This window comes from Streptomyces sp. NRRL S-31 (assembly GCF_000718775.1).
Taxonomy (GTDB): Bacteria; Actinomycetota; Actinomycetes; order Streptomycetales; family Streptomycetaceae; genus Streptomyces.
Genome location: NZ_JOCB01000010.1, coordinates 57672 through 108234, shown reverse-complemented (window position 1 = coordinate 108234; position 50563 = coordinate 57672). Strand labels below are relative to the sequence as shown.

Here is a 50563-nt window from a genome sequence, read left to right as displayed (position 1 = left end):
GACCACCAGGACCTCCCCTTCGAACGCCTGGTGGAGGAACTCGCCCCCGACCGCGACCCGTCCCGCAACCCCCTCTTCCAGACCATGTTCGTCCTCCAGAACACCCCGGACGGCCACGGCTGGAGCCTGCCGGGGCTGGACGTGGAGCCGTTCGCGGTCACGCTGCCGGACGCCAAGTTCGACCTGACCCTGGTGATGTCCGAGGAGGCGGACGGAGGGCTGCGCGGCGCCCTGGAGTACCGCACGGACCTCTTCGAGCGGGACACGGTCGCCCGGCTGGCCGGCCACCTGGGCACGCTGCTGGAGACGGTGGCCGGCGAGCCCACGGCACGGCTGTCCGGGCTGTGCCTGCTCACTCCCGGGGAGCGGCGGCGGACCGTGGTCGAGTGGAGCGGCACCACGGCCGCCTTCCCGGACACCGCGACGCTGCACGGCCTGTTCGAGGAGCGGGCGGCCCGGCAGCCGGACACGGTGGCCGTCGAGGGGCCGCAGGGGGCGCTGACCTACGGCGAGCTGAACGCGCGCGCCAACCGGATCGCCCACCACCTGCGCACCCGGTACGGGGTACGGCCGGACATGCCGGTCGCGGTGTGCCTGGAGCGCGGCCCCGACCTGGTGACGGCGGTGCTGGGCGTGCTGAAGGCGGGGGCGCCGTACGTGCCGCTGGACCCGGACTACCCGGCGGAGCGGCTGGCGTACATGGTGCGGGACACCGCGACCCCGGTCGTCCTCACCGGCTCCGCGCACACCGGCCGGCTGCCCTCGGACGTACCGCTGCTGCGGCTCGACGAGGACACCGCGACACTGGCCGGTGAGCCGGACACCGACCCGCCGCCGGTCGCGGCATCGCACCACCTGGCCTACCTGATCTACACCAGTGGTTCCACCGGCCGGCCCAAGGGCGTCCAGGTCGAGCACCGCAGTCTGGTCAACCTGGTGCACTGGACGGCGCGGGAGTACGGGCTGGAGCCCGGGCAGCGGATCGCGCTGCTGGCCGGGATCGGCTTCGACGCGGCGGCGTGGGAGCTGTGGCTCGGTCTGACCCGCGGCGCGACCTGCTGCGTCACCACCGAGACCGTCCGGCTCACCCCGCCCCTGCTGCGGGACTGGCTGTGCGAGCAGCGCGTCCACGCCACCTTCCTGTCCACGCCGATGCTGGAGGCGCTGGTGGCGCTGGAGTGGGCGGAGGACAGCACCCTCGACTACGTGCTGACCGGCGGTGACCGGCTGCGGATGCCGCCGCGGGCCAGGCTGCCGTTCCGCGTGGTCAACAACTACGGCCCCACCGAGACCACGGTCATCGTCACCTCGACGGTGGTCGAGCCCGGCGACGTGGTCCCGCCGATCGGCCGGCCCATCCCCAACGTCCCGGCGTTCGTGGTGGACCAGCACGGCCGGCCGGTACCGGTCGGGGTGCCCGGTGAACTCCTCATCGGGGGCGTGGCGGTGGCCCGCGGCTACCGGGGCAGGCCGGACCTGACCGAGGAGAAGTTCGTCGCGTACGAGGCCGAAGGCGTCCGCACCCGGGTCTACCGCACCGGTGACCTGGTGCGGTGGCGGGCGGACGGGCAGCTGGAGTTCCTGCGGCGGATCGACAACCAGGTGAAGATCCGCGGCAACCGCATCGAACTGGGCGAGATCGAGGCCACGTTGCTGACCCACCCCGGCATCGGCGAGGTCGGCGTGATCGTCCGCGAGGACACGCCCGGTGACAAGCGGCTCGTGGCGTACCTGGTCGCCACCGGCACGGACGCGCCGAGCACCGCGGAACTCCACACCCACCTGGGGCGGTTCCTGCCCGACTACATGATCCCGGCGGCGTTCGTCACGCTGGAGCGGCTGCCGCTGACCGCCAACGGCAAGGTGGACCGGGCGGCCCTGCCGGTGCCGGACCACCAGCGGCCGGACCTGGGGACGGAGTACACGGCGCCGCGCAACGCCGTCGAGCGGACCGTCGCCACCGTGTGGCAGGAGCTGCTGGGCATCGAGCGTGTCGGCGTGCACGACAACTTCTTCCAGCTGGGCGGGCATTCACTGCTCGCCACGCAGGTGGCCTCCCGGCTGCGGAAGGCGCTGCGGGTCGACGTACCGGTGCGGGCCGTGTTCGACTCGCCCACCCCGGCGCAGCTCGCCCAGGGCATCGCCGACCTGATGATGGCGGCGATCACGGCGCAGTTCGCGCCGGCCGGGTGACGGCGCCCGGTGCCACGCCGTGCGGGGGCCGGACCTCGTCGCCGAGGTCCGGCCCCCGCGCGGTGCCGCCGGTCACGCCGGGTGCGGGGCGGTTCAGGCCACGTCCTCGGCGCGGATGCCGCCGCTGGCGAGCGCCAGGGCGCCGAGCTGGAACCGGCTCTGGGCACCGAACCGGTCGGTCAGCTTCTCCGAGAGGCGGCGCACCGTGCGCAGCGAGACGTCCATCCGGCGGGCCGCCGCCGCGTCGGTGAGGCCCTGCGCCCACAGCCGGAGCACGTGCTGCTCCTGGAGGGAGAGGTTGCCCCGGGTACGGGGGCGTGCCTGGGCGAGCGGCAGGGCCTCCTTCCACAGCCGGGCGAACAGGGTCGCGAAGGCTTCGGTCACCGACTCCACGCCGCACGCCATCGCGCCGACCACGCCGCGACCGCTGGTGACCGGCACGACGGCGTGCCTGCGGTCGGAGAGGAACATCCACACCGGCAGCGACGGCAGGGTGCGGACGGCGCCGCCGCACTCCTCCGTGCGGCGCAGGCGCTCCGTCGCCTCGGGGTCGTTGCGGACGCTCTCCAGCACGATGGCGCGTGCGGGTGTGCCGCGCCGCCGCAGGATCTCGTCCACCGGGCGGGCGGCCTCGAGGGCCCCCGCGTCCAGCCGCTCGGCCGGCCCGACGGTCAGCCATTCGTGTCCGCACTCCTCGGCGAGAGCGGTGACGTGCCGCCACACCGCGTCCGCGCCGGCCAGCCACTCGACGTCCGGGACGCTCTCCCGGCCGCCGCGCCCGCGTTCCGACAGCAGCCGCGTCACCTCCAGCCGGCTGCCCTCCACCTGGAGCCGGTGGCGGGCGAGTTCGTCCTGCTGCCGGGCGAGCATCGCCGCCAGTCCGACCTCCGGGTCGACCGGCCGCCAGCCGCTGGCGGAGTCCCCGGGCACGACGAGCAAAAGGGCGGACAGCCGCTCCAGCCCGTCCCGGACCGCTTCCTCCGTCTCCCCCAGTTGCCCGGCCAGTTCGGCCACCTCGGCACCGGGCCGGTCGACCATCGCGATGTAGACACTCCGCGCAAGGGAGTCGATACCGAGAGAGGTCCGCATGTCGTGCACTCCTGTATGTCTTGTCGTACGGCACCTGTTGGCTGTGGGACACGGGTCGAGACCGGGCCGACGGCGCTCCCCCGGGAGGTCACCGCGGGTTCCGCCGGCCGGACACCAGTAGAGCGGGAGCCGCCGCGACGGGAAATGCGGGCCGATCCCCCAAGTTCCTGCGGGACACCGGCTCACGGGGCGGGCACGGACACCACCGCGTGCGGCACCCGCACCCCGGCGCACCGGTCCGGCACCGGGCGATGGGCCGCGGGGCGGCGCGGTCCCGCGCGAGCGGCGCGACCCGGCTCCGCCCGTCCGGCCGTAGTGGCCCGTTCGGCCGGGGGCGGATCGGGCCCCGGGGCGCGCTCAGGGCCGGTTTGCCCGTCCCGGGTGGGGCCCGGTCCCCCATTCCGGGTCGGGCCCACCCCCATATACCCATGCGGTCCGACCCCCGTCCCGTACGCCCTCCGCCCCCGCGGGACCCGGCCGTACCGTGAGCCGCGCACACGGAGCCGACCTGCGGTTTCGCCCTGCGGGACGGTACGGCCGAGGCCGGTCGGCCCGGGGCGCCGCGCACCGCGCGCGGCCCGGTCCCCCATCGCTCCGGGGCACCGGGTGGGGGGCGCCGGAGAATATGGGGGACAGTCCCCCATGCGGGTCCCCCACGACATCTGTGACCTTGTTCTCGTGACCGAAGCAGCCGCAACCGCGACTCCCCCGAGCGCGAACCCCACGGCCCCCGCCCGGCGGGCCACCGCGATCCCCCAGGCCGGTACCGGCCGCTACCCGCTCCGCACCGGCGCCCCCGTCCCGAGCGCGCCGAACCCCGAACTTCCGCGTACCGGCCGGGCCTTCGCACGCTGACAGTCACCGGGCGGAGCTACCGACGCCGCCTCGCTCCCCTTCCCCGCAGTCGCCCTCACAGACACGAGGTTCTTGCCATGGACGAGCTCCGCAGCAACGCCGCCCCCGCCGCCGTCGACGCCTCCGCCGACCTCCCCGCCCGTCCGGCCGACGAGACGGACGCCGCCGGCGGCATCACCCTCTCGGGCCGCAACCGCGCCTGCGCCCGAGCCCGCGTGCTGGCGGGCATGGTCCTCACCAGCGGTCTCGTCATCACCCTGACCTCGATCGACACCTCGGTCTCGGCCCCGCACTGAACCCGTCCGAGTCCGGCCGCGGCACCTCCGGCGGCCCACCGCGGGACCGCTCCGGCGCGGTGTCCGCCGCGGGCGACGGGAAAGGCGCTGGATCGCCGGGCGCGTGCCGCCTTACGGTGGCGCCATGAGCGATCACCCGGAACCGCCCGTCGCGCCCGTCGCGCCCTTCGAACCCCCTTACTACGTGGCCGTCTTCACCACGGTGCGCACCCAGGACCAGAGCGGCTACAGCGAGACCGACGCACGGATGGAAGAGCTGGTGAAGGAAGTCCCCGGGTACCTGGGGACGGACCACGCGCAGACCCCCGGCGGGCTGGGCATCACCGTGGCGTACTTCCGCGACGCCGACGCCCTCACGCAGTGGCGGAGCAACGCCGAGCACCGGGCGGCGCAGAAGCGCGGCCGGGCCGAGTGGTACGAGAAGTACACGCTGCACGTGGCGAAGGTGGAACGCAGCCACGGGTTCACTCGAGCGTAGGGTCCGCGGGGCCCGGCGGCGGACGGCCGGCCGGCGTCACGCTCCCCGCTCCGGCCGGAAGGCGCCTTCCGCCGGGCGGCGTTCAGCGCGGGGACGCCCAGTCCGGGGTCCAGGTTCCGGTGGTGTCGCGGCCGGTCGCCGTGGTGGTGAGGTGGGCGCGGAGGGTGGTCAGCGCCGGGTGCGGGTTGTCGCGGTGCCACAGGAGCGAGTGCGGGTAGACCGGCGTCGGGTCGGTCACCGGGATGCGGCGCAGGCCGAAGCCGGCGGGCCAGACGAGACGGGTCAGCTCGCCCATGAAGGTGGCCAGGGCCGGGGTGTCGGCGACGGTGTCCAGCAGCGCGTCGGAGCCGAAGTTGGGGCCGGTCGCCTCGATGGTGAGGCCGAACTCGGCGACGAGGTCGTCGTAGTACGCGGCCCACTCGGTACCGGGCACGATGCCGGGCATCCAGATCCGGTGCCCGGCGAGCTGGGCGACGGTCACCGAGCGGGCGCCCGCCAGCGCGTGGGCGGGGCCGGTGAGGAGCTGGAGCGGCTCGTCGAGCACCCGGACGGACTCGATGTCCTCGGGAAGGGGGTGGCCGGGCGCGCCGACGGCGCGGAAGGAGGCGTCGATCGTGCCCGAGCGGAGGGCGGCGACGGCCGCGTCGATGTCGAAGAGCATCACCACGTCGAGGTCGATCCCGGGGTGCGCGCGGTGGAAGGCGCGCATCAGCCCCGACGGCGCGACGCGCGAGGCGATCACGTCGACGCGCAGCGGACGGCGGCCGGTGCGCACGGACGCGACCGCCCGTTCGGCCACGCGCAGCAGTTCGCGCGCGTGGGGCAGGAACGCCTGTCCGTCGATGGTGAGCCGGGCGCCGCGCGCGGTGCGGGTGAACAGCCGGACGCCGAGACCGCGCTCCAGTGCGGCGATGCGCTTGGAGACGGCCTGCTGGGTGACGGCCAGCTCGGCGGCGGCCTCCTGGAACTGTCCCGCGTCGGCCGCGACGACGAAGGTCCGGACGGTGTCGAGGTCCATACCGGTCACCCTACGGCCACAACCACAGGTTGTGACCGACGGCTCCGTGGTTGTTTGATTCCAGGTCGTGCTGCTCGCTTTGATGCTGCTGATCGCTGATCGGTTGTGCGAGTGAGTGGGCGAGGGCGGCGGGCATGGGCGGCGGGCACCAACGGGGACCTGGACTTCTGCTCGGACATTTGTTCGAACCTCGGCTGGGGCGCCGGTTCGGATGGCTCTGGGGAGCGTACGGGGCCAGCGCGCTCGGCACGTGGCTCGCCTTCGGCGCGTTCCCGCTGATCGCCGTCCGGGTGCTGCACGCGGGACCGGCCGAGGTCGCCGCGCTCTCCGCCACGGGTGCCGCGGTGGGCGCCGCGGTGGCGGTGCCGCTCGGCCCGTGGGTGGAGTTCCGCCGCAAGCGGCCGGTGCTGATCGCGACGGACCTGGCGCGGTGCGCGGCGCTGCTGACCATTCCCCTCGCCTTCGCGCTCGGCGCGCTCACCTTCCTCCAGCTCCTGCTGGTCTCGGTCGTCGTCGCGGCGGCCGACATCACCTTCCGCGCGGCCTCGGGCGCGTATCTGAAGGCGCTGCTCCCGGCCGAGGACCTGCTCGTCGCCAACGCCCGCTTCGAGTCCACCGCCTGGACGACCACGATCATCGGACCACCGCTGGGCGGCGCTGCCATCGGGCTCCTCGGCCCGGTGGCGACGGTGGTGGCCGACGCGGTCAGCTATCTGCTCTCGGCCCTGGGCATCCGCGCGATGGGCGGGTACGAGGCACGGCCCGCGCGCCGGGACGCCGCGCGCGGGCGGCCCGGTGACCTGCTCGACGGCTGGCGCCACATCCTCGCCGACGCGACCCTGCGCCCGCTGTTCCTCAACACCGCCGCCTTCAACGCCCTGGTGATGGCCGCCGAGCCGCTGCTGGCCGTCCTGATGCTCGGCCGGTTCGGATTCACACCCTGGCAGTACGGCCTCGCCTTCGCCGCGCCCTCGATCGGCGGGCTGCTCGGCGCGCGGCTGGCCCGGCCGCTCGTCACGCGGTTCGGACAGCACCGGGTCCTGGTCGGGTCCGGGACGCTGCGCGCCGTCTGGCCCGTCGGCCTGGCCTTCCTGGGGCCGGGCACCGGGGGACTGCTGCTGGTGATGGGTGTGGAGCTCGGGCTCATCTTCTGCTGTGCGGTGTTCAACCCGGTCTGCGCCACCTACCGCCTGGAGCGCACCGCGACCGGGCGGGTCGCGCGCACGCTGTCCGCCTGGTCGGTGACGACCAAGGCCGCGACGGCGCTGCTGACGGCCGTCTGGGGCGTGCTGGGCGCCCTGCTCGGCCCGCGTACGGCCATCGGCCTGGCCGGCGCGCTCGTCCTCGCGACCCCGCTGCTGCTCCCCCGCCGCCCCGCACCGCTCCCCACCACGCCGGAACCGGCACCGAGCCGCGCCTGAGAGAGACCGCCGAGCAGCCGGGAGGCGACGGCCGGCCGGTTCGGGCCTTGCCCGGTGCCTCGGCGCGGCCCTACCCTTTCGCTTCAGTCTCGGAGTGCCGGCGGGGGAGGCCACTTCCGTGAACGTCCTGACAATCGCGCCCTTCTTCGTCGTCGCCGGCCTCGCGTTGTTCGCGTTGCGGAGGCGACGGTCCGAGGAGAATCGGGCCCGCAGGGAAGAAGGCTTCCTGGCCTCGCTGCCGCCCCGGTCGACCTCCGCGGACGACACCGACCAGCTCGCCCTGGAGGCCCTGGACCACCTGTGCAGCGCGAGCGGAAGCGTGCCCGGGGTGTACGTCGACATGACCGACTACTTCCGGCGGCGGACCTGGAACCCGGCGGACGTCCACCACGTCATGGGGAGGCTGCACGCCCTGGGCTTCGCCCACCAGGTGGTGAGCGCGACCCACCCCATCAGTCCGTACCGGTACCGCGCCACGGCCGCCGGTGTGCGGAGGAACGGGAGGAACATCGCAGGCAAGGAGGCCGCCATGGACATCAGTTTCCAGCAGGAGACCGGGTCCGGCTCCATCATCACGAACGTCAACAGCCCCGGAACGCGGAACTGGATCCAGCACAGCCACGTCCAGCACGAGGAAGTCTCCCTGGAGCGCCTGGCCCAGGCCCTGCGCGAGGACGCCGCGCACGCCCCTCAGGAGGTGGCGGACAGCGCGCTGAGCCACGCCGACTCCCTGGACACCGCGCTGGCCGGCGGGGGAAACGTCACGACCGAACAGGCCGTGGGGCGCGTCCGGAGGTTCCTCGCGACGGCGGGCGCCGGCTTCGAGGCCACGCGGCAACTGCTGGACCTGCTCGGGAACTGACCGGCGCGCAGAGCCCTGCCCCCGCTCCCTCCGGGTGTCAAGGGCTTCGGGTGTTCATGCGCGGCAAGGTTAGTGATCGTGCGCTGTGAGATCATCCGCCCGGGCTGGTCGCGGCTAGTTTTGCCAGCAAACTTCGAGGGGACCAGGCGTCCATACCCGAAGCTCCCCGTATCGCGCATCGCGCCTGGTTCGAGGGCAAGAGGGGCAACATCTTGATCATGGAAGATTCCGGTCACGCTGCTCACGACTTATCCCCGGCGGCGGCTGACCACCGCACCCGGGAACGATGGGGTGACATCTGCCGGTCCGTCTTCGCACGGTCCGGCCTCTGCATGGCTCACCTGGAACCGACCCTGAGGATCTCGGCGGCGAACGCGCCGTTCTCCGGCCGGATCGGTTCCGCACCCGCCGACATCGTCGGCAAGGAGATCCTCGTCTATCTGCACCCGAGCGTGCGGGAGAAGTTCCGTCGCGAGTTCGCCCGGCTGACCGACGGGCGCGGTGCACGCTTCGCGGACCATGTCATCGGCGTGGACGCGCGCGGAGAGCCCTTCCAGGGCGAGCTGACGGGCATCGCCGTACAGGGAAGCGCCAGCGGCCGGGTAGAGGCCATCGTGGTGCTGTTCCGGCCCGCTGACGACGACGGCCCGCGGGTCGCCTCCGCACGGCAGACGCTCTTCAGTCCGGTGCACGCCCGCGTCCTCGAGGGCGTCGCCGCCGGGGAGTCGACCGTCCAGCTGTCCGCGCGGCTCTTCCTCAGCCGCGGCGGAGTCGAGTACCACGTCGCGACGCTCCTGCGGAAGATGAAGGTCGTCAACCGCACCGCCCTGATCTCCAAGGGGTACGCCATGGGGGTGTTCGCGGTGGGCGAGTGGCCGCCCCGCGTCCAGCCGGAGTTCATCGCGACCTGAGACGGGCGAGGACCGGTCGGGGGAACACCGGTCCTCGTCCCCGGCCGGCCCGTGGGGGGCCGGCCGGCGGTCAGGCGGGCGTGCCGCCGGTCACCGCGGGCCCGGCGGCCAGCCGGTGCCGGATCCCCTCGAGCAGGGTGCGGGCGCGCAGCGAGAGCAGGCTGAAGGAGCCGGCGTCGCCGAGCCCGTGGGTGTTCTCGCACAGGCCGTTGAGGAACAGCGGCGGCCGGGCACCGGTGCCCGGCCGGGGCGGCACGAAGTAGTCCCGCTCCACCCGCAGTACGCCCGAGTCGTCCAGGGCCAGCCCGTCGGCCACCGGGCCGAGGATCCGGGGGTACGGCTCGTCGTGCTCGGCCGGGCCGAGGTCGCGGTAGCCGGTGGCGAGGACCAGCAGGTCGACGGTCACCTGCCTCGACTCCCCGGTGTGGCGCTCGCGCAGGTGCAGCCGGACCGGACCGTCACCGGTCTCGACGTCCTCGACCTCGTGGTTGCGGTGCAGCAGCAGGCGCTCCTCGCCGTCGACGCCGTCCTCGTACCGCCGTACGTACAGGCTCTCCAGCACGTCCTGGTCGACGGAGGAGTAGTTGCTGGGCCGCAGCTGGGCGTCGAGGGCGGCCTTGGCCTCCCGCGAGGCGTCGAAGTAGTAGTCGGTGAACTCGGGGAAGTACGCCTCCTCCGAGAACGGGCTGGTGTCCTTCAGCCGGTAGCCGAAGCCGCGCATGACCGCGTGGATCCGGTCGCCCGCGGCGGCGGAGTGCAGGTCGAGCGCGATCTCCGCCGCGCTCTGGCTGGCTCCGACGACCGCCACGTCGAGCGGGCCGCCCTTGGCCGCCCGCCGCTTCTCCAGCCGCCACAGGTACTCGCCGCTGTGGCACACCCGGTCGCCGAGGTGGGGCTGGAAGACCGCGGGGACGTAGGGGGTGCGTCCGGTGCCCACGACCAGGGCACGCCCTCGGTACGTCCGGCCGCACGCGGTCCGGACGACGTGGTGCGGCACCGGGTCGGTGGCGACGGAGACGGTGGTCGCCCTGCGGTCGTAGACGACGTACGGGGAGAGCTGTGCGGCGACCCACCGCACGTAGCGGGCGTAGTCGCGGCGCAGCGGGAAGTGCGCCGGGACGTTGAGGAAGGCCAGCAGCCGGCCGGTCTCGTGCAGGTAGTTGAGGAAGGTGTAACGGCTGCGCGGGTCGCGCAGGGTGGCGAGGTCGCGGCTGGGGTGGTGCTGGGTGTCGGAGCCGCGCAGCAGCATGCCGGGCTGCCAGGCGGCCTCGCTGCGCCCTTCGAGGAAGAGGCAGTCCAGTTCGGGTGCCTCCTCCTCCAGGGCGGCGGCCAGCGCGATACCGCCCGGGCCGAATCCGACGCCGATGACGTCGTGGAGCGTCTCCTGCGCCGTACGGCCGTTGTCGTTGGTCACGGTGGGTCCTCGTCCTCGTGGTGGGAGTGCGGGGTGGGGGGAGTGTGCGGGGTGGGGAGGTGGGAGTGTGCGGTGGGGGCCGTCAGGCGAAGCGGTGGACGGCCGTGTCGAGGGTCTTGAGCACGACGTCGCCGATCGTGTGCGCCGTCTCCTGCCAGGCGGCGACGGGCATCGTCAGCGGCGGCAGGAACTTCAGCACCCGCCCCTCCCCCGCGCTCTCGGCGATGATCCCGGCCTGGAACAGCGCGCGGCGGACCCGCTCGACCGGCTCGGGCGCGGCGAAGCGCAGTCCGCTCATCGCGCCGCGTCCGGCGACCTGGGCGACGCCCTCGGGGAGCCGCGCGACGATGTCGTCGAGCGAGGTGCGGATCGCGGCCGTCAGACCGGCCACCCGGCTGGTGAAGCGGGGGTCGGCCCAGTACTCCAGCGCGACCGTGCCCGCCACGAAGGCGAGGTTGTGGCCGCGGAAGGTGCCGTTGTGCTCGCCCGGCTCCCACACGTCCCGGCCGGGGCCGATCAGCAGGGCCGCCATCGGCAGGCCCATGCCGCCCAGCGACTTCGACAGGCACACCAGGTCCGGCCGCAGCTCCGGGACGTGCTCGAAACTGAAGAAGGTGCCGGTTCGGCCGCAGCCCGCCTGGATGTCGTCGACGACGACGAGCGCGCCGGCCGCGTCCGCCAGCTCCCGCACGCGGGCCAGCCAGGCGCGGCTCGCCACGTTCAGCCCGCCTTCGCCCTGTACGGTCTCCAGCAGCACGGCGGCCGGTGCGCCGACGCCGCGGCCGGGCCGCAGCGCCCGCTCCAGCGCGTCGAGGGACTCCCGTCCGCCGCGCCCGTCGTCGCGGGGCAGGAGGGTCACGTCGCGCAGCGGCGTGCCGGCCGCGGATCGCAGCAGCGGTGCGGAGGTGGCGGCGAGGGAGCCCAGGGAGACTCCGTGGAAGCCGTCGCGGAAGGCGATGACCGATGAGCGTCCGGTCGCCTTGCGGGCCAGTTTCAGGGCCGCTTCGACGGCGAGGGTGCCGGCCGGGCCGGGGAACTGCACGACGTGGTCGCCCATGCCGCGCGGTGCCAGGACCGTTTCGGCGAACCGGGTGAGGAAACCGGCCTTCGCTGTGGTGTGCAGGTCCAGGGAGTGGACGGGTCCGCCGCGCGCCAGGTAGTCGGTCACCCGGGCGACCATGTCGGGCGGGTTGTGCCCGTAGTTGAGCGCGCCGGCGCCGCACAGCAGGTCGGTGTACCGGCGCCCCTCGACGTCCCACAGGTGGTGTCCCGAGGCCCGCTCGAACACGGCCGGGAATCCGCGGCAGTAGCTGCGCACCCGGGACTCGTGCCGGGCGAACACATCGGTCAGGTCAGGCTCGGCCATACGCGGCACTCCATGTCTTTCGCTGTTCTTCGCTCACTTCGCCAGCACGTTCCCGTCGGCCGGCCGGTGGTTCCGGGAGCGGCGCAGATCGGTGAAGGCGAACGTCCGCTGGAGCCAGCGGTCCCGTCCGTCGAAGCGCGGGCGGAAGGAGGACCGGCCGTGCAGGGTGACCCGGTTGTCGACGACGGCCAGGTCCCCGGGCCGCAGCCGCACGCCGTCGTGGCTGCCGCGGATCACCGTGTCCAGTTCCGCCAGCGCGGCGCGGCCGGCGTCGGTCAGGGCCCGGGTGGCCGCCTCGTCGTAGCAGAGGTCGGGGTCCTCCGGGTCGCCGGTGAGGATGCCGTGCAGGCTGTCCGTCCCGCCCCTGCCGAAGGAGGGCGGCGGCTCGGTGACGTATTCGGGCCGGGCCAGTGCCGCGCGGGCGCGGTCCGTCAGCCGGGGCAGCACCCTCCGGGAGCAGCAGGTGCGCAGCTCCGCCTGTTCCTCGTGGTCGGTGCGCAGGCACAGCAGCAGGACGTAGTCCGGCCGGTGCGGGTGGAAGGCGTTCTCGGTGTGGAACGTCAGCTCCACCGAGCCCGCGTTGCCCTGGAACTCCTCCTGGCCGGGCACCGGGACGACGTCCTGCACCAGTGCCCCGTCCTTCTCCGCCGCGAACGCGGCGGGGTCGCCGAGTCCGTGGGCGATCAGCATGAGCAGGGCCGCGGGCAGGGCGGGGGTGCGCTGCGCCGACCCCATGACCACCGGTGTGTCGGGGAGTCTCTCCGGGCCGATCGGCAGTCCGGTGAGCAGCAGTCGGCCGTCGGTGCCGGAGTGGCGGCGGAACTCCCGCACCAGCCGGCGCAGCCGGGCGGGTGTCTCCTCCCAGGCGCGGCGGGCGTCGGCGACCCAGGCCGGGTCGTCGACCCGGTCCGGTGCCCGTTCCAGCAGCTTGTGCGCGGTCCGCGAGAGGTCCGCCAGCTCGGGTCCGGACAGCCGGGCCGCGCGCTGTTCGGTGGTGGTCACCTCGGTCCTCCCGCCGGGCGTCGGCGCGCGGTCATTCGCCCATCGCCTCGATCAGGCTCTTGGGGCGCATGTCGGTCCACTCCCGTTCGATGTGGGCCAGGCACTCGGTGCGGCCGTCGGGGCCGAACCGGCGCTGCCAGCCGTCGGGCACGGGTACGAACTCCGGCCAGAGCGAGTGCTGGTTCTCGTCGTTGACCAGGACCAGGTAGCGGGCGTCGGGGTCCTCGAAGGGGTTGGTCATGGTGGTGTTCCCTGTTCCGTGAGTAGGGGGTGGGCGGGGGTGAGGGGGTGCGGCCCGGTCAGGGGACGAGCCGCACGGGCAGCGAACTGAAGCCGCTGAGCATGGAGGAGTAGACGGGTTCGGGTCTGCCGGTCAGTTCGATCCGGGCGACCCGCTCCCGCAGGGCCCCCAGCAGGCCGGCGATCTCGGCCCGGCCGAGGTGGGCGCCGACGCAGTAGTGCGGTCCATGGCCGAAGGACAGGTGTTTGTTGGGAGTGCGGCCGAGGTCGAGGCGGTCGGGGTCGGGGAAGGCCGCCTCGTCCCGGTTGGCCGACGCGTTCCACACGGTGACGATGTCGCCGGCGGCGACGGGGACGCCGTTCAGCCGGGTGTCGGCGGTCGCGGTGCGCCCGAAGTGGAGGGCCGGGGTCGTCCACCGGAGCACTTCGTCGACCGCCGTGTCGAGACGGACCTCGCCGTCTTTGAACGCCCGCCACTGGTCGGGGTGTTCGGTGAACGCGAGCACCGCGCCGGTGATGGCGAGCCGGCTGGTCTCGTCACCGCCCAGGATGAGGCTGTAGCAGTTGGCGACGACCTCGTCCATGGTCAGCGGCCGGCCCTCGATCCGTGCGGTGGCCAGGACGCTGACGGCGTCGGTGCCCGGGTGCTGCCGTCGGTGCTCGGCCAGTTCGCCGAAGTAGGCGAGAATGTCGTTGCGGGCCTGCCATGCCTCGAAGGGCGACTGGTCGGGGCCGTCCGAGCTGAGCGCGGTCCGGGTGCGGGCGAGGAGGAAGGCGCGGTCCGGCGGCGGGACGTCGAGCAGGTCGCAGACGGCCTTCAGCGGCAGGTGCGCGGCGACGTCCTCGGCGAAGTCGCACTCGGGGCGGCCGACGACGGCGGCGAGCAGGTCATGGCCGGTCCGCTCCACCTTCTCCACCACGCCGGACAGGGCGCGCGGCGAGAACACCCGGAGCAGTACGCGCCGCAGGTCGCGGTGGCGCGGCCCGTCGGTGACGGCGGCCATCACGCCGGACGCCGAGTCGCCGCCCGCGAGCAGCGAGGCGAGGACGTTGCCCCGCTCGGAGGTGAACCGGTCGGGCGCGCGGTAGACCTCGGTGGCGTCGGCGAACCGGGTCACCACCCAGAAGGCGGGGGCGCCCCCGGCGGGTGTGTGGCGGTGGACCGGGTCCTCGGCGCGGAGCGTGCGCCAGATCTCGGACAGGTCGTGTCGGGCGTGGGTCGCGGGGTCGGCGAGGTCGAGGCCGGCCAGCGCCGACGGCGGCAGCGGTGTGCGGACGGGGGTCGTGGGCGGGGTCGTGGGGCCGGTCATGACGCGTTCTCCTCCGCGCGCGAGGCGTCCAGGGCGCCGAGCACGTCGGCGAGCAGGTGTCCGACGGCCGCGGCGGGCCGCTCGGCGAGCAGGGTGTTGTGGGTGGCCTCGATGTCGTGCACCTCGATCCGGCCGGTGACGTACGGCTGCCAGAGCGAGGGCGGCCGGCGCCGCTCGCCGTCCTCCAGTTCGGTCGCGGCGCAGAACACGACGTCGCCGTGGAAGACGCGGGGGGTGTGCAGACCCGCGATGCCGCTGTTGTTGAGGAAGACGGCCTTGAGGTGGGTGAGCTGGTCCTCGGTGAAGGCGGCGAGCATGTCGTCGGGGACCTGCACCCCGGCGAGCACCTCCTCGGGTGCCGGCTGGGCGGCGGTCAGGTCGCGGGGGAAGGCATCGAGCAGCATCAGCAGCTCGACCTCCTCGCCCGCGTCCTGGAGCTGGACGGCCATCTCCTGGGCGACCAGCCCGCCGAAGGACCAGCCGAGCAGCCGGTACGGTCCGCACGGCCGTACCTCGCGGAGCCGGGCGAGGTAGTGGGCGGCCATCCCGGTGATGGCGGACGGCAGCGGCGCGGGCTCGTCGAAGCCGGCCGCCTGGAGCCCGTACACCGGGTGGCGGGCGTCCAGGTGCCGGGTCAGCGCCCGGTAGGCCCAGCCCAGGCCGCCCAGCGGGTGGACGCAGAACAGCGGGGTGCCGGGGCCGCCGGTGCGCAGCGGCAGCAGCACGCCGGTGGCTCCGGTGGCGTCGCCGGTGCGCAGCGCCTCGGCGAGCGCGGCCGGTGTCGGGGCCTCGAACAGGGTGCGGACCGAGACGTCGTACCCCAGCTCGGCGCGGATCCGGCCGGTCAGCCGCGCCGCCAGCAGGGAGTGTCCGCCGAGCGCGAAGAAGTCGTCGTCGACGCCCACCCCGGGGACGCCGAGCAGGTCGGCGAAGAGGGCGCACACGGCGCGCTCCTCCTCGGTGCGCGGGGCCCGCCGGGCCGGCCGGGCGGTGTCCCGGGGCGCGGGCAGCGCCGCCCGGTCCAGCTTGCCGCTGGTGGTCAGCGGGAACTCGGGCAGGATCACCACCGCGCGCGGGACGAGGTGTCCGGGCAGCCGGGCCGCCAGCCTGCGGTGGAGTTCGCCGGGGGTGGCGTCGCCGGTGGCGTAGGCGACCAGCGCACCGTCGCGCAGGACGACGGCGGCGCGGGTGACGGAGGGCGATTCGGTGAGGACGGCCTCGATCTCGGCGGGTTCCACCCGTACGCCGCGCACCTTGAGCTGCTGGTCGGAGCGGCCGACGAAGTGCAGTCGTCCGGCCCGGTCCCAGCGCGCCAGGTCGCCCGTGCGGTACATCCGCTCGCCGGGGGCGAACGGGTTCGCCACGAACCGTTCGGCGGTCAGCCCGGGGCGGCCGGCGTAGCCGCGGGCGACCTGGTCGCCGGCGACGTACAGCTCGCCCGGGACGCCGGGCGGGACGGGCCGCAGCTCGGGGTCCAGGACGTGGACGCGGGTGTTGTGGACGGGGACGCCGATCGTCACGGGGGGCCGGGCGCCCGGGTCGGTGTCCGGGTCCCAGACCGTGGCGTCGCAGGTGACCTCCGTGGAGCCGTACTTGTAGTGCAGCGGTGTCCCGAACGCGGCGGTGAACCGCTCGTACAGGTCGCGGGTGAGGCCCTCGCCGCCGACGAAGACGCGGCGCAGCCCGGCGAGCCGGGACCGGTCCGTCCCGGACAGGAGCACTTCGAGCATGGAGGGCACGAAGTGGACGGTGGTGATGCCGTGGGTGGCGAACAGGTCGGTGAGGTAGCCGGGGTCGCGGTGGCCGTCGGGCTCGGCGACCACCGTGCAGGCCCCGGTCTGGAGGGGCCAGAACAGCTCCCAGACCGACACGGTGAACCCGATGGGCGTCTTGTGCAGGACGCGGTCGTCCGGGGTCAGCCGGTAGGTGTCCTGGAGCCAGCCCAGGTGGTTGACGACGGAGCGCTGGGAGACCACCACTCCCTTGGGGCGGCCGGTCGAGCCGGAGGTGAACATGACGTACGCGGGGTGGTCGGGGAGCAGGGGCGTGGTGCGGTCCCGGTCGGCCGGGTCGGTGTCCGGCCGCCCGGCGAGCGCGGTCGCGGTCTCCGGCGTGTCGAGGAGCACCACGGGCAGCGGTGCGGGCAGCCGGTCGCGGTGCCCGGTGGTGCTGATCGCGAGCGCCACGTCGGCGTCCGCGCAGATCCGGGCGGTCCGCTCGGCCGGGTCCGCGGGGTCGACGGGGGTGTAGGCGGCGCCCGCCTTGGCCACGGCGTGCGCGGCGACGACGAGGTCGAGGGAACGGGGCAGCGCCAGGGCCACCACGGACTCGGGTCCGCAGCCCGCGCCGATGAGGAGGTGGGCCAGCCGGTTGGCCCGTGCGTTCAGCTCGCGGTAGGTCAGTTCCGTGCCGTCCGCCCGGACGGCCACGGCGTCGGGGGTGGCGCGCACGGCCCGTTCGAACAGGTCGGCCAGGGTGGCGTCGCGGTGTGCGCGCCGGGTGGCGTTCCACTCGTGGAGCAGCCGCTGCTCCTCGCCCGGCAGCAGGACGTCCAGTGCGCCGAGCCGGCGGCCGGGGTCGGCGCGGACCTGGTCGAGGACGCGCACCAGCCGCTCGGCCAGGGCGCGCACGGTCTCCTCGTCGAACAGCGCGGAGGCGTACTGCACCTCGCCGCTCACCCCGTCGGGTTCACCGTCCGGCCCGAACCGCTCGGTGAGGCTGAACGACAGGTCGAACTTGGCTGCGGGCAGCCGGACCGACACGGGTTCGGCGGTGAGCGAGGGCAGCCGCAGCTCCGCCCGGGTGTTGTTGCGGAACGACAGCATCACCTGGAACAGCGGGTGCCGGGCGGGTGACCGGGCGGGGTTGAGTGCCTCGACGAGCCGTTCGAAGGGCACCGCCTGGTGTTCGTAGGCGTCGAGGTCGGTGCGGCGGACCCGGGCGAGCAGTTCGCGGAAGGACGGGTCGCCCGAGGTGTCGGTGCGCAGCACCAGGGTGTTGAGGAAGAACCCGACCAGGCCGTCGAGGGCCTCGTCGTCCCGGCCGGCGACCGGTGCGCCGATGGGCAGGTCGGTGCCCGCGCCGAGCCGGGTCAGCAGCGCGGCGAGGGCGGCGTGCAGCACCATGAACACGGTGGCGCCCTCCGCCTCGCCCAGTTCGGCGAGGCCGCGGTGCAGACCGGCGGGGATGTCGAGCGGGACGGCGGCGCCGGCGCCGGAGGGCCGGGCGGGGCGGGGCCGGTCGGTGGGCAGTTCCAGTTCCTCGGGGGCGCCGGCGAGCACGGACCGCCAGTGGGCGAGCTGTCCGCCGCCGGGGCCGTCCGGGTCGTCGAGGTCGCCGAGGGCGTGCCGCTGCCAGACGGCGTGGTCGGCGTACTGCACGGTCAGCGGTGTCCACCCCGGGGGCCGGCCGAAGAGCCTGGCCTCGTAGGCGCGGGAGAGGTCGTCCGCGAGCGGGACCATGGACTCGGCGTCCCCGGCGATGTGGTGGACGAGGAGCAGCAGCACCGCTTCGCTCGGGCCCTGCCGGAAGACGTGGGCGCGCAGCGGGATCTCGGCGGTGAGGTCGAAGGCGTACTCGACGGCCCGTGCCAGCCGGTCCGGGACCTCGGCCGCGGTCACGTCCGTCACCGTCAGCTCGGGTACGGCGGTCCCGGCGGGCAGCACCACCTGGTGGGAGCCGTCGGCGTCCTCGGCGTACACGGTGCGCAGCGACTCGTGCCGCCCGGTCAGGTCCCGCAGGGCCGCGCGGAGGGCGTCGGTGTCCAGGGGGCCGCGCAGCCGGAGGGCGAGCGGGATGTTGTACGTCGCCGACGGGCCCTCGAAGCGGTGCAGGAACCACAGCCGTTCCTGTGCGTAGGAGAGCGGGACCCGGTCCGGCCGGGGCAGCACCCGCAGACCGGCGGGCGCGGCGGCGGCCCGGCCCAGCCGGGCGGCGAGTCCCGCCGGGGTCGGTGCCTCGAACACGTCGCGCACCGGGAGTTGCACGCCGAGCACCGAGCGGACGCGGCTCACCAGGCGGGTCACGCGCAGCGAGTGGCCGCCCCGCTGGAAGAAGTCGTCGTCCGCGGAGACCGACGGCACGCCGAGGATCTCGGCGAACAGCCGGCACAGGATCTCCTCCCTCGGCGAGCGCGGCAGGCGGCCCCGGGGGTGCGCGGCCGGTTCGGGGGCGGGCAGCGCGCGCTGGTCGACCTTGCCGTTGGGGGTCAGCGGCAGTTCGTCGAGGACGACGAGGCCGGCGGGGAGCGCGTAGCCGGGCACGGCGGACTCCAGCAGGGCGCACAGTTCGTCCCGTTCCGGGCGTCGGTGGCCGGGAGCGGGTACGGCGTAGGCGTACAGGGCGCGTTCCCCTTGGGCGTCCTCGCGGACGACGGCGACGGCCCGGCCGACGCCGGGGTGGCCGGTGAGGACGGCCTCGATCTCGCCCGGCTCGATCCGGAAGCCGCGGATCTTCACCTGGGCGTCGGCGCGGCCGGTGAACTCCAGCTGTCCGTCGCGGTTGTACCGGACGATGTCGCCGGTGCGGTACATGCGGGTGCCGGGGGTGCCGAACGGGTCGGCGACGAACCGTTCGGCGGTGGCGGCCGGCGCGCCGGTGTAGCCGCGGGCCAGGCCGAGACCGGCGAGGTACAGCTCGCCGGGTGCGCCCGGCGGCACGGGGGTGAGCGCCGCGTCCAGGACGTAGGCGCGCATGCCGCTCATGGCCCGGCCGATGGGGACGGCACCGGGCCGCGCCCAGGGGCGGGGGACCGGGTGGCAGGTGGCGAAGGTGGTGGTCTCGGTCGGCCCGTAGACGTGGACGAAGGCGGTGTCCGGGCAGGCGGTGACGGCGCGGCGGAACGCGTCGGGTGCGGCCTGTTCGCCGCCGGTCCACACCTCGCGCAGCGTGGCGAGGCACGTCGGGTCGTCCTCGGCGATGACGTTGAACAGCGCGGTGGTGAGGAAGACCGCGGTCACCTCCTCGGCCGTGAGGAGGGTGCGCAGGGCGTCGAGGGTGAGGTCGCCGGGCGGGGCGACGACGACCCGGCCGCCGCCGAGCAGCGGTACCCACAGTTCGTAGGTGGCGGCGTCGAAGGCGTGCGGCGAGCGCAGGAGCACCCGCCGGTGGGCGTCGCCGGCCCAGCGGGGGTCGCGGGCGAGGGAGACCACGTCGCGGTGGGTGACGGCGATGCCCTTGGGGGTGCCGGTGGACCCGGAGGTGTACATCACGTACGCGAGCTGGTCGGGATGGGCCGCGCCGGCGGGTGCGACGGTGCCGGGCGCCGGGTCGGGTCCCGGGTCGTCGATGTCGACCAGGGGCAGGCCGTGGTCGAGGTCCGGGTGTGCCGCCCGGGAGTGCGTCAGTACGGCGACGGCGCCGGTGTCGGTGAGGATGCGCTCCAGCCGGGCCGCGGGGTGGCGGGCGTCGAGCGGTACGTAGGCGCCGCCCGCCTTGAGCACGGCGAGTGTGGCCACGACGAGCGACAGGGAGCGCTCGGCGTGCAGGGCGACGGGCGTCTCGGGTCCGACGCCGAGGGCGCGCAGCCGGCGGGCGAGCCGTTCGGCGCGCGCGTCCAGCTCGGCGTAGGTCGTCGCGGTGCCGTCCGCGACGACGGCCACGGCGTGCGGGGTGCGGCGGACCTGTTCGGCGAAGAGGGTGGTGACGGTGGTCTCCGGGGCCGGGCGCGGGGTCCCGTTCCAGGTGTGGAGCAGGTTGCGCCGGTCGGTGTCGGAGAGCACGTCGACGCGGCTGAGCGGCTGGTCCGCCGCGTCCCGGGTGACGGCGGTGAGCAGGCGGACCAGCCGGGCGGTCAGCTCGGTGACGGTGTCGGCGTCGAACAGGTCGGCCGCGTACTCCAGGCCGCCGTCCAGGCCGCCGTCGGCGGCGTCGGCGAAGGAGAGCGAGAGGTCGAACTTGGCGGCGGGCGCGGCCGGTTCCTCCGCCCGGACCCGGAGGCCGGGCAGGTCCAACGCGGCGGGGCGGACCGTGTTGTTCAGCATGATCGTCGCCTGTACCAGCGGCTGGTGGGCGGTGGAGCGGACCGGGTTGAGGGCCTCCACCAGTCGTTCGAACGGCACGTCCTGGTGGGCGTAGGCGTCCAGGTCGACGGCCCGGACCCGGTCGAGCAGCCGCCGGAAGGTGGGGTCGCCGTCCAGCGGGGTGCGCAGGACGAGGGTGTTGACGAAGGACCCGACGAGGTCGTGGGCGGCCTCGTCGGTCCGGCCGGCCACCGGGGTGCCGAGGACGATGTCGTCACCGGCGCCGTGCTTGCCGAGCAGCGCGGCGAACGCGGCGTGCAGCACCATGAACAGCGTGCTGCCGCTGCCGTGGGCCAGTTCGGTGAGCGCCTCGCGCAGCGCGCGGGGAATCGTGAACCGTACGGTGCCGCCGCGATGGGAGGCGACGGCGGGCCTGGGCCGGTCGGTGGGCAGTGCGATGAGTTCCGGGGCGCCGGCGAGCGTGCGGGTCCAGTGGCGGAGCCGGCGGGACAGTTCGCTGTCCGGGTCCTGGTCGGAGCCGAGCACCCGGCGCTGCCACAGGCCGAAGTCGGCGTACTGGACGGCCGGCGGAGCCCAGTCGGGCGCGTGGCCGGCGTGCCGGGCCCGGTAGGCGGTGCCGAGGTCGCGGGCGAGTGTCGTCAGGGAGACGGCGTCGGCGGCGATGTGGTGGACGACCAGGACGAAGACCGCCTCGTCGGGCGCGGTGCGCAGCAGCCGGCCGTGGACCGGGACGTCCCGGCCGAGGTCGAAGAGGTGGCCGGCCGCCGCGCGCACGGCCGCCGGCAGGGCCTGCTTGTCGACGTCGGTGACGGTGAGCGCGGGCAGGCCGCGCCCGGGCGGCAGGATGATCTGGTGGCTGCCGCGGGCGTCGGTCGCGTAGACCGTGCGCAGGATCTCGTGCCGGTCCGCGAGGTCACCCAGGGCGGCCCGCAGCGCGGCCGTGTCGAGGGTGCCGGACAGCCGCAGGACGACGGGGATGTTGTAGGTGTCGGACGGGCCGTCGAGGGTGTGCAGGAACCACAGCCGCTCCTGGCCGTAGGAGAGGGGGAGCCGGTCGGGGCGCGGCAGGAGGGTGAAGCGTTCCACCGTGCCGCCCGGGGTGAGCCCGGCGGCGAGTCCGGCGACCGTCGGGGTGTCGAACAGGTCGCCGAGCCGGACCGGGGTGCCGAGCGCGTTGCGGGCGCGGTTCACCAGTTGGGTGGCGAGCAGCGAGTGGCCGCCGAGCCGGAAGAAGTCGTCGTCGACCAAGACTTCCGGGACCCCGAGGACCTCGGCGAAGAGGGCACACAGGATCTCCTCGGCGGGGGTGCGCGGGGCCCGGCCGCCAAGGGCGGCGCCGGTGGTGTCCGGGGCGGGCAGGGCACGCCGGTCCAGCTTGCCGTTGGGGGTGAGCGGGAGGCGGTCCAGGACGACGCAGGCCGAGGGGAGCAGGTGCGCGGGCAGGGTGGCGGCCAGGGCCGCGCGGGGGTCGCCGATCGGTACGGCGGGGTCGGCGGCGACCAGGTAGGCGACGAGGCGGGGGTCGCCGGGACGGTCCTCGCGGAGGACGACCGCCGCCTGGGCGACGGTGTCCAGGGCGGTCAGCGCCGCCTCGGTCTCGCCGGGCTCGACGCGGTGGCCTCGGATCTTGACCTGGTCGTCGGCCCGGCCGCCGTACTCCAGCACTCCGGCGGTGTTCCAGCGGGCCCGGTCGCCCACCCGGTACATCCGGGTGCCCGCGGGGCCGAAGGGGTCGGCGACGAACCGTTCGGCGGTCTGGCCGGGGCGTCCGGCGTAGCCGCGGGCCACCTGGGCGCCCGCGAGGTACAGCTCTCCCCACACGCCGTCGGGGACGGGCTGGAGGAAGGCGTCGAGGACGTACGCCCGCGCGCCGCCGACCGGGCGTCCGATGGGGACGGGGCCGTCGGCGAGGCGGTCACCGGGTGCGAGGCGGTGCACGACGACGCCCACGGTCGTCTCGGTGGGCCCGTACTCGTTGGTGACCACGGCGTCCGGGTGGCGGGCGCGCCAGCGCCCGAGCGGCCCGGCGTCGAGCGCCTCACCGCCGACGACGAGGTCGGTGGCGGCCGAGACCCGGTCCGGCAGGGCCTCCAGCAGCGGCAGGTGGCTCGGGGTGATCTTGAGCAGCCCGGGCCGGGGGGTGTGTTCGTCCAGTGCGGCGAACCGGACCCGGCCGCCGGTGACGAGCGGGGTGAACAGCACGGTGACCGGCATGTCGAAGGCGACGGAGGAGTGCGCCAGCGCCTCGTGGGCGGCGGCCGGGTACAGGGCGGTCGCCGCGTCCAGGTACGCGGCCAGCGCGGCGTGCTCGACGACGACGCCCTTGGGCCGGCCGGTCGATCCGGAGGTGTGGATCAGGTAGGCGGCGTCCCGCGGGTGCGGCCGGATGCCGAGCCGGGTGTCCGGGTGGCGGTCCGACTCCGCGGTGAAGGTGTCCGGGGTGACGGTCAGCCGGGCGCCGGCGTCCTCGATCAGGTACCTGACGCGGGCGGCGGGATAGGTGTGGTCGACGGGCAGGTAGGCCGCTCCGGTCTTGAGGACCGCCAGCAGCGCGACGAGCAGGTCGGGGGTGCGCGGCAGGACGACGGCGACGACCGATCCGGGGCCGGCGCCCCGGCCGGCCAGGTCACGGGCCAGCCGGTTGGCCCGCGCGTCGAGTGCGGCGTAGGTGAGCGTGGTCCCGGAGGAGACGACCGCCACGGCGTCCGGGGTGCGGTCCGCCTGGGCTTCGAACCGCTCGGGCAGCGGGGTGCCGGGCCCGCGGCGGGCGGTGGCGTTGCGGGTGACGAGGAGTTCGGTCCGCTCGGCGGCGGTCAGCAGCGGCAGGCCGCGGACGGGCCGGGCCGGGTCGTCCGTCACCGCGGTGAGCAGCCGCAGGTAGCGGTCGGCGAAGGAGCGGACGGTGGCACGGTCGAAGAGGTCGGTGGCGTACTCCAGGACCGCGTCCCACTCCGTGCCGTTCTCCGACAGGGTCAGGGACAGGTCGAACTTGGCGGCGCCGGACGGGGCGTCGCCCAGCCGGACGGTGAGACCTGGCAGGTCCGGCGGCGCGGTCTCGGCGTTCAGGGTCAGCATCACCTGGAACAGCGGGTGCCAGGAGCGCGACCGCTCCGGGTTGAGCGCCTCCACCAGCTGCTCGAAGGGCACGTCGGCGTGGGCGTAGGCATCGACGTCGAACCGCCGGACGCGGCCGAGGAGTTCCGTGAAGGTGGGGTCGCCGGAGACGTCGGCGCGCAGGACGAGGGTGTTGGCGAAGAGACCGACGAGTCCTTCCAGCGCGGCCTCGGAGCGGCCCTCCACCGGGCTGCCGATGGCGATGTCGTCGCCCGCGCCGAGCCGGCTGAGCAGGAGCGCCAGCACGGCCTGGAGGACCATGAAGGCGCCGGCGTCGCGTGCGCGCCCCAGTTCCTCCACCCGGGCGCGCAGCGCGGCGGGCACGGTGAAGGCGACGGTGTCACCGCGCTGGGACGCCGCCGCGGGGCGCGGCCGGTCGGTGGGCAGGTCGATCCGCTCGGGCAGGCCGTCGAGCGCCGTGGTCCAGAACGCGACGCCTTCCTCGGGGAGTTCGCGCTGCCACAGGGCGTAGTCCGCGTACTGCACGGGCAGCGGGGCGAGTCCGGAGCCGGTGCCGGCCAGACGTCCGGCGTAGGCCGTGGCCAGGTCGGCGGCCAGCGGGCCCATCGAGCCGCCGTCACCGGCGATGTGGTGCAGCACGACCAGCAGCGCGTACGTGCCGTCACCGGTGTCGAACAGGGTCGCACGTACCGGGAGTTCGCGGTCCAAGGCGAAGGGGACGGCGGCGGCGCGGGCGATCTCGGCGGACAGCCGGCCGGCCGGGCAGGCGGTGACGGTGAACGGGGCCGGGCGGTCCACGACGACCTGGTGCGGGCCCTCGGCGTCCTCGGCGATCAGGGTGCGCAGCGCTTCGTGCCGCTCCACCACGTCGGCGAAGGCCGCCCGCAGCGCGTCGGTGTCGAGGTCGCCGGCCAGCCGCAGCACGACCGGGATGGTGTACGTGGCGGACGGGCCCTGGAGCCGGTCGAGGATCCACATCCGCCGCTGGGCCGTGGACAGCGGTACGCGCGCGGGGCGTTCCCGGGCGACGAGCGGCGGGCGAGCGGTCCGGGCGGCGCCGAGCAGCCGGGCGGTCCCGGCCGGGGTGGGGTTCTCGAACACGTCCCGGATCGACAGTTCGACGCCGAACTCCGCGCGGATCCGGTTGACGAGCCGGGCGACGAGCAGGGAGTGGCCGCCGAGCAGGAAGAAGTTGTCGTCCGCCGTGGTCCCGGGAACGCCGAGCACCTCGGCGAAGAGTTCCGCGACCCGGTCCGCGGCCGGATCGGCCACCGGCCGGTCCGCGTCCGGGCCGGCCCCGGACCGTTCTCCGGCCGGGGCCGCCGCGGTCCCGCCGTCGGGCGGCACGCCCTGGTCCGGGGCGGGCAGCGCCCTGCGGTCCAGCTTGCCGTTGACGGTCAGCGGCAGCGCGTCCAGGACGACGAGGGCGGCCGGGACCATGTGGTCGGGCAGGGTGCGGGCCACGCTCGCGCGCAGCGCCCGGGTGTCGACGCGGGCCCCCGGCCGGGGCACGAGGTAGGCGACGAGCCGCTTGTCACCGGGCTGGTCCTCGCGGACCACCACGGCGGCCCGGGCGATCTCCGGCGCGGCGGCGAGTACGGCCTCGACCTCGCCGGGTTCGACGCGGAAGCCGCGGATCTTCACCTGGTCGTCGGTCCGGCCGGCGAACTCCAGCAGTCCCGCCCCGGTCCAGCGGGCCAGGTCGCCGGTGCGGTACATCCGGGAGCCCGCCGGTCCGTAGGGGTTCGCCACGAAGCGGCCCGCGGTGAGGCCGGGGCGCCCGTGGTAGCCGCGGGTGACCAGGTCACCGGCGACGTACAGCTCGCCGGGCGTGCCGACCGGGGCCGGGCGCAGCCGGCTGTCGAGCACGTACACCTGGGTGTTCCACACCGGTGTGCCGATGGTGATGACGCCCGGGGTCACGGCGTCGCCCGGTGCGATGCGGAAGACGGTGCAGCCGACCGTGGTCTCGGTGGGGCCGTACTCGTTGAGCACGGTCACCCCCGGGTGGCCGGCCCGCCAGGTGTCGAGGGCGTCGCCCAGCAGCGACTCCCCGCCGAGGACGAGCTGGCCGCTGGGCGAGTAGGTGTCGGCGACCGCGCCGAGCAGGGTCAGGTGGCTCGGGGTGGCCTTGACGAAGTCGGGCCGGGAGACGCCGTACTCGGTGTCGGGTCCGGTGGCGTTCCAGCGCACCAGTTCCACGCAGCCGCCCGAGACGAGCGGCCCCCACAGACCGGTGACGGTGAGGTCGAAGGCGACCGGGGAGTGCACCAGGGCGCGGCCCCGCAGGCTGTCGTAGGTGTCGGTGGCCCACGCCAGGTAGGCGGTCAGCGAGCGGTGCTCGACGACGACGGCCTTGGGCCGGCCGGTGGAGCCGGAGGTGAAGATGACGAACGCGGCGTGGCCGGGCAGCGCCGGCACCCCGGGGGGCGCGGTGGCCGGCTGCGCGGTCACGGCCGGGTCGTAGGGCAGCACGGCGGGGATTCCGCCGAGCCGGCCGGCCCGGTCGGGGGTGGTCACCACGGCGACGGGGGCGATGTCGCCGAGCATGAACGCGATCCGCTCCTCGGGCAGCCCGGGGTCGAGCGGCAGGTAGGCGGCCCCCGACTTGAGGACGGCCAGCAGGGTGACCGGGAGCTGTTCGGAGGTGGGCAGCAGGACCCCGACGAACCGCTCGGGACCGGCGCCGAGTTCGACGAGACGGCGGGCCAGCCGGTTGGCGCGGGCGTCGAGTTCGCCGTACGTCAGCCCGGTGGCGCCGAAGACGACCGCGAGGGCGTCCGGGGTACGGGCCGCCTGGGCCTCGACGAGCGCGGTGAGGGTGGTCGCGGGCAGCTCGCGGGCGGTGGCGTTCCACTCGGTGAGCAGTCGCCGGCGTTCGGCCGGGCCGACGATGCCGAGGTCGCCGACGGGCGTCTCGGGCGCGGCGACGGCGGCGGTGAGCAGGTCGACGAAGCGTGCGGTGATCCGCTCGGCGGTCTCCCGGTCGAAGAGGTCGGAGGCGAACTCCAGGAAGCCCGAAAGGCCGCCGCCGCGGCGTTCGTTGACGAAGAACGCCAGGTCGAACTTGGCGGTCGGCGAGGTGAGCGGGAGCACCCGTCCGTCGAGCCCGGGGAGCTGTCCGGCGAGGTCCTCGACCGCTTCGAGTTCGGCGTCCACCCAGTTGAGGTTGGTCTGGAACAGCGGGTGCCGGGCCGTGGAGCGGGGCGGGTTCACCGCTTCGACCACCCGCTCGAAGGGCACGTCCTGGTGGGCGTAGGCGGCCAGGTCGGTCGCCCGGACCCGGGCGAGGACCTCGGTGAACGTCGGATCGCCCGAGAGGTCGGTACGCAGGACGAGGTTGTTGACGAAGAACCCGACCAGTCCGGTCAGGGCCTCGTCCGGGCGGCCGGCGACCGGCGAGCCGATGACGATGTCGTCGCCGGCACCGAGCCGGTGCAGCAGGGTGACCAGTGCGGCCTGCACCGTCATGAACGGGGTCACGTGGTGCTCGCGGGCGAGCGCCCTCAGGGCCGTGTGGACCTCGGCGGGCACGTCGAACGCGACGGTGTCGCCGCGGTGGCTGGACACGGCGGGCCGGGGCCGGTCGGCGGGCAGTTCCAGCTGCTCCGGGAGCCCGGCCAGGTTCTCGGTCCAGAAGCCGAGCTGGCGGGCTGCCTCGCTGTCCGGGTCGTCGGCCGCGCCGAGCACCTCGCGCTGCCATCCGGCGTAGTCGGCGTACTGGACCTCCAGGGGTGTCCACCCCGGGGCGTGGCCCGCCCGCCGCGCGGTGTAGGCGGTGATGAGGTCCTCGGCGAGCGGGGCCATCGAGAAGGCGTCGCCGGCGATGTGGTGCAGCACGACGAGCAGGACGTACTCGCCGGATCCGAGGTCGAACAGGATGGAGCGCATGGGGGGTTCGGCGGCCAGGTCGAACGGGACCCGGACGGCTTCGGCGAGCCGGCCGTCGAGCCCGGCCGCGTCGGTGACGACGACGGCCGGCGGCGGGACGGAGTCCCGCACGATCTGGTGCGGGCCCTGCTCGTCCTCGGCGAAGACCGTGCGGAGCGCCTCGTGCCGGGCGGCGACGTCGCCGAGGGCCGCGCCGAGGGCCGCGACGTCGAGGTCACCGGTCAGCCGCAGCGCGACGGGCAGGTTGTACGTGGCGGACGGCCCCTCGAAGCGGTGTGTGAACCACAGGCGTTCCTGCGCGTGGGAGAGCGGCAGACGCTCGCCGCGCGGCCGGGCGGTGACGGCGGGCCGGCGCGGGGCGGCGCCGTCGAGGCGGGCGGCGATCCGCGCGGGTGTGGTGGCCTCGAACAGGGTGACCAGCTCGACGTCGACGCCGAGCACGGTGCGGATCCGGTTGGCCAGCCGGGCCACGGACAGCGAGTGGCCGCCGAGCGCGAAGAAGTCGTCGTCGAGGAAGACCTCGGGGACACCGGTCACCTCGGCGAACAGCCCGCAGACGAGTTCCTCGCGCGGGGTGCGCGGCACGCGGCCGGCGGCCGGGGCGAAGTCGGGCACGGGCAGCGCCTGCCGGTCCAGCTTGCCGCTGCTCAGGCGCGGGAACCGGTCGAGTTCGAGGAACACCGGCGGGACCATGTACGCGGGCAGCTCGGCGGCGAGCCGGGATCGCAGTTCCTCGTGGTCGACGGGGGCGGAGGTGATGAGGTAGCCGGTCAGCCGCTGGTCGTGGACGGCGGCGGCGGCCTGGGCGACGCCGGGGTGCGCCCGCATCGCGGACTCGATCTCGCCCAGTTCGATCCGCTGGCCGCGCAGCTTGACCTGGTCGTCGGCGCGGCCGAAGTACTCCAGTTCGCCGTCGCGGGTCCAGCGCACCAGGTCGCCCGTCCGGTAGACCCGGCTGCCGGGTGCGCCGTAGGGGTTGGCCACGAACCGTTCGGCGGTCAGGGCGGGACGGTCGAGGTAGCCGCGGGCGAGCTGGAGGCCGCCGAGGTACAGCTCTCCCGTCACCCCCGGCGGCACGGGACGCAGGGTGCGGTCGAGCACGTACGCCTGGGTGTTGAGCACCGGGCCGCCGATGAGCACGGTTCCGGGGTCCTTCGGGGTCGGCCACCGGGTGACGTCCACGGCGGCCTCGGTGGGGCCGTAGGCGTTGGTCAGGACCGGGTCGGGGTGGCGGGAGTGCTGGTGGAAGCGGCGGATCAGCTCGGCCGGCATGATCTCGTCGCCGGACTCGACGGCCCGCACCGTGGCGGGCAGTTCGGCCTCGGCGAGGAACGCGGCGAGCCGGGACGCGCCCAGGTGCAGCACGGTCACGGACTCGTCGTGCATGAGCCGGGAGAGGTAGACCGGGTCACGGTGGCCGCCGGGCCGCGGCACCACGAGGGCGGCACCGCGGGAAAGGGTCCAGAACACCTCCCACACCGAGACGTCGAACCCGGTCGGCGTGGCCTGGAGCACCCGGTCCCCGGGGCCGAGGTCCAGGTCCCGCTGCATCCACCAGAACCGGTTGGTCATGCCCTCGTAGGTGTTGAGGGTGCCCTTGGGTCGGCCGGTGGAGCCGGAGGTGTAGATGATGTACGACGTGTTGCCGCCGTGTGCGACGACGCCGAGGTTCTCGGCGGACTCCTCCGCGGCGTCGACCGGGACGCGCTCGAAGCCCTCCACGTCGTGTTCGGCGAGGATCAGACGGGCGCCGGAGTCGCCGAGGAGGTAGGCGATCCGGTCGGCCGGATAGCCGGTGTCGATCGGCACGTAGGCGGCGCCGCACTTGATGACCGCCCATAGCGCGACGACGAGGTCCACCGAGTAGGGCAGCATGACGGCGACCCGGGTCTCCGGGCCGACGCCGCGCCTGCGCAGGGCCCGGGCGAGACGGTTCACCCGGGCGTTGAAGGCGCCGTAGGTGACCCGCTCCCCTTCGAAGACCACGGCGGGCAGGTCCGGGTCCTGGGCCTCCATCAGTTCCACGACGGAGTCCGCGTCCATGGTGCTCGCGGTGTCGTTCCAGCCGTCCAGGATGAGCGCGCGCTCCTCGTCGTCCAGCAGGTCGACCTGGGAGATCCGGCGCGCGGGCTCGTCCGTGACGGCGTCGAGCACGCGCAGGAAGCGGGTGACGAAGGCTTCGGCGGTCTGCCGGTCGTACAGCTCGGTGGCGTACTCCAGCCGGCAGTCGAGGCCGTCGCCGTCGGCGTCGACGACGCAGTCGAAGTGCACGTCGAACTTGGCGGTGCCGCTCAGTACCGGGGCCGTGCGGGCACGCACTCCGGGCAGGGTGAGGCGGGCCTCGGAGAAGTCCAGCCAGGCGACCATGACCTGGAAGAAGGGGTGGTGGGCGCGGGACCGCTCCGGCGCCAGTTCCTCCACCAGCCGCTCGAACGGCACGTCCTGGTGGGCGTAGGCGGCCAGGCCGGTGTCGCGCACCCGGGCGAGCAGTTCGGTGAAGGAGGGGTCGCCGGAGGTGTCGAAGCGGTAGACGAGCGTGTTGATGAAGACGCCGACGACCCCGTCCAGGGCCGAGTCCGGCCGGCCGGCGATCGCGCCGCCGACGGGGATGTCCTCGCCGGCCCCGTGCGCGGTCAGCAGCAGGGCGACGGCGGCCTGGAGCACCATGAACGGCGTGGTGCGGGTGCGGCGGGCCAGGTCCAGCATCCGGCCGTACAGTTCCCGGTCCACGCGGAAGGCGACGTGGTCGCCCCGGTGTCCGGCGATCGCGGGGCGGGGCCGGTCCGCCGGGAAGGTGACCTGCTGGGGCAGTCCGGCGAGTGCCTCGGTCCAGTGGGCGATCTGGTCCGGCAGTGTGGGGGCGAGCGTCTCGCGCTGCCAGAGCGCGAAGTCGGCGTACTCCACGGCGGGGGGCGGGCAGTCGGCGGCCGTGCCCTGGAGCCGGGCGGTGTAGGCGGCGGAGAGGTACTCGGCCAGCGGTCGCATGGAGGAGCCGTCGGTGGCGATGTGGTGCACCACCAGCAGCAGCGCGTACTCGTCCGCGCCGAGGTCGAAGAGGGTGGCCCGCAGCGGGAGTTCGGTGGTGAGGTCGAAGGGGCGGGCGGCCCGCGCCGTGAGGTCGGGGGCGGGGTCGCGGACCACCTCGAGGACGAAGCCGGTGCCGCCGGGCGCCAGGACGACCTGGTGCGGGCCCTCGGCGTCCTCGGGATAGAGGGTGCGCAGGGCTTCGTGGCGGTCGACGAGGTCGGTGAGCGCGGCACCCAGCGCCGTGGCGTCGAGCGGTCCGCTGAGCCGGATGTCGAGCGGGATGTTGTAGGTGCCGCTGGCGCCCTGGAGGCGCTGGAGGAACCACATGCGCTCCTGTGTGAAGGAGAGCGGTATCCGTTCGGGCCGCTCCCGGACCGCGAGGGCGGTGGTGTCCCGCGGACCGTCCGCCAGCAGCGCGGCGAGGCCCCGGACGGTCGGGGTGGCGAAGACGTCGCGCAGGGAGAGGCCGATTCCGAACTCGTCGCGGACGCGGTGCACCAGCCGGATCATGAGGATGGAGGTGCCGCCGAGGGTGAAGAAGTCGTCGTCCACGGTGATGCCGTCGAGGCCGAGGACCTCGGCGACGACGGTGCGCAGCCGTTCCTCCGCACCGGTGCGCGGGGCCGTCCCGGTGCCGGGGGCGGAGGTGGTGGCCGAGGCGGACGTGGCGGCGGCGCGGCGGCGCGGGGCGGCCGGTTCGGTGGCGGGCCCGTCGCCGGTCACCGCGAGCCGGTCCTCGGGGGTGACCACGGCGAGGTCGCCGGCCGGCCGGTCGAGGTCCTCGGCGGCGAGGGCGGCGAGCCGGGTCAGCCGGCCGGACAGGACGGCCAGGGCGTCCGCGGTGAACGCCCCGGTGCGGTAGGAGAACCGCAGCCGCAGGGCGGTGCCGGGGAAGAGGGCGACCGACAGCGGGTAGTGGGAGTGCAGGGCGAGGTCGGCGGCGGCGAGCCGCAGCCCGCCGGCCTCCGTCCCGCTCTCCATCGGGTAGTTCTCGAACGCCAGGACGGTGTCGAAGAGTTCGTCCACGCCCGCGGCCCGGGTGAGGTCGGCGAGGCCCGCGTCCGCGTACCCGGCCAGGGCGATCTGCCGGGCCTGTACCTCGGCCAGCTGCCCGGCCAGCGGCCGGTCCGGGTCGACGCGCACGCGCACCGGCAGGGTGTTGACGAACAGGCCGATCATCGACTCGGCACCGGGCAGGTCGGCCGGGCGGGTGGAGACCGTGGCGCCGAAGACGACGTCGTCGCGGCCGGTGAACTCGCGCAGCAGCAGCGCCCACAGGCCCTGCATGACGGTGTTGAGGGTGAGGCCGCGGCGGCGCGCGGCCCCGGTGAGGGCCGCGGTGACGGTCTCGTCGAGGAGGAGTTCGTGTTCGGCGTGGCCGTCCGGGGTCCGCCGCCGCGGCGCGAGCAGGGTCGGGCCGGGCAGGTCCGCCAGCTCCCGCTGCCACGCGGCGGTGGACGCGGCCCGGTCGCGGCCGGCGAGCCAGGCGGCATGGGCGCGGTGGGAGACGGGCGCGGGCAGGTCGGCGCCGCCGTACAGTTCGAACAGCTCGCGGACCAGCAGGGGCAGCGACCAGCCGTCCAGCAGCAGGTGGTGGTGGGTCAGCACGAGCCGGGTGCCGAGCACGGTGAAGCGCAGCAGCGGCGGGCGCAGCACGCTCAGGCCGCGGGCCCGGTCCCGGGCGAGGAAGGCGGTCAGCTCGTCGTCCCCGGCCGCGTCCCGCTCCTCCCACGGCACGGTGATCCGCGCGGATACGACCTGGACGGGCGCGCCCGCGGACCGGCTGCGGAAGCCGGCGCGCAGCAGCGGGTGGCGGCGCAGCAGGGCGGTGGCGGCCTCGCGCATCCGCGCCGGGTCGAAGCCGCCCTCGACGTCCAGGACGAGCTGGCCGACGTAGGGGTCGTCGTCCTCGTACAGGGCGTGGAAGAGCAGTCCTTCCTGGAGCGGGGAGAGCGGCAGGACGTCCTGGGCGCCGGGGTAGCGGTCGAGTTCGCGCTGGTCGACGGTGACGAACGGGACGTCCGCCGGGGTCAGCGGGGTGCCGCCGTCCGGTGCGGGTCCCGGCGGCGTCCCGGCGGCGCCGGTGGCGGGGACGGTCCCGGCCAGGGCCGCGAGGGCTTCGACGGTGGGGTGGGCGAAGACGTCCTGCGGGGTGAGGCCGAGGCCGGCGGCGCGGGCGCGGGCGGCCAGCCGCAGGGCGTGGACGCTGTCCATGCCGAGGAGGAACAGGTCGTCGTCGGCGCCGAGTCCGGGGTGTCCGATCAGGTCGGCCGCCAGGTCGCGCAGGACGCGCTCGGTCCCGGTGCGGGGGGCCCGGCCGGGTGCCGGGGCCGCGGGTTCGGGCAGCGCCTTGCGGTCGATCTTGCCGTTGGGGGTGAGCGGCAGCTCCGGCAGGGTCAGCACCGCGGCGGGTACGAGGAAGGCGGGCAGCCGGGCGGCCAGCCACGCGCGCGGGTCGGTCTCGGGCTCGCCGGTGACGTAGGCGACGAGCTGCTGGGCGCCGCTGGGGGCGCGGCGGGCCACCACGACGCTCTGCCGGACGCCGGGCGCGCCGCCGAGCACCGCTTCGACCTCGCCGGGTTCGGCGCGCTGACCGGCGATCTTCACCTGGTCGTCGACCCGGCCGGCGTACTCCAGGGTGCCGTCGGGGCGGCGCCGGGCGAGGTCGCCGGTGCGGTACATCCGGGAGCCCGAGGGGCCGTACGGGTCGGCCGTGAAGCGTTCCGCGGTCAGTGCGGGGCGGCCGTGGTAGCCGCGGGCGAGCTGGACGCCCGCCAGGTACAGCTCGCCGGTCACGCCGGGCGGCACCGGGTTGAGTCCCGCGTCCAGGACATGGGCGCGGGTGTTGGCGCCGGGCCGGCCGATGGGCACCGGGTCCTCGTCCGGGCCGGTGGCGTGGGAGGTCACCTCGATGGCGGCCTCGGTGGGGCCGTACAGGTTCCACAGCTCGGCGTCGACCCGCTGGTGGAAGCGGCGGACCAGGTCGGGCGGCAGGGCCTCGCCGGTGCAGGCGACGAGCCGTACGGAGGGGCCGAACGCGGCCTCGGCGAGGAAGGCCCCGAGCATCGACGGCACGAAGTGGACGATCGTGACGCGCTGTTCGCGGATCAGCCGCTCGAGGTAGGCGGGGTCGCGGTGGCCCTCGGGGCGGGCCACGACGAGGGTCGCGCCCTGGACGAGGGGCCACAGCAGCTCCCACACGGAGATGTCGAAGCCGATCGGCGTCTTCTGCACGATGCGGTCGTCCGGGGTCATCCGGTGGTCGCGCTGGAGCCAGGCCAGCCGGTTGAGCAGGCCCTCGTGCGGGACGACGACGCCCTTGGGGCGGCCGGTGGAGCCGGAGGTGTACATCACGTAGGCGGCGTTGTCGCCGCGGACCCGGACACCGGGGTCGTGCGCCGGCTCGTCCGCGCCCGCGTCGGGGGCGATCCGCTCGAAGCCGGGGACGTCGTCCGCGGCGATCACCAGCTCGGCGCCGGAGTCGGCGAGGATGTGGGCGGCCCGCGCGGCGGGGTAGCCGGTCTCGACGGGGACGAAGGCGGCGCCCGCCTTGAGGACGGCCAGTACGGCGACGACGAGGTCGACCGAGCGGGGCAGCATGACGGCGACCCGGGACTCGGGGCCGGCGCCGCGGCGGCGCAGGGCGTGGGCGAGGCGGTTGGCACGGGCACCGAGTTCGCCGTAGGTGACGCTCTCGCCCTCGAAGACCAGGGCCTCGGCGGCCGGGTCCTGGGCCGCGATCCGCTCCACCAGCGGGCGGGGGTCGAGGGGGGCCGCGGTGTCGTCGAAGCCGGCCAGGAGGCGGTGCTCGTCCGGGCCGAGGAGGTCGAGCGTGCCGAGGGGCGCTCCGGGGGCCCCGGCGGCGGCGGTGAGGAGGCGGGTGTAGCGGTCGCGGTGGGCCGTGACGTCGGCGGGGGTGAACCGGTCGGGGTGGGCGTTGACGGTGAGCCGGATGCCGTCGGCGGCGGTGTCGTCGGCGTAGGCGTTGAGCACGAGGTCGCGGACCGGGCCGGAGGCGACCTGGTGCACGGTCGCCTCGGCACCGCCGACGGTGAGCCGGCCGGGTGCGAAGGAGAGCACGTTGACGGTGGGGCCGGTCAGGGCGCCCGGGCCCCGGGCACCGAGTTCGCGGCGGAGCCGTTCACCGGGAAAGCGCTGGTGGCGGACGGCCTCGGCCAGCCGGTCGCGCACCTGTCCGACGAGTTCGGTGAAGGTGGCCGACGGCCGTACGGTCAGTCGCAGCGGCAGGTCGTTGACGAGCATCGCCGGGGTGGCGAGGGAGTCGGGGGTCGTCCGGGCCGCCAGGAAGACCCGGATGACGACGTCCGTGGCGCCGGTCGCGCGGTGCGTGTACGCGGCGAGGGCGGCGATCACCGGCAGGGACCAGCGGGCGCCGGGCAGGGCGCGCAGCCGCTGGGCGGTGTCCGCGGGCACCAGCCCGGTCACCGGTGGCAGGCTGCGGGCCAGGGACGCGGGGCCGCTGCCCAGTTCGGTGGCGGCGGGCAGGTCGGCGAAGCGGGCCAGCCAGTGGGCGCGGTCCCGTTCGTGGCGCGGGGAGCCGGTGTAGGCGTGTTCCTCGGCGACGAGGCCGGCGAGCGGCGCGAAGTGCGCGGGGGCGGGCCGGCCGCCCGCGGCGAGCGCGTCGTAGACGTCCAGCAGCCTGCGCAGGTACAGCATCTGGCCGTAGGCGTCGAGCAGGATGTGGTGGTAGCGGAAGTACAGCCGGTCGCGGTCCGGGCCGAGCCGCAGCAGCGTGTGGGCGAAGAGCGGGCCGTCGGTGAGCGCGGGCGGCGCCTGCGACTGCCGGGCCTCGATCCATGCGCGCGCGGCGGCCTCCGGGTCGTCTTCGCCGCCCAGGTCGACCACGCCGAGCGTGCCCTCGATCGCCGGGTCGACCCGCTGGCGGACGGTGTCCCCGTCGTCGGTGAAGCGGACCCGCAGTGCCTCGGTCTCCGCCACCGTCTGCCGGACCGCCCGGTCCAGCAGCCCCGGGTCGAAGGGCGCCGCGGTGTCGACGTGGACACCGCAGACGAACAGGGGGGAGCCGGGGTCGAGTTGCTGGGCCACCCAGACGCCGTGCTGGGCCGCCGTCAGTGCGATGCCGCGGATGTCGCCGGTCGCTGCCTTCTCCACGGTCAGGCCTTCTCCTCGATGAGGGCGGTGAGCGCCGCGCCGAGCTGGTCGATGGTGGGGTGGTCCCAGGTCGTCTCGGGCGGCAGTACGAGGCCGAACTCGTCCTCGATGTCGGCGGAGACGGCCAGTGCGGTGAGCGAGTCCAGCCCGTACTCGGACATCGGCACGGCGGTGTCGATCTCCTCGGGCGCGCGGCGCAGATAGGTCGCCACCCGCTCGGTCAGCCAGGTGCGGATGTCTCGGGTGCCAGAACTCATCGTGTGGTCTCTTCTCGGTGCGGCAGGGGGCGGGCGGCGAGGCCGAAGGAGCGGTGGTCGCGGTGGCGGCGGAGGAGTTCGCCGAGGAGCGCGTCCTCGACCGGGCCGGGCGGCGGGGACTCCCGGCGGGTGCGGTGGACGGCCGCCAGCACCCAGGCGGGGTCGGCCAGGAAGGGGTCGGTGGTGTGGCGCTGGAGCTGGAGGCAGCAGACGCGGGTGAGCAGCGTGCCGTACCGGTGGGCGAGGTCGTAGGTGCCGGGCGAGGCGTCGACGCCCCACTCGGTGACCGGCAGTGCGGCGCAGGTCCGGGCGAGTTCGCCGAGTTCGGCCTGGTCGGCCTCGGCGGCGGCCCGCAGCGGCCGGTGCCGGTCGTCCCAGGGGCCGTCCAGTGCCGCTGCCAGCGAGGCGGCGAGGGGGTCGCGGCCCGCGGCGTGCAGGGCCAGCCGGTCGTAGCGCAGCGCCGGCAGCTCCGCGTCCAGGTCGAACAGCGCGTCCGGGGCGGGGGTGCCGCCGGTCCAGGAGCGTCTGGCGAGCAGCGGGAGCTGGGGCAGCAGGCTCATCTGGCAGGCCGCCCGGGCGATGTGCCCGAAGCCGACCGGAGCCAGGTCGCGCAGCAGCTTCTGGAACAGCGCGGTCGGTCCTTCGCGCAGGTAGAAGTGGGCGCCGAGCAGTTCGGCGAGCCGGTCCACGGCGTCCAGCAGCAGCTTGGAGACGGTGTACTTGACGGCGGCCGAGTAGACGCTCGCGGACTCCGGCACCAGGTGCAGGGCGCGGGTGCCGACCGCGCCGACCGCCTCGGCCCGCAGCAGGTCGGCGAAGACGCCCGCCAGCACGGAGCGGACGTGCGGGATGCCGAGGGCCGTGCCGCCGTACAGGGTGCGGGCACCGAGGTGGTCGAGGGCCGTGCGCAGCGCGGTGTCCAGCACGCCGGAGGCCATGGCGGGCAGGGTGGTCCGGGTGATCTGGAGGGCCTTCAGGGCGGTCTCCAGTCCGCTGCCGACGGGGCCGAGAACCGCGGAGCCGGGTACCGGGACGGCGTCGAACTCCAGGCCGCCGAGCTGGAGGCCGCGCATGCCGACGGTGCCGAACCGGGGCAGGTCGCGGATCGCGCCGGCGGGCAGGGCGGCCCGGTCGACGAGCACCAGGGAGTGGCTGCGGGGGCCCGGCCGGGGGTCGGTCCGGGCGAGGACGACCAGGGCCCGCGCCCGGCTGATGTTGGTGACGACCTCCTTGCGCCCGCTGAGGCGCAGCCGCTCGCCGTCCGGCGCCGCGGTGAACTCGGTGCGGCTCATGTCGTTGCCGTGGGCGAGTTCGTGGAACGCCACCGCGACCTTGTGGCCGGCGAGCAGTACATCGGCTACCCGCCCGGCCTGTTCCCGGTCGCCCGCGGTCCAGACGTGGACGCCGGCGATGAACGAGGCGGCTCCGTAGCCGAGTCCGAGCACCGGGTCGCGGCGGTAGACGGCGCGCATCACCTCCACGAGGTGGTCGGCCCGGGTGAGCCGGCCGCCGTGCCCGGGCGGGACGAATTCGGCGTTGAGGCCGTAGGCGTCGAGGGCGCGCTCGCCGGCCGCCGGCGTCTCCCCGCGTTCGTCCGCGTCGAGGACCGCGCGGGTCCCGACGGGATTGGCCTGGTCGGCGGGGTCGCCGAGCAGGCGGTCGAGGGCGGCGGCGCGTTCGGGTACGGCCGTGGTCACAGTTCACCGTCCAGGAGGCCGAAGCCGGGTCCGGTCCAGTCGGCGACGGTCCGGGCGAGTTCGTCGTAGGCCGGGTCGTCGGGCAGGTCGAGGAGGTGGGCGAGGCAGGCGCGCGGCCAGCGGGCCTCCTCGTCCAGGGGGGTGGCCGGGCGGCCGGGGCGGCGCAGGAAGAGGTGCAGGCAGGCCGAGGCCGCGTACAGCCGCTCGTACCGCTCGGCGAGGGTGAACGCGGCGCCGGGCAGTCCGCCGCCGACCGGTACGAAGCCGGCCGTGTCGGCGGCCAGTTCGCGGCCGCGGGCCAGCACGGCCTCGGCGAGCGCGGTCAGCGCCGGGTGCCCCTGCGCGCGGATCTCCTCGACGACGGCGGGCAGGCTCTGCACGACGCTGCATCCGGTGGCCGAGGTGAGGGTGAGGAGGGCCGGGTCGAACGGGGCGGGCGGTACGGCGGGGTCGGCCGCGGCGCGCACCGCGCCGGGATCGACGTCGCCCCGGCGCAGCAGCCGGCCCAGCCGGGGCATCTGGGTGAGGAGCGCGGCGCGGTTGACGACCGTGCTGCCGTCGAAGATGGCGCAGATGCGGTGGTCGCGCTCCAGTTTGGCGAAGCCGCCGCCGGGCGGGGTGGTGAGGAAGCCGCGGACGCCGAGGACCTCGGCGAGCCGGCCGAGCGTCGCCTGCACGGTGGTGGGGACGTACGCCTTGGCGATGGCGGAGCTGACGGAGAGTTCACCGGGCAGGGCGTGCACCGAGCGGGTGGCCAGGATGCTCACGGCCTCCGCGGTGAGCACGGCGGCGGCGGCGCGGCCGAGGATGCGGCGGACGTGCGGGAGGGAGCCGAGGCGGCGTCCGTAGAGTTCGCGTCGCGCGGTGAAGTCCCGGGCGAGCCGCAGGGCGTGGTCGGCGGCGCCCAGGGAGAGCCCGACGCAGGCGGTGCGGGTGAGCTGGAGGGACTTCAGGACGACGGCGATGCCGTCGCCGGGCCGGCCGATCAGCGCGTCGGCGGGCACCCGGGCGTCGCGCAGGACGAAACCGCTGATGTCGGCGCCGCGGATGCCGTGCGTACGGACCTTGGGGAGCACCTGCCAGGCGGTGGGCGGCAGTGCGTCGCGGTCGACGAGGAAGAGGCTGAAGCCGCGGCTGCCGCCGGCGGGTGCGGTGCGGGCGAGGACACAGCCGAGGCGGGCCCGGCCGGCATTGTTGATCAGCCACTTCTCGCCGTCGAGCCGCCAGCCCCCGGCGGGCTCCGCGGTGGCGGTGAGTTCGCCTGCCAGCAGGTCGCTGCCGTGGTCGCGTTCGGTCAGCCCCCAGCACACGGGGTGGCCCGCCCGGACCCGTTCCGCGAGCCCGTGGGCCTGTGCGGGGGTGCCGGCGATCCATACGGGCACGGAGCCGAGGAAGGTCTTGCCGTGCGCGATGGCCACGGTCAGGTCGCGGCGGGCCACGGTGCGGATCAAGGCGACCAGCGCGGGGAAGTCGCGGTCGGGGGTGAGGACGTAGGAGGCCGCCAGGCCGGTGTCGTCGAGGACGGCGACCGCGTCCGCGGGGAACTCCTCGCGGGCGTCGAGCGCCTCCAGTTCCGTCGCGGCGAAGGCGCCCGACCCGTGCCCGGCGAGGACGGCTTCGAGTGCCGCGGCCCGGATCATCCCGCCTCCCGCTGCGCGGCGTCGCCCAGGGCGGCGGTCAGGTGGGGGTCCTCGCTGGTCAGCAGGGGTTCGAGGGCGCGCTCCAGATAGCGTGCGCGCATCGCCGCACGCTCCACCTTGCCACTGGTGGTACGGCGGACACCGCCGGGCCTGAGCAGCAGGACCGCGCCGACCGGTACGCCGAACTCCCGGGCCACGGTGAGTTTCACGGCGGCGGCCAGCTCGCTCATCCGCTCGGCGCCCCAGTGTCCCCTGATCTCGTGCAGGACGACGACCGACTCCCGGGGGCCGGTTCCGTCGTCCCAGCCGACGGTGAAGGCGGCACCGTGCAGACCGGCCAGTTCCTCGTGCTGCGCGCGGAGTTCGGCCTCGATGTCCTGCGGGTGGAGGTTGCGTCCGTGCAGCACCAGGACGTCCTTGCGGCGGCCGGTGACGAACAGGTCGCCGTCCAGCAGCCCGCCGAGGTCGCCGGTGCGCAGGCAGGGGCCCTGGCCGTCGGCGGTGACGGCGCCGAAGGCGGCCCGCGTGGCCCCGGTGTTCGCCCAGTAGCCGGCGGCGACGCTGGGCCCGTCGAGCCAGATCTCCCCGATCCTGCCGTCGGGCAGCACCTCGCCGCTGTCCGGGTCCACGACGCGGACCGGCGGACCAACGCTGGCGCCGCAGCCGACCAGGTCCCGGGAGGGCGTGCCGGGTGCGGCGCGCCGCAGCACACCGGCCTCCAGCGCGGCCGTGTCCGCGGCGACCACGAACGGCGGCCGTCCGCTGCTGCCGGCGGCGAGCAGCGTCGACTCGGCGAGTCCGTACATGGGGACCAGCGCGTCGGACCGGAACCCGGCGGCGGCGAAGCGCGCGGCGAAGGCGGTGACGGTGGCGGCGCGGACCGGCTCGGAGCCGTCGACGGCGGCGCGCACCCCGCTCAGATCGAGGCCGGCGCACTGATCGTCGGTGACCCGGCGCAGACAGAGTTCGTAGCCGAAGTCGGGCGCGGCGGTGCCGTTGACGTCGTAGGCGTCCATCATCCAGAGCCAGTGGTGCGGGCGGCGCAGGAAGGCCATCGGGTCCATCTGGACGTAGCCGTCGCAGCGCAGGACGCCGGGGAGCATCAGGCCGATCAGGCCCATGTCGTGGTAGAGCGGGATCCAGCCGCCGAGACGGTGGCCGGGGAAGAGCCGGAGCGAGCGCACCACGGCGTCGACGTTGGCCAGCAGGTTGCGGTGCCGGACCATGACGCCCTTGGGGCTGCCGGTGGAGCCGGAGGTGTACTGGAGCAGGGCGACGGCCTCGGGGTCGGCCGGCACCCGACGGCGCCAGGCGCCGGGGTCGCCGTCCGTCTCGTCGGTCGGGTGGGCGACCAGGTGGGTGAGGCCCTCGTCGGCGGCCCACTTCTCGATCTCCGGCAGCCCGCGCCGGTCGGTCAGCACGATGGTGGCGCGGGCGTCCCGGGCGATCTTGGCGAGTCGCCGGCGTTCGTGCCGGTAGCGTCCGGGCAGCGGGCCGGGGACCGCGATCAGCCCGGCGTACAGGCAGCCGAAGAACGCGGCGGTGAACTCGACGCCCGGCGGGTACAGCAGCAGGACCCGGTCGCCGGGCTCGGTGCGCCGGGCCAGCCACACCGCGGTCGAGCGGGCCCGGGCGTCCAGCTCCGGGTAGGAGAGGGACACGTGCTCGCGGGCCCGCGGGTCCCGCACGAAGATGACCGCATTTCTGTCCGGCGTGCTCCCGGCGCGTTCCCTGAGAACGGACACGAGGTCGGCACCGGACGCCAGAGCGCCATTCACGCGAAAAGCACCACCCAGATGTTCAGAAGGGTCGACTGACCGTGCCGGCACCCGGAATCAGCGCCGGAACCAGCGTCTGGAGACTAAGCAGGGACCGACTAGGGAAATCACTAGTCTCCGCTTCGAATGCCCGTTGCACCTTCCACGCGGAACCTGTTACGTTCCCGCCGCACTGCTTTTCTGCACGCAAAACGAGTGGGCCTCCCGTGAACCCCGAAGAAGATGAACCTATGGTGGTCGTCGAGGGATTACAAAGAATGCACAAAGACATCTGGGCTTTACGGGATGTCAGCCTTCACATTTCAGCCGGCGAGATCCTCGCGCTGCTCGGCCCGAACGGGGCCGGCAAGACGACGCTCGTCCGCATTCTCGCCACCCTGCTCCGCCCCGACGCCGGAGTGGCGACGGTGGCCGGCTGGGACGTCGTGGCGCACCCCGCGCGGGTGCGGGCCGCGACCGGGCTGGCCGGGCAGTACTCGACGGTCGACGGCATGCTGACCGGAGCTGAGAACCTGTCCCTGATCGCCGGGCTGCGCGGCATGGACCGGCGCACGGCCCGGCGCACGGCCGGTGAACTGCTCGACAGGTTCCGGCTGACGGAGAGCGCCGGCCGTATGGCGCAGACGTACTCCGGCGGTATGCGCCGGCGGCTGGACCTGGCCGCCGCGCTGGTGGGCTCTCCGCCGCTGGTCATCCTGGACGAGCCGACGACCGGGCTGGACCCCAGGAGCCGGCTGGACACCTGGGACGCGGTCGCCGAACTGGCGGCGGGCGGGACCACGGTGCTGCTCACCACCCAGTATCTGGAGGAGGCCGACCGGCTCGCGGACCGGATCACGGTGCTCGACCGGGGCAGGGTCGTGGCGGCCGGCACCGGCGACGCGCTGAAGGCCGCCGCCGGCAGTCGCCTGGTCATCGTGGTCGCCGAAGACCACGAGGTGCCGGCGGCCGTGCGGGCCGCGACCGCCGCCGGCGGCTCCCCCACGGTCGACCGCCGCTGCCGCCGCGTCGAGACCGCCGTCACGGACGGGCAGTCCGCCCTGGCACGGGCGCTGTCCGTGCTGACGGACGAAGGGGTGGAGGCGCTGGAGGTGGGACTGGGCCGGGCCACGCTCGACGACGTGTTCCTCGGCCTGACCGCCCGTCCGCCGCACCCGGCGGTCACCCGGTGAACGCGCTGCTGCGGGCCGGCCGGGAGAGCGCCCACCTCGCCCGGCGCAATCTGCTCCACCTGCGCCGCACCCCGACCGCCCTGATGGGCAGCCTGGTCGAGCCGGTCATGTTCGCGCTGCTCATCGGCTACGTCTTCGGCAACAGCCTGGGCGGGGCGGTGTACCGGGAGTACATGGTGGCGGGGCTGCTCGCCCAGACGGTGACCTTCAGCACCGCCGTCACGGCCCTGGGCCTGGCCAAGGACCTGCACGAGGGCACGGTGGACCGGTTCCGCGCCCTGCCCATCTCCCGGGTGGCCCTGCTGCTCGGCCGGACCCTCTCCGACCTCACCACGTGCGCCGCCGGCGTGCTGGTGACCTCCCTGTGCGGACTCGCGCTCGGCTGGCGGCCGCACAGCGGGCTCCCGCACATCGCGGCGGGCTACGCGCTGCTCTTCTGCTTCGCCTTCGCCATGTCCTGGGTGGGCGCGTTCGTCGGGGTCGTGGCGCCCAACGTCCAGGTGGCCGCCAGCCTCGGCCTGATCTGGATGTTCCCGGCGAGCTTCGTCTCCTCCGGCTACGTCTCCAGCGCCAGCCTGCCGGGACCGCTCGCCACGGTCGCCGCGTGGAGTCCCATCACGGCGCTGTCCAACGCGCTGCGGGAGCAGTTCGCCACCCCCGTCCCGCCGGGCTTCTCCCGGCCGCGCGGCTGGCCCGTGGACCACCCCACCCCCTATCTGCTGCTGTGGTCCGCGGGACTGATCGCGGTCTTCACGACCCTCGCGACCGCGCGCTACCGCGGCAGAACGCGAGCGTGACGGTGACCCGCACACCGCCCGCGGGTGAATTCCGGATTGATTCGACCCGTCCGCCGATCCCGTCCGCCCCCGAAACCCCCGAAAGCGATCCGCCGTGCCCCCAGAAGACCGACGCACCACACTCGTATGCCTTCCGTTCGCCGGAGCGGGCGCCTCATTCTTCCGCCCCTGGTCACAACTGAACGACGCGCTGGACGTCCTCCCGCTCCAGTTGCCCGGGCGCGAACGGCTCATCGACGCGGCGCCCTACCGAGAAGTCGGAGAAGCGACGGAAGGACTGTTCCGGGACCTTGTCACGCAACTCGGCGAGCGACGCCGAATAGCTCTTTTCGGCCACAGTCTCGGCGCGGTCCTCGCCTATGAACTCGCCCACCGCGTCCGCGCCGCACCGGAGCTGGAACTCGTCCGGCTCTTCGTCAGCGGTTCCCCCGAGCCCGGCACCCCGCGTCCGCGCCGGGCGACCGGGCTGCCCGACGACGCGTTCCTGGCCCGGGTGAGCGAGTTCGCCGGCTACAGCCACGAGGCGCTGGACGACCCGGAGATGCGGGAGCTGATCCTGCCGACCCTGCGCGCCGACGTCGCCCTGCACGAGAGCTACACGCCGAGCACCGACCTGCCGCTGGACGCGCCCGTCACCTCGGTCCGCGGCACCCACGACACCCTGGTCGGCTCCGACGACGCCGCCGGCTGGGCGAAGGTGGCCGGCCGGGAGTTCGAGTACGTCGAGATCCCCGGCGGCCACATGTACCTGACCGAGCGCGCGCCGGCCCTGCTGCGGCTGATCGTCGGCAGTCTCTGAAGGAGCGCCATGCGTCTGACCGGCAAGACCGCCGTCATCACCGGGGCCGCCCGCGGGCTCGGCCGGGCCACCGCGGTGGCCTGCGCCGCGGAGGGCGCGGACCTCGTCCTCCTCGACGTCTGCGCCGACCTCCCCGGCGTCCCCTACCCACTGGGCTCGCCCGGCCAGCTCGACCACACCGCGGCCCTGTGCCGCGCCGCCGGCTCCGCCGTGCTCACGGCCGCGGCCGACATCCGGGACACGGCCTCGGTACGGGAGGCGGTGGCGGCCGCGCACGACCGGTTCGGCCGGATCGACGTCGTGGTCAACAACGCCGGCATCGCGGCGCCGTCCGGCAAGCGGGTCCACGAGATCAGCGAGGAGGAGTGGGCGCTGATGATCGACGTCGACCTCTCCGGGGCCTGGCGGATGATCCGCGAGGCCGGCCGGGTGATGTGCGACCAGCGCTCGGGCAGCATCGTCAACATCGCCTCCACCGCCGGGCTGGTCGGCTACCGGCACTTCGCCGGGTACGTCGCCGCCAAGCACGGCGTCATCGGCCTCACCAAGGCCACCGCCCTCGACTACGCGCCGCTGAAGGTACGGGTCAACGCCGTCTGCCCCGGTTCGGTACGGGACGACACCTCGGCCGAGGGCCGGATGCTCGCCGAGATCGCCCGGGCGCTGGACGTCCCGGTCGGCGAACACGAGCAGGCGTTCACCGAGGCGCAGCCCATGAACGCGCTGATCGAACCGGAGGACGTGGCGGCCGCCGTGGTCTACCTCGCCTCCGACGACGCCCGTCAGGTGACCGGTTCGGTGCTCACCGTCGACGGCGGCTTCACCGCCCGCTGAGGCAGAAGGGACTTCCCGTGCGAGGCAACAGGGGTTCAGCAGTCGGGACGGGGGCGCGGTGCCACGCCGTCCGGGTCCGTATGACCGGGCAGGTGGACACCTCGGCGCTCGCCGCGCGGCTGGCCGGCGTACCGGCCGGCCGGCTGTGGGTGGAGGACGTCCCGGTGTCCGCCGCGGACCCCGCGGCGGAGCGTCGCCGCGCCCTCGAACTGGGCAGGCCCGCCGACCCGTTCCGCGCCGTGCTGCTGCGCTGGGCGGACGGTGCGGCGGACCTGGTCCTGGTGGCGCGGCGGGACGTGTTCGACCGCGCGGCGCTGCTGCGGCTGTCCGCGGGGGCGGACCCCGGACCGCCCGCCGGCCCCCCGCCGGCGGACGTGCCCGTGGCCGCCTCGGGTCCGCCGTGGGGCCTGCCCGAGGACGACCCGGCCGACCCGGCCGACCCGGCCGACCCGGCGGCCTTCTGGATCACCCTCCCCGACGACGCACCGGCCGGCGAGCCTGACGACGCACCGAGCGGCGAACCGGGCCGCGCACCGGGCGGCGGTGACGGACCGGGCGGCGGACCGGAACCCGCGACACCCACCGACTCACCCGGCCGCACACCGGACGACGCACCCGGTGGCGGGCCAGGGGACGAGCGCGGCTGGCTGACCGCGCTCGCCGTCACCCTGCATCACTACGACCCCGAGCAGGCGCCGGTGATCGGCACGCTCCGGGGTGCGGTGACCGTGTCCCCGGACGGGCCGCTGGGCTCGCTGGAGACGCTGCCGACGGACCGGCCGGCCGTCGTGGGGCTGCTCCACGACGGGGCGGCGGGCACGGGAACGTACGTGCCGTGCCTGGCACCGCCGTTCCCGCTGACCGTGTCGGTGTACCAGGACGACGGAGGCCGCCGACTGCGCTGCGATCACCTGCCCGGCCGGATATCCCCCGAGATGGCGCGGCAGTTCGTCCGCCACCTGGCCGAGGTGCACCGGCAGGTGCTGCGCCGCCCGGACCGGACGGTCGCGGAGACCGAACTGCTGGACGCGGCGGAACAGGCCCGGGTCGTCGCGCTGGGCCGTCCGTCCGCCGCCCTGGTCACCACCCCGGACACACTGCACGCGGCGTTCCGCCGGGTCGCGGCCGGGGTCCCGGAGGCGGCGGCCGTGTCCGACGGGACCGTGCGGCTGACCTACCGCGAACTCGACGAGCGCTCGGACCGGTTGGCGGGCGGGCTGCGGGCACGCGGGGTACGGGACGGCGACCGGGTCGGGGTGTGTCTGGAGCGCACGGCCGAACTCGTCGTCACCCTGCTCGGCGTGGTCAAGGCGGGCGCCGCCTACGTGCCCACCGACCCGGCCTACCCCGCCGAGCGGCTGCTGCACACCGTGCGGGACGCGCGCCTCTCCGTCGTCGTCACCGACCCGGCGCGGTTCCCGGCGGGCACCGGGGCCGAGGCCGTCTCCCCGGGCGAGCTGATCGCGACCGGCGGGGGCGGGGCGCCGCGGTCGGCGGCGGGCCCGGAGGACCCGGCGTACGTGATCTACACCTCGGGGTCCACGGGCCGGCCCAAGGGGGTCGTGGTCCCGCACCGCAACCCGGTCGCGCTGGTCGACGCCACCCGCGAGGAGTACGCGCTGGGCCCTTCGGACGTGTGGACGTTCTTCCACTCCGCCGCGTTCGACTTCTCCGTCTGGGAGATCTGGGGCGCCCTGCTGACCGGGGGCCGGGTCGTCGTCGTACCGCACGACGTCTCCCGGGAGCCGGACCGGTTCCGTGACCTGCTGCGGACGGAGGGCGTCACCGTCCTCAGCCAGACGCCCTCCGCCTTCGCCCAGCTGCTGGAGGTGGACCACACGGACCTGTCCGTGCGGCTCGTGGTCTTCGGCGGGGAGCCGCTGGACGCGCGGATGCTGCTGCCCTGGTTCGACCGGCACCCGGAGTCCGGCTGCCGGGTGGTCAACATGTTCGGCATCACCGAGACGACGGTCCACGTCACCGCGCGGACCCTCACCCGTCGGCTGGCCCTGGCCGCCACCCGCTCGGTGGGTACGGCACTGCCCGGCTGGCACCTGTACGTGACCGATCCGGCCGGCCGGCTGCTGCCGCCGGGGGTCGCCGGGGAGATCCGCGTCGGCGGCGCCGGGGTCGCCCTGGGCTACCTCGGCCAGCCGGAGCTGACCGCCCGGAGGTTCACACCCGACCCGTTCACCGGTGGCACGCTCTACCTGAGCGGCGACCGGGGGCGGCTCCGGCCCGACGGCACACTGGACCACCTCGGCCGCCTGGACACCCAGGTCAAGGTGCGCGGCTTCCGGATCGAGACGGACGAGATCCGCTCGGTGCTCCTGGAGGACCCACGGGTCCGGGCGGCCGCCGTGGTGGTCCGCCGCGAGGACCCGGCCGACGCCGCCACCGCGCGGATCGACGCGTACGTGGTGCTCACCGACGACGGCGACGCCTCCGGGATACGCGCGCGGTCGGCCGGCATCCTGCCCGCGTACATGGTGCCGGCGACGGTGACGGTGCTCCCGGCCCTGCCGCTGACCGCCAACGGCAAACTCGCCCCGTCCCGGCTGCCGGATCCCGTCCTGGCGCGGGCCGCGCGACCGGAGGCCCCACCCGCCGCCGACGACGGCCTCACCGCCCGGCTCAGCGCGGTGTGGAGCGAGGTGCTGGGCGTGCCCGTCGGCCCGGACGACGACTTCTTCGAACTCGGCGGCAACTCGCTCTTCGCCATCCGCATCGGCACGGCCATGCGCGCCGAGGGGCTGCCCGCCGTCCGGCTGAGGGACCTGTACCGCCGCCCCACCGTCCGGTCGCTGCTCGCGGACCTGACGACGCGGGAGGGGACGGCCGGCTGACCCGGGCGTCGCGGTGCCCCGGCGGACGGGCGGCGGTCCCGGACCGGTGTCGGCGGACGCGGACCGGGCATCGGCTCGCCCGCCGGCAGGAGCCGGCAGCGGCCCGGGCGTCAGAGCCGGTGGTCCTCCGACCGGGACCGCGGGCGGTGCCGCGTGGCCGGCCGGGAGCCGGACGCGGTCGTCCAGTCGGAGCCGCCGTTGCGCCACCGCGGCCGGGTGGCCGCCCCCTGCGCCCTCCCGCGCGCCGCGCGCGGCCTCAGCGGGCCGGGGGCGGTCCCGTCGGGACCGGCGGCCGGCGCCTCCGGTGCCGGATGCGGATACGGCTTGGCGGGCAGGCCGTGCGCTTCCCGGAAGGCCGACGTCGTCGCCCAGGCCAGCCTGGGATTGACGGCGAATTCGGAGCGCACCTGCGCGAGCCGTGCCAGACGGCCGGCGCCGGTGTTCCGGATCAGACGCCGTACCTCCTCCTCCTTGAGGGAGTTGTCGAAGATCCCGATCAGCGTCGAGCAGAAGTAGAGGTAGGCGGCCATCTCCAGACGGAGCCGGTTCAGCTTCTCATGGGCGCTCCGCACCGCCTCGACATCGGTGGTCCGGGGAGCCGTACCGACCGTGACGCGGTCCATCTCGGCCAGCAGGGAAGCGGAGGTCGGTGCCTGCGTACGGTCCAGGACCTCGTGCAGGGTGCACAGGAAGACCCCGGTGTCCGGTTCCAGGTCGCTGTGGTGTGCGGCGATCTCCAGCGCGTGGACCTTGCGCTCCAGGTCGGCCCGCACCAGGGCCCGGGTCAGGGCTTCCAGCATGCGATCGGGTTCCGGCTTCCCCTTCGCGAGCGAGACCAGGGCGCGGACCGCGCGGATGAGGTCACGCGGCAGACCCCCGGAGACGACGTGGCAGAGGCAGAGGAAGGCTTCGGGCAGACCGATGACGCGCTGTCTCATCAGGGTCCGCGACATCGAGAGGTCGGCCGGACGGACGTCCACGACGGTGTCCAGCGACGAGTCGAACGCGTCCCGGACGGGCAGCCCGCGCCGCTCGAACGAGCTCATGGCATTGTCCGAGACGGAGATCAGGTAGAAGCACTCCTCCCGCCCGAAGATTCCCTTGATGTCGTTGATGAACTGGTGGACCTGGTCATTGGCGTCGATCTTGTCGAGTTCGTCGATGCCGATGAAGACCTTGCGGCGGCTGCGCTTCAGTGTCCGCAGAAAGCCGTTCAGCCGGGCTACGAGTTCCGGGAATCCCATGGGATTCTCGGTCATCGTCGTATTCGCGGAGGCCCCGGCCTCGATGCCCACCGGCGTCTTGATCCCGGTGGACCAGGTTCGGGACACCGACTGCTGGTACACCAGCCCACGGAGCAGTATCGACGCCTCGGCCGCCTCCGAGCCGTGCGCCGCCTCGATCGCGGCGGACTCGTCGGCGCCCCACCGGTGGAGCCCCCGGTGGATCGTCCAGAAGACCCAGCCCACACAGGAGGCGAAGATCAGGATGATGGCCGCGGCCAGATGGGCCGGCGGTGTCCAGTGCTCGCCGTCGATGATCAGCAGGACGATCCCCCAGCAGCCCGCGAACGCGAGGACGGTCATGACGACGAAGTCCAGCGGCGTGTAAGCCGGTGAGCCCTCGTCCTCGTCGTCCCCGCGCGCCCGCCGGGGCAGGCAGTCATCGGGTACGACGGCGGCGCACACCCTGGAGAAGAGCAGCAGGATGAACTCCCGCGCGTCGTATTTGACCGGCGCCGGGACCAGCACCCGTACCGGCGGCTTGTCGGCCAGCGACTCCGCGACCGGGGCGTGTTCCTTGGAGCAGTAGTGCCGCAGCAACGTGGTCTTCCCGACGCCGCGGGGCCCGGAGATGCCGATGCTGCCGCCGGGCATCGTCGAGATCAGCTGGTCGATCTCCCGCACCGCGGGCACCGTGATGAGGAACTGCGGGTCCTCCAGCTCCGCCAGCCCCTTGGGGTCGCGGATGTCGAGGGTGAGGGAGTACGAGGGTCTCCGGTCGTTGATCTCCTCCCGCAGGAGCGTGGGTACCGCTCGCCACCGCAGGGCCGCTTTCCAGTCCCGCCGCGCGGTCTCCAGGTTGCTCTTCAGCACCAGGTACCGCTCCGCCGCGGCGGCCCCGCGCCGGCGGCCACGGGCCTTGCTGCGCACCGCGCGCCATCCGATCGCGCCCATGGCGAGGACGGTCACCACGGCGCAGACCTTTCCCGCGGTTCCTCCGGCGAGGAAGAGGGCGAAGGCGAAGAGCAGGCCGAACGCGGCCCCGACGACCGCGACCAGGAGCACGAGGAATTTCACCGGTGCGGCCCATCGGGTCCTCGCGGCGAGTGCCTCGCCCATGGCCTGGGTCCGCGCCTCAAGTTCCTGGAGCCGGCTGAACTCGGGTGCGTAAGCGGACTCCAGCTTGTCCCGCTTCTTCTTTATCTGATTCCTCAATTCATCAGGGGAAATGTGGGCATCCGCCATACCCGAGATGATTTCCGGGTCGTTCTCCAGGGCGTGGGAGATCGCACTGTCTATTTCCTGCTGCTGTGTCTCTTCCCAGTTCATCACCGCTCACCTGCCGTCAGAGGCGGCTCCCCCGTCGCTCCCCTCCTTCCAGACTGGTCCGGTCGCGGACGCCCCGCAATGCGGGCCGGGACCACCTCATCGGGTGATTCCCGCTCCCTTTCCTTGTGCCGACCGGACGGCATCGTCTTGCATGACGACGAACCTCGGCAGCGGACAGGGGATGAGGCCGTCGTGTCGGAACCCGTGCGCCAGCCTTCGCGTGTGTACCGCGGACCGCTGCTCGACAGCACGCGGTGGGACTCCTACACGCCCCGGCGCGGGGACATCGTCATCTCCACCGCCACCAAGGCCGGCACCACGTGGACGCAGAGGATCGTGGCGTCGCTGGTCTTCCAAAGCGCCCGGCTGCCGCTCCCCCTCATGGAGCTGAGCCCCTGGCTCGACCTGGACGTCACCCCGCTCGCCGACGTCCTGGCGTCGCTCCACGCACAGCGCCACCGCCGCTTCATCAAGACACACCTGCCGCTGGACGCGCTCCCGTTCCACGCGGAGGTGTCCTATCTGGTGATCGGCCGGGACCTGCGGGACCTCGCCCTGTCCACCCACCACCACGCCCGCAGCATGGGTTCCGCCGGCCCGCGCGCCGCCCTCGCAGCGGCCCTGGAGAC

At 74.5% G+C, this 50563-nt stretch carries 25 protein-coding genes (1 of these 25 running past the window's edge); 12 read left to right on the top strand and 13 right to left on the bottom strand.

Annotated elements, in window-relative coordinates; translation table 11 throughout:
- The coding region (locus IF37_RS0106885) for a non-ribosomal peptide synthetase (protein ID WP_158727299.1) at positions 1-2193 on the top strand (2193 nt) is incomplete at its 5' end.
- A gap of 93 nt (positions 2194-2286) precedes the next feature.
- Here the strand turns inward: IF37_RS0106885 and IF37_RS0106880 are convergent.
- Complete coding sequence (locus IF37_RS0106880; protein WP_052845013.1) at positions 2287-3282, bottom strand: helix-turn-helix domain-containing protein; 996 nt, start codon at positions 3280-3282, stop codon at positions 2287-2289.
- Positions 3283-4214: 932 nt separating this feature from the next.
- On the opposite strand from IF37_RS0106880, the gene IF37_RS0106875 reads away from it, so the two are divergent.
- Both IF37_RS0106875 and IF37_RS0106870 read left to right on the top strand, forming a co-directional pair.
- The gene (locus tag IF37_RS0106875) at positions 4215-4433 is read left to right on the top strand and encodes a hypothetical protein (RefSeq protein ID WP_030737776.1); all 219 of its coding nucleotides are present in this window, start codon (positions 4215-4217) and stop codon (positions 4431-4433) included.
- 124 nt (positions 4434-4557) lie between these two features.
- The gene (locus IF37_RS0106870) at positions 4558-4911 is read left to right on the top strand and encodes an antibiotic biosynthesis monooxygenase (RefSeq protein ID WP_030737772.1); all 354 of its coding nucleotides are present in this window, start codon (positions 4558-4560) and stop codon (positions 4909-4911) included.
- A gap of 82 nt (positions 4912-4993) precedes the next feature.
- On the opposite strand, the gene IF37_RS0106865 is transcribed toward IF37_RS0106870, so the two are convergent.
- Positions 4994-5929 carry a LysR family transcriptional regulator gene (locus IF37_RS0106865; RefSeq protein WP_030737769.1) on the bottom strand — a complete coding sequence of 312 codons (936 nt, stop codon included), beginning with the start codon at positions 5927-5929 and terminating at the stop codon, positions 4994-4996.
- Between the two features lie 134 nt (positions 5930-6063).
- Here IF37_RS0106865 and IF37_RS0106860 point away from each other — a divergent pair, with 134 nt between their 5' ends.
- The 3 genes from IF37_RS0106860 (at position 6064) to IF37_RS0106850 (ending at position 9123) form a co-directional block, all read left to right on the top strand.
- On the top strand, positions 6064-7350 hold the full coding sequence (locus tag IF37_RS0106860; RefSeq protein ID WP_037855841.1) for an MFS transporter: 1287 nt from the start codon (positions 6064-6066) through the stop codon (positions 7348-7350).
- A 118-nt stretch (positions 7351-7468) separates the two neighbouring features.
- A complete protein-coding gene (locus IF37_RS0106855; protein WP_030737762.1) occupies positions 7469-8212 on the top strand; it encodes a hypothetical protein in 744 nt (247 codons plus the stop codon).
- Positions 8213-8544: 332 nt separating this feature from the next.
- Complete coding sequence (locus tag IF37_RS0106850) at positions 8545-9123, top strand: LuxR C-terminal-related transcriptional regulator (RefSeq protein WP_030737759.1); 579 nt, start codon at positions 8545-8547, stop codon at positions 9121-9123.
- 70 nt (positions 9124-9193) lie between these two features.
- On the opposite strand, the gene IF37_RS0106845 is transcribed toward IF37_RS0106850, so the two are convergent.
- The 10 genes from IF37_RS0106845 to IF37_RS0106800 form a co-directional block, all read right to left on the bottom strand.
- Complete coding sequence (locus IF37_RS0106845) at positions 9194-10537, bottom strand: SidA/IucD/PvdA family monooxygenase (protein ID WP_052845011.1); 1344 nt, start codon at positions 10535-10537, stop codon at positions 9194-9196.
- 82 nt (positions 10538-10619) lie between these two features.
- Complete coding sequence (locus IF37_RS0106840; protein ID WP_030737751.1) at positions 10620-11903, bottom strand: diaminobutyrate--2-oxoglutarate transaminase; 1284 nt, start codon at positions 11901-11903, stop codon at positions 10620-10622.
- Positions 11904-11936: 33 nt separating this feature from the next.
- Positions 11937-12905, bottom strand: coding sequence for a TauD/TfdA family dioxygenase (locus tag IF37_RS0106835; RefSeq protein WP_030737748.1), 969 nt, complete (start codon positions 12903-12905; stop codon positions 11937-11939).
- A 31-nt stretch (positions 12906-12936) separates the two neighbouring features.
- On the bottom strand, positions 12937-13146 hold the full coding sequence (locus IF37_RS0106830) for an MbtH family protein (RefSeq protein ID WP_030737745.1): 210 nt from the start codon (positions 13144-13146) through the stop codon (positions 12937-12939).
- A gap of 58 nt (positions 13147-13204) precedes the next feature.
- Positions 13205-14455: a cytochrome P450 gene (locus IF37_RS0106825; RefSeq protein WP_037855837.1), complete on the bottom strand. Its 1251-nt coding sequence runs from the start codon at positions 14453-14455 to the stop codon at positions 13205-13207.
- Positions 14452-35562, bottom strand: coding sequence for a non-ribosomal peptide synthetase (locus IF37_RS0106820; protein ID WP_030737739.1), 21111 nt, complete (start codon positions 35560-35562; stop codon positions 14452-14454). The genes IF37_RS0106825 and IF37_RS0106820 overlap by 4 nt, the downstream gene beginning before the upstream one ends.
- Positions 35563-35564: 2 nt before the next feature.
- A complete protein-coding gene (locus IF37_RS0106815; protein ID WP_030737735.1) occupies positions 35565-35819 on the bottom strand; it encodes an acyl carrier protein in 255 nt (84 codons plus the stop codon).
- The gene (locus IF37_RS0106810; RefSeq protein WP_030737732.1) at positions 35816-37516 is read right to left on the bottom strand and encodes an acyl-CoA dehydrogenase; all 1701 of its coding nucleotides are present in this window, start codon (positions 37514-37516) and stop codon (positions 35816-35818) included. Before IF37_RS0106810 ends, IF37_RS0106815 begins: the two co-directional genes overlap by 4 nt.
- Positions 37513-39156: an acyl-CoA dehydrogenase gene (locus IF37_RS0106805; protein ID WP_030737727.1), complete on the bottom strand. Its 1644-nt coding sequence runs from the start codon at positions 39154-39156 to the stop codon at positions 37513-37515. Before IF37_RS0106805 ends, IF37_RS0106810 begins: the two co-directional genes overlap by 4 nt.
- On the bottom strand, positions 39153-40934 hold the full coding sequence (locus IF37_RS0106800) for a fatty acyl-AMP ligase (protein ID WP_253915670.1): 1782 nt from the start codon (positions 40932-40934) through the stop codon (positions 39153-39155). The genes IF37_RS0106805 and IF37_RS0106800 overlap by 4 nt, the downstream gene beginning before the upstream one ends.
- A 257-nt stretch (positions 40935-41191) precedes the next feature.
- On the opposite strand from IF37_RS0106800, the gene IF37_RS0106795 reads away from it, so the two are divergent.
- The 5 genes from IF37_RS0106795 to IF37_RS0106775 all read left to right on the top strand — a co-directional run bounded on the left by IF37_RS0106795 (position 41192) and on the right by IF37_RS0106775 (position 47382).
- Positions 41192-42106, top strand: a complete 915-nt coding sequence (locus IF37_RS0106795; protein WP_079165590.1) for an ABC transporter ATP-binding protein — start codon at positions 41192-41194, stop codon at positions 42104-42106.
- On the top strand, positions 42103-42903 hold the full coding sequence (locus tag IF37_RS0106790; RefSeq protein WP_030737719.1) for an ABC transporter permease: 801 nt from the start codon (positions 42103-42105) through the stop codon (positions 42901-42903). The genes IF37_RS0106795 and IF37_RS0106790 overlap by 4 nt, the downstream gene beginning before the upstream one ends.
- A gap of 94 nt (positions 42904-42997) precedes the next feature.
- Positions 42998-43702, top strand: coding sequence for a thioesterase II family protein (locus IF37_RS0106785; RefSeq protein ID WP_030737715.1), 705 nt, complete (start codon positions 42998-43000; stop codon positions 43700-43702).
- Positions 43703-43711: 9 nt separating this feature from the next.
- On the top strand, positions 43712-44536 hold the full coding sequence (locus tag IF37_RS0106780; protein WP_030737713.1) for an SDR family oxidoreductase: 825 nt from the start codon (positions 43712-43714) through the stop codon (positions 44534-44536).
- An 80-nt stretch (positions 44537-44616) separates the two neighbouring features.
- Positions 44617-47382 carry a non-ribosomal peptide synthetase gene (locus IF37_RS0106775; protein ID WP_063886364.1) on the top strand — a complete coding sequence of 922 codons (2766 nt, stop codon included), beginning with the start codon at positions 44617-44619 and terminating at the stop codon, positions 47380-47382.
- A 110-nt stretch (positions 47383-47492) separates the two neighbouring features.
- On the opposite strand, the gene IF37_RS0106770 is transcribed toward IF37_RS0106775, so the two are convergent.
- Complete coding sequence (locus IF37_RS0106770; RefSeq protein ID WP_158727298.1) at positions 47493-49934, bottom strand: hypothetical protein; 2442 nt, start codon at positions 49932-49934, stop codon at positions 47493-47495.
- A 222-nt stretch (positions 49935-50156) separates the two neighbouring features.
- Between IF37_RS0106770 and IF37_RS0106765 the strand changes: the two genes are divergently transcribed.
- Positions 50157-50563: the 5' end (the start) of a sulfotransferase domain-containing protein gene (locus tag IF37_RS0106765; RefSeq protein WP_030737705.1), read on the top strand. 508 nt of this gene lie beyond the right edge of the window; the window shows 407 of its 915 coding nt (coding positions 1-407); it begins with the start codon at positions 50157-50159; its stop codon lies beyond the right edge, outside the window.

What these genes read in the sequence shown, in the direction of transcription:
- IF37_RS0106870 (WP_030737772.1), top strand. Translation starts at nt 4,558, where the DNA reads ATGAGCGATCACCCGGAACCGCCCGTCGCGCCCGTCGCGCCCTTCGAA.
- IF37_RS0106770 (WP_158727298.1), bottom strand. Translation starts at nt 49,934, where the DNA reads ATGAACTGGGAAGAGACACAGCAGCAGGAAATAGACAGTGCGATCTCC.
- IF37_RS0106805 (WP_030737727.1), bottom strand. Translation starts at nt 39,156, where the DNA reads ATGATCCGGGCCGCGGCACTCGAAGCCGTCCTCGCCGGGCACGGGTCG.
- IF37_RS0106825 (WP_037855837.1), bottom strand. Translation starts at nt 14,455, where the DNA reads ATGACCGGCCCCACGACCCCGCCCACGACCCCCGTCCGCACACCGCTG.
- IF37_RS0106830 (WP_030737745.1), bottom strand. Translation starts at nt 13,146, where the DNA reads ATGACCAACCCCTTCGAGGACCCCGACGCCCGCTACCTGGTCCTGGTC.
- IF37_RS0106880 (WP_052845013.1), bottom strand. Translation starts at nt 3,282, where the DNA reads ATGCGGACCTCTCTCGGTATCGACTCCCTTGCGCGGAGTGTCTACATC.
- IF37_RS0106795 (WP_079165590.1), top strand. Translation starts at nt 41,192, where the DNA reads ATGCACAAAGACATCTGGGCTTTACGGGATGTCAGCCTTCACATTTCA.
- IF37_RS0106775 (WP_063886364.1), top strand. Translation starts at nt 44,617, where the DNA reads ATGACCGGGCAGGTGGACACCTCGGCGCTCGCCGCGCGGCTGGCCGGC.
- IF37_RS0106815 (WP_030737735.1), bottom strand. Translation starts at nt 35,819, where the DNA reads ATGAGTTCTGGCACCCGAGACATCCGCACCTGGCTGACCGAGCGGGTG.
- IF37_RS0106850 (WP_030737759.1), top strand. Translation starts at nt 8,545, where the DNA reads ATGGCTCACCTGGAACCGACCCTGAGGATCTCGGCGGCGAACGCGCCG.
- IF37_RS0106865 (WP_030737769.1), bottom strand. Translation starts at nt 5,929, where the DNA reads ATGGACCTCGACACCGTCCGGACCTTCGTCGTCGCGGCCGACGCGGGA.
- IF37_RS0106860 (WP_037855841.1), top strand. Translation starts at nt 6,064, where the DNA reads ATGGGCGGCGGGCACCAACGGGGACCTGGACTTCTGCTCGGACATTTG.
- IF37_RS0106875 (WP_030737776.1), top strand. Translation starts at nt 4,215, where the DNA reads ATGGACGAGCTCCGCAGCAACGCCGCCCCCGCCGCCGTCGACGCCTCC.
- IF37_RS0106780 (WP_030737713.1), top strand. Translation starts at nt 43,712, where the DNA reads ATGCGTCTGACCGGCAAGACCGCCGTCATCACCGGGGCCGCCCGCGGG.
- IF37_RS0106840 (WP_030737751.1), bottom strand. Translation starts at nt 11,903, where the DNA reads ATGGCCGAGCCTGACCTGACCGATGTGTTCGCCCGGCACGAGTCCCGG.